Source organism: Arthrobacter sp. zg-Y1171, assembly GCF_025244845.1.
Lineage (GTDB): Bacteria > Actinomycetota > Actinomycetes > Actinomycetales > Micrococcaceae > Arthrobacter_B.
In genome coordinates this window covers 1,135,512-1,191,949 of sequence record NZ_CP104264.1, presented here as the reverse complement: position 1 = coordinate 1,191,949, position 56,438 = coordinate 1,135,512, and the positions used below count along the sequence as shown (strand labels likewise).

Below are 56,438 nucleotides of genomic sequence, written 5' to 3'. Positions count from 1 at the left end.
ACGGAGTCCCCCCTGGCATCCCGGACTTCACCGATGACTTCAGCCGCTACCCGAAAGCCGAGCGACGGGGAATAACCCTTCCGGGCCAGCATCCCCACCAGTCGGCGGGTCTGTTTATCGCGCACGCTGCGGTCGGAAAGATCGGCGGACGCCTGGAGCTTTTTCCTCGCCAGGGCGCGCGCCGCTTCGAGTTCGTCGTCGGCACTGACCTGTTCAAGCGCTTCAGCGGCGAGATCCGGTGCAATGCCCTTTTCCGTCAGCTCGCGCCGCAGGGCCCCGCGGGCAAGGGACTTGCTCTGGGACCTGCTGCGGACCCACAGCCGCGCAAACTCGGCATCATCCACGAGTTGCACTTCTTCGAAACGGTCAAGGACCGCAGCTGCGGCTTCCGGCGGGATTTCCTTTTCCGCAAGCTTGGTTTCAAGCTGTTTGCGGCTCTTGGGAGAGGCAGTCAGCTGGCGCAGGACGATGGCTTTTGCCTCGGCGTAAGCTTCCTCTGGCGTCAGCGGGACGGCTTCCTCCGGCTGGTCCGCGTCTGCACCCTGCTGCCCCCAGCCCTGCCGCCCGCGGCCGGACTTTTTCCCTCCCCGCTTCGACCCGGAGCCGCCTGTACCGGGTTCCGCCCAGGGCTCGTCGGCGGGAGCTTCCTCACCGAAACCGTCTTCCTTGAAGGTATCGGGCGTCTTCGCGGGCGTCTTGCGGCGGCGGGCAGGCCTGGAAGCGCCAGGTTTGGCGTCCACCGGCTCAGGTGCGGTGCGCGTTCCCTTCGCGCCGCCCGGAGCGTCCCCGTCACCGGCGGGCGCAGTTGCCGCCGCCGCAGCGCTGATTTCGGCAAGCCGTCGCTTCAGCTCTGCCAGCGTCTCTTCCTGCGAGGTATCCATAACCATCCGCTCCAGGGCCTTGTTCCCTTTTCCTCCCCGGACTTCCACTCCCCCGGACCGCCGCGGAGAGTAGCTGCGCCGTAGCGCCGTTCCGTGCCGACTGGACCGACCGGACCGACCGGACGGGAAGCCGCCCCCATGCGGGAGCGGCTTCCCTGATCCTGCTGTCCCGGGACCGGTGTCCCCGGGTCCGCGGGCCGCTGCTAGGAGTCCTTTCCGACTGCCTTCAGCTTGGGTGCTGCCGGCTCTTCAGCGGCAGGAACACCGATTCCGAGCTTTTCGCGGATACGGCGCTCCAGCTCGTCCGCCAGATCGGGATTGTCCTTCAGGAAGTTGCGCGAGTTTTCCTTGCCCTGGCCCAGCTGGTCACCGTCATAGGTGAACCAGGCACCGGACTTCTTGACCAGGCCGTGTTCCACGCCCATGTCAATCAGTCCACCCTCGCGGGAAATGCCGACGCCGTACATGATGTCGAACTCGGCCTGCTTGAAGGGCGGAGCCATCTTGTTCTTGACGATCTTGGCACGCGTACGGTTACCCACCGGGTTGGTGCCTTCCTTCAGCGTCTCGATGCGGCGGACGTCGATGCGGACCGAAGCATAGAACTTCAGCGCCTTGCCACCGGTGGTGGTTTCCGGGCTGCCGAAGAAGACACCGATCTTTTCACGCAGCTGGTTGATGAAGATTGCGGTGGTATTGGTGTGGCTCAGGCGGCCGGCGATCTTACGGAGCGCCTGGCTCATCAGGCGGGCCTGCAGGCCCACGTGGCTGTCGCCCATGTCGCCTTCGATTTCGGCACGCGGAACCAGTGCGGCAACGGAGTCAATGACCACGACGTCGACCGAGCCGGAGCCGATCAGCATGTCCATGATTTCCAGGGCCTGCTCGCCGGTGTCCGGCTGCGAAACGAGCAGCGAGTCCGTATCCACGCCCAGCTTGGCCGCATAGATGGGGTCCAGTGCGTGCTCGGCGTCAATGAACGCGGCAATGCCGCCGTTCTTCTGCGCGTTGGCGACAACGTGGAGCGCGAGGGTGGTCTTACCGGAAGATTCAGGTCCGTAAATCTCCACCACGCGGCCGCGCGGCAGGCCACCGATACCCAGCGCAACATCCAACGCCACGGAGCTGGTGGAAATGGTTTCGGCAGGGGCGCGCACTTCGTCGCCCAGGCGCATGATCGAGCCCTTGCCGTATTGCTTGTCAATCTGGGCCAGCGCTGCCTCTAGGGCTTTTGCGCGGTCGGCTGGAGCAGCCATTCTTCACCTCGTGTTGTGGTTGTGGGCGGCCCGTAGGCCGGTCGTCATTTCTTATCTACGACCCTATCCGGCGGCACTGACAAAACGGCTGACCGGAACGTATAACTCGTTGTCTTGTGGATATCCCGGGCCGCATCGGCTAGGACGGGCCCCTGTGTAGGAGCATATCTTTATCCGAACAAATATTCGAACAGCGGACCCCGGCGTGTCCGTTGGCCGGGAGCGGCGGCAGCCCTAGTTTGCCTTGGGCTTGACGTCGCGGCCCAGCCGGCGTTCGGGTGGAACGTCCTGGATGTCGCATACCGCCAGCCATACGGATTTGGGTTCCATGCCCTTGTCCAAGGCCTGTGCAGCCGTGACCCCTCCGAGTTGCCCGAGCACCAGGTCCGCGGCCAGGACCCTGGAGTAGGCCGCACCGAACTCGTCATCCATAAGCCGCCAGAAATCGCTGATACGCATCGATTAATCCTCTCACGCACGAAACACGGCAGCGAACCGGCCCGCGGCTCCAAAAGCCCGAGGTATTCCAGTGCCGTGGAAGGGCGGCGATCCTACAATGGGAGGATGACCGAAACATCCGGTCCCGCCGCTTTACCCGACGGCAACCCTCCCTCCGGCGCCGAACCGGACAAGGACACGGCCATAGAGGACCTTGAGCAGGAACTCAGCGTGCTGTGGCGCCGCGCCCGGGCCAGCTCCCACCGGATCGCCCGGGAGGTGCACCCGGATATGGAACCTTCGGCCTACGGCCTGATGGTCCTACTCCATCAGCAGGGGCCCATGCGCCTGACGGATCTGGCCGCAGCGGTCGGCGTGGGCAAGCCCTCCCTGAGCCGTCAGGTAGCAATGCTGCAGTCGCTGGCGCTGGTGGAAAAGCATGCGGACCCGGAGGACGGACGGGCACAGCCGATCAATCTCACCGAGGTTGGTGCTGCCCGTCTGGAAGGAACGGCCACTGCGCGCAAGGAGCACTTCCGGCGTACCTGGACGGGGTGGGAATCTGAGGAACTGCATACCCTGGTCCGGCTGCTGCACAAACTGAATGCTTCCGTCCGGCCCGTCGGGGATCAGTTGGAGGACGAGCCTCCAGTGGAGGAAGGCCACTAGGCCCCGGACAGTTCAGGCACCGGACAGAACAAACCCCCGAAGGCACCGCGCCTGCGGGGGTTTCCTCTGGAGATTTCTTCGCCCTGATGCAACAGCGTCAAGGGGTATGTCTATGGGGCAACACGGTCACTACGGCCGATTCCGTTCGGCCTGCGTGACGCGCTGCGGTGTGCGGTGTGCGGTTTTTAGGATGTGCGGGCCAGATCCCGTGCCAGGTCTTCGGGGAATTCGCGGGCGAACTCCCGCGAAAACTCAGATGGCACGGTGTCTGGAATGGCAACGCCTTCGGCGTTTGCCACCCGGTCGCTGACCTCTCGGAGCATCAGGGACAGGGGCACATCGAGGGCACTGCAGATTGAAGACAGAAGTTCGGATGATGCTTCCTTCTGTCCGCGCTCAACCTCGCTGAGGTAGCCGAGAGAAACGCGGGCGCTATGCGACACCTCGCGCAGGGTCCGGCCCTGGCGCTGGCGCACGTCGCGGAGTACATCACCAATCTCGTGACGAAGAACTACCATCTTGCGCTCCTTAGGCTCCCGGTGTGCGTCTTCCGCCAACCCTACATCCCGCCAGCGGATCACGCCGTTCACGGATACGGGTTGCTTAACCATGTGTATCGTCCTGCTCCCTGTGAGTACGGACTGCGGCGGTACCGCAGACTGTCCAAAGATCGTAATAAAGGAACCTTGGCGGTTCCTGATACTAACAACTGACGCCCTGCCGGTTTTGTTCCCGCCTGCGCAGCTTCCCGATTTCCGCCCCGCTAGCGGTCTTCCAGCACTGACGCCAGCATGGCGAGTGCTTCCCTACATGCCGCCGTTCGGATGGCCGTACGGTCCCCCGCGAACAGAAACTCCCGGAAGGAGGTCCCTTCGGAAGTAGCGATCCCAAGGAACACGGTACCAACCGGCTTGCCGTCGTGTGTATCAGGTCCGGCGACGCCGGTGGTGGATACCCCGACGTCGGCGCCAAGAACCCGCCGCGCCCCGGCCGCCATGTGCTCCGCCACCCTACCGTCGACGGATCCGGCTTGGGCCAGGAGCTCGGCCGGAACCCCGAGGACGGACAGCTTGATTCCATTTTGATACGCAACCACGCCGCCCTGCAAAACCGCCGAGGCACCGGGGACCGACCCCAGCTCGGCGCAGAGCATGCCCGCGGTGAGCGACTCTGCAGTGGCGACGGTCCGCCCCGTGTCCCGGGCGACGGCCACAACCTCGCCCGCCAGGACGGCGGCAGGCGCGTCGCTCATGCGCGCTTGCCGGCGCGGCGCAGCTTGACGGCCTGCAGGACGTAATCGACGCCGGTAACGACTGTGATGACGAGCGCGGCAGCCATGAAGACGGCTCCGATCCACCAGGCCCAGGCACCCAGCCACGCGTTCAGCGGAAGCAGGAACACGAAGATGGCGAAGGTCTGGACCACGGTCTTGAGCTTGCCGCCCCGGGAGGCGGCCATAACGCCGTACCGGATCACAACGAAGCGCATCAGCGTGATGCCCAGTTCGCGGACGAGGATAACGATGGTGACCCACCACCACAGCTCGCCCAGCAGGGAAAGCATCACCAGCGCCGAACCGATCAGCAGCTTGTCGGCAATCGGATCGGCGATCTTGCCGAAGTCGGTGATCAGCCCGCGGCTGCGGGCAATATCTCCGTCGAGCTTGTCGGTGTAGATGGCGACGGCGAAGGTTGCCACGGCGAGCCAACGGAACAGGCCGTCACGGCCGTCGTCGGACGCCAGGAACCAGATAAAGAGCGGAACCATCAGGATCCGCGCCACCGTCAGGGCATTGGCGATATTGAGGGTCGGAACCCTATCGGTAGGAGAATTGCTCACGCCTTCAGCCTAGCGAAGATTCACCGGCCGGTGAGGTTCCAGGCATCTTCGGAACCGTCCGGGTCCTCCGCGTCGTCGTGGTAGTCGCTCGCCTGCGGCCTGCCCTCCAGGTCCGCGGCAACCAGGTCCACCGGCCCGGCAGGGTCGAAGCCGTGGTTGGCATTGGCGTTCTCCGCCAGCGCCGCGGCTCCGGCTCCCCCGGACGGCGCCGTAGCTTCGCCGCCGCTGATGGCAGCGAGGGTGGCGGCCAGGTCATCGGGCTTCACCAGCACGTCGCGGGCCTTGGAACCCTCGGACGGTCCCACCACGCCGCGGGACTCCAGCAGGTCCATGAGCCGGCCGGCCTTCGCGAAGCCCACGCGCAGCTTGCGCTGGAGCATGGAGGTGGAACCGAACTGCGTGGTCACCACCAGTTCGGTCGCCTGCAGCAGGACGTCGAGGTCGTCTCCGATGTCGTCGTCGATCTGCTTCTTCGGTGCCGTGACGGCGACGTCTTCGCGGTAGACGGCCTGCAGCTGGCCCTTGACGTGCTCAACGACCCGGTGGATCTCGGACTCGGTAACCCAGGCTCCCTGCACACGGATGGGTTTGTTGGATCCCATCGGCAGGAACAGGGCATCGCCCTGGCCCAGGAGCTTTTCCGCGCCGGGCTGGTCCAGCACCACGCGGGAGTCGGTGACCGAGGAGGTGGCGAACGCCATGCGGGAGGGGACGTTCGCCTTGATCAGGCCGGTCACGACGTCGACGGACGGCCGCTGCGTGGCCAGCACCAGGTGGATGCCGGCGGCGCGGGCAAGCTGGGTGATGCGCACGATGGAGTCTTCGACGTCCCGCGGGGCGACCATCATGAGGTCGGCGAGCTCGTCCACGATCACCAGCAGGTACGGGTAGGCCCGGATGACCCGCTTGGATCCGGCCGGGGGCACCACCTTGCCGTTGCGGACGGCCTTGTTGAAATCGTCGATGTGCTTGAAGCCGAAGTTTGCGAGGTCGTCGTAGCGGGTGTCCATTTCGCGGACCACCCACTGCAGCGCTTCCGCGGCTTTCTTCGGGTTGGTAATGATCGGGGTGATCAGGTGCGGCACGCCTTCGTAGGCGGTCAGCTCCACACGCTTGGGGTCCACCATCACCATGCGGACTTCATCCGGCGTGGAGCGCATCAGGATGGACGTGATCATCGAGTTCACGAAGGAGGATTTACCGGCACCGGTGGCTCCGGCCACCAGCAGGTGGGGCATCTTGGCCAGGTTGGCCACCACGAAGCCGCCTTCGACGTCCTTGCCCACACCCATGACCATGGGGTGCTCGGTCTTCCGGGCGGAGTTGGACCGCAGGACATCGCCCAGGGCAACAACTTCCTTGTCCGCATTGGGGATTTCGATGCCGATGGCGGATTTACCCGGAATGGGCGACAGGATGCGTACGTCGGAGCTCGCCACGGCGTAGGCAATGTTCTTGGACAGCGCGGTGACGCGTTCCACCTTGGTGCCTTCGCCGAGTTCGATCTCGTAGCGGGTGACCGTCGGGCCGCGGGAGAATCCGGTGACCTTCGCGTCCACGTTGAACTGCTCGAGCGTGTGCGTCAGTGCGGCGACGACCGCGTCGTTGGCTTCGGAGCGCTCCTTCGCCGGCGGTCCCGGGGGCAGGAAGTCCGACGGCGGCAGCGTATAGGTGATGTCGCCGGAGAGCTGCAGCTGCTCGGTGCGCTGCGGGATGGGTGTGTTCGGCGGGACCGGCTGGACCGGCCGGGACGGCACGGGCGCTACGGGCGGAACGGCGGCCAGGTTCAGGACTTCGGTGGCGCCGGGGACGGTGCTGATGGCCTCGGTGGGCGGCTCTGCGGTGTCCATGCCGCCGTCGACGGGCAGGCCCTGGTTGCGGCGGATCTTCTGCGTGGCCAGTTCGGACTGCGTGGGACGCCGGACTCCCGGGGGTACTGCCGGCGCGGCCGCGGCAGCGGCTGCTGCTTCATCTTCCTCGTCCTGCAGCAGAGCGCGTTCAAATGCTTCGTCGCCGGCGAAACCGTCCTGCGCGGCAGCGGCCTCCGCTTCCTTTTCGCGGCGGCTCTTGCGCGGCTTGCGGACCTTTTCCGGCTTAGGCGTGCCGTAGAGGTAGCTCTGGTCGTGCGCTTCAGGATCATCGGGGTCCAGGTCCTGGCCCATGAGGTGTTCATACATTGCACGCAGGCGCAGCGGAATATGGCGGAACGGCGTGGCCGTGATGATCAGGACACTCACGAACACCAGCAGCGAAAGGAGGACCAGCACCGGCCACTGAGTCAGGGCGGCGGACAACGGTCCGGCGACGAGGAAGCCGACGATGCCGCCGGAGGCCCAGAGCCGGTCGAACCCGTCCGACAGTGCGGGCAGGCCGCCCGCAATGTGCGTGATGCCGGAGCCGGCGAGCAGCATGATCACGAGGCCGATGCTGATCCTGCTGTTGGCTCGGTGCCGCTCCGGGTAGCGGAACAGGCGGACTGCGCCGGCGGTGAGCATAAAGGGCAGCACCACGGCCATCCAGCCGAATGTTCCGGCCGCGGCGGCGTGGATCACGTCGGCAACGGGACCGCGCAGGGCCCACCACTCGACGGTGGCGACGGCGAGGGCAAGCAGGATCAGGAAGAATCCGGTCCCGTCGCGGCGGATTTCGCGCTCGGGAGATACATCGGCGCCGAGCTTGCGGACGCCGGCCCCTGCGATGCGGGAGATGCCCATCCAGGCGCTCTCCACCGCGCGCAGCGGCAGCGGCAGCTGGTCCGGGGGCGCCTGGCGCGACGCAGAGGTCCCCCGGCCTCCGGATCCGCCGCGCGCGCTGGACTTGCCTGATGTCTTGCTTGAGCTGCCGCCGGCGCTCCGGGCCGTGGTCCGGCCGGAGGCACCGCTGCGTGCGGCAGGGGAAGTACGAGTCGCCATACGAGCCACGCTACCCGATGGGGCCCCGGATACCCTGAATTTACGCGGCCGGGAACGGTTTTCGGGCTACTTGCCCACCCTGTACCACGGCCCGGACTAGGCCTCGACCACTACCGGCACGATCATGGGACGGCGCCGCAGCCGGCGGTTGACCCAGGTCCCCACGACCCGCCGGACCACCTGCTGCAGCTGGTAGGTGGTGTGGTCGGTGTTGGAGCGCACCGCTTCTTCCAGGGCCGCACTGATCTTGGGAATGATCTCGTCGAAGACCGCGTCACCCTCGGCAAAGCCGCGGGCGTGGATTTCCGGGCCGGAGACGATGGTGCCGGTACTGCGGTTCACCACGGAAATGATGGAGATGAAGCCTTCCTCGCTGAGGATCCGCCGGTCCTTCAGGTCGGTGTCGGTGATCGCTCCGACGCTGGACCCGTCCACATAGACGAAGCCGCACTCCACTTCGCCCACCACGCGGGCCTTGCCGTCGCGCAGGTCGACCACCGTGCCGTCGTCGGCCAGGATGATGTTCTGCTCCGGGACACCGGTGGCAGCGGCCAGGCGGCCGTTGGCGATGAGGTGCCGGGTCTCGCCGTGCACCGGCATGGCGTTCTTCGGCCGCAGGATGTTGTAGCAGTAGAGCAGTTCACCGGCGGCTGCGTGCCCGGAGACGTGGATTTTCGCGTTGCCCTTGTGTACGACGTCGGCACCCAGCCGCATAAGCCCGTTGATCACGCGGAACACGGCGTTTTCGTTGCCGGGAATCAGGGATGAGGCGAGGATGACGGTGTCGCCCTTGCCGATGCGGATCCGGTGGTCGCCGTTCGCCATCCGGGATAGGGCCGCCATGGGCTCGCCCTGGGATCCGGTGGACATCAGCACCACCTTGTTGTCCGGCAGCTCGTCGACGTTCTTCAGGTCGACCAGGATGCCTTCGGGCACGTGGAGGTAACCGAGTTTCTCGGCGATCGCCATATTGCGCACCATGGACCGTCCGACAAAGCAGACGAAGCGGTTGTCCGCGGCGGCAGCGTCGAGGACCTGCTGGACGCGGTGGATGTGGGAGGAGAAGGAAGCGACAATGATGCGCTTGTCCACCTTGCCGAACAGTTCCTGCAGCACCGGGCCGATTTCGCGTTCGGCGGTGGTGAACCCGGGGACGTCGGCGTTGGTGGAGTCTGCCATGAACAGGTCCACGCCCTCTTCACCCAGCCGGGCGAAGGCGCGCAGGTCCGTGATCCGGCCGTCCAGGGGCAGCTGGTCCATTTTGAAGTCGCCGGTGTGCAGCACCGTGCCGGCAGCGGTGCGGATGAACACAGCCAGCGCGTCGGGGATGGAGTGGTTGACCGCCACGAATTCGCATTCGAACGGGCCGAGCTGCTCGATCTGCCCCTCGGTGACCGTCAGGGAGAACGGCTTGATGCGGTGTTCCTGCAGCTTCGCTTCCACCAGCGCCAGCGTCAGCTGCGAACCGATCAGGGGAATATCGTTCTTCAGCCGCAGCAGGTACGGCACCGCGCCGATGTGGTCCTCGTGGCCGTGGGTGAGCACCACGCCGACCACGTCATCCAGGCGGTCCTCGATGTAGGAGAAGTCCGGCAGGATGAGGTCCACGCCGGGCTGGGTTTCCTCGGGGAAGAGGACACCGCAGTCCACGATGAGCAGCTTGCCGTCGATTTCGAAGACGGCCATGTTCCGGCCGATCTCCCCGAGGCCGCCCAGCGCGACGATCCTCAGGGTTTCCGCCTCCAGCGGCGGCGGGGTCAGCAGGCCGGGTTCGGCAGTTTCGGCAGTTTCGGCAGTTTCGCTCATGATTGCTTACGCCTCGGTCCGGGAGAAGTCCATGCCGGCTTCTGCCAGGTCGGTCAGGATGGCTTCCATCTCGACGGCGTCGGGGGCCACCAGCGGCAACCGGACCGCTGCAGTGGGAATGACCTTCTGCATCGCCAGGATCTGCTTCGTCGAAACGGTGCCCGGAATGTGGGTCATTACGGCACGGACCACCGGATCCAGTTCGAAGTGGATGCGGCGGGCAGTGGCGAAATCCCCGGCTGCGGCGGCGTCGACCAGGGCGCGGAACTGCGCGGTGGCCACGTGCGCGGACACGCTGACGACGCCGACGGCACCGGCGGCCATCCACGGCAGGGTCAGCCCGTCGTCGCCGGCGTAAACGTCCAGCGTGGTGTTGGCCAGCACGCGGGTGATGCCGGCGAAGTCCGCCTTCGCGTCCTTCAGCGCCAGGATCCGGGGGTTCTCGGCCAGCCGGAAGATGGTGGAGGTGCTCAGGGCAATGCCGGCGCGGCCGGGAATGTCGTACACCATGACCGGCAGGTCGGTGGCCGCGGTGACGGCGTCGAAGTGCGCCAGCACGCCGGCCTGCGTGGGCTTGTTGTAGTACGGGGTGACCACCAGCTGGCCGTCGACGCCGGCACGCTCGGCACGGCGGGCCATCTCCACCGAGTGGGACGTGTGGTTGGTGCCGGTGCCGGCAATGACCTTGGCACGGCCGCCCACGGTCTGGGCGACCACGCGGAACAGGTCTTCCTTCTCGCTGTCTTCCAGCGTGGAGGTTTCACCGGTGGTGCCGGATACCACCAGGCCGTCGCAGCCGTCTTCGACGAGCTTGTTCGCCAGGTAGGCAGTGGCGTCGAAGTCCACTTCCCCGTCCTCGGTGAACGGGGTCACCATGGCGGTGACGAGGGTGCCGAAAGGAAGCGTGCTGTTTTGGAAATCCATGGGTGAAACGTTACCCGTTACGCACCGCAATGGGGCAACAGTATGTGGAAGCGGCAGCCGGCCCGGCGGCCTGTGAGACGATTCTGTGCATGAACCAACGCCGCCTGACCGGCATCGATGCTGCCCGCGGGATCGCCCTGCTGGGCATGATCGCCACGCACGTGCTGCCGCTCTACAACCAGGAAACCGGCGATCCCAGCCTGACCGGGCTGGTGTTCTCCGGACGTTCCTCGGCCTTGTTCGCGGTGGTTGCCGGCGTCGGGCTGGCGCTGCTGACCGGCGGCAGCGAACCCCATGAGGCGAAGGCAGTGAACCGGGACCGGCGCGGAATTGCGGTGCGGGCACTCATCATCGCCCTGGTGGGCCTGACCCTGGGCGGACTGGAAACCACCATCGCCGTCATCCTCTTCCATTACGCCGTCCTGTTCCTGCTGGCGCTGCCGTTCCTGGGTATGCCGCTTCGCCGGCTGGCCGTCTGGGCCGGGGCCTGGCTGCTCCTGTCCCCGGTGCTTGCCTACGTGGCGCGGGACTGGCTGCTGCGGAACCTCTCGCCGTCGGATATCGGTGGAAACATCACCTGGGAGGCGTTCCTCTCCCCCGCCGCGCTGGCAGCGGATGTCTTCGTCACGGGGTTCTACCCGGTGCTGCAGTGGCTGAGCTATATCCTGCTGGGGCTGGTGATCGGGCGGCTGGCGTTGACCAGCCTGCCGGTTCAGGTGGGACTGCTCACGGGCGGGGTGTTTGCCGCCGTGACCGCAAAGTTGGCCTCCTATTACCTGCTTGGTGAGCTGGGCGGTTTTGATGCCCTCCGGGCCACCGAGTCCGGACAGCAGTGGCCGCTGGCACGGATGCTGGAGGTCAATCTCAGTTCGGTGGAGCAGACCGGTTCCTGGTGGTGGCTCGCGTTGGCAGGACCGCATTCCAACACCAGCCTGGACATGCTGCACACCGCCGGCACCGCAGCCGCCGTGCTGGGCGCCTGCCTGCTCCTGACGCGTGCCCGGCCGAACCTCCTGCTGCCCCTCTCCGCGGCCGGCGCCATGACCCTCACCCTGTACAGCCTGCACGTGTGGGTGATGACCATGGTGGACCAGCAGAGCCCGCCCCTGGAACCGATGCCGGTGTACTGGATCCAAGCGGCGATCCTGGTGGTGCTGGCCGTCCTGTTCCAACGCATCGACGCACGCGGCCCGCTGGAACTGGTCACCTCGGGCGCCTCCCGGCTGGCCCGCGGCAAGGGCGGCCGGACCGCGGCCCCGGCCCGGCAGAAGCGCTAGGCTCCGGGCTGGTTCCGGGTTCCCGCATAGAGCCTGCCGGCCTGCCGCATGGTGCGCCGGGCGCGCGTGCGGTCCCCGGCGGCGTCGTAGGCGCAGGACAGCCGGAACCAGCTGCGCCAATCCTCGGGGGCGGCCTCGGTCTCGGCCTTGTACAAGGGGAACTGGGCGTCCGCGGCTTCCCGCACAATCCGTCCGGCAGGCGTACGCGGCAGGTCATCCACCGGCAGCCGGCCTTCCTCGGCCAGGATCCGGGCCATCTGCTCCGTCCGGTTGCCGAACATCAGCTCACGGATGAGCGCCCACGCGCCGACCACCGGCAGCACCAGGTAGGCAAGGCCCATCAGTTTGGCCGAAATTTCGTCAGAAGTGAGCAGCAGCCAGCCGCGCTGCGCCGAGACCCACAGGTAGAAGAAGAGCAGCAGGGTCACCAGGGCCACGCCGAGCTTGGCGCGGTTGGAGAAAAGGCCCGTGAAGAAAGACAACGTGTTCCTTAGTCGTTCAGGTTGAGGTAGCCGTCAAGTCCGACGGTCAGTCCGGGATGGTCGGCGACCTGCCGCAGGCCCAGCAGGACACCGGGCATGAAGGAGGCGCGGTCGAAGGAATCATGCCGGATGGTCAGCTGCTCGCCCGGTCCGCCCAGGAGCACTTCCTGGTGGGCCACCAGCCCGCGCAGCCGCACGGAATGCACGTGCACTCCGTCCACCTCCGCGCCGCGCGCTCCCGGCAGTGCCTTGGTTGTGGCATCCGGAGAGGGAGCCGCAGCGGCCTCGGCGCGTGCGGCGGCGATCAGCTGCGCGGTGCGTACGGCCGTTCCCGAGGGGGCGTCCACCTTGTCCGGGTGGTGCAGCTCAATCAGTTCCACCGATTCGAAGTACCGGGCGGCCTTGGCGGCGAAGGCCGAGGCCAGCACGGAGCCGAGGGCGAAGTTCGGCGCGATGAGCACACCGGTAGCGGGGGACGTTTCCAGCAGCTCCGCCAGGCGGCCCAGCCGCTCGGCATCCCATCCGGTGGTGCCGACCACGGCGTGCATGCCGTGCTCGACGGCGAAGCGGACGTTGGCCTCGGTGCTGTCCGGCACGGTCAGGTCCACTACGTACCGGGCACCGGCCGAGACGAGGGTTTCCAGCGGGTCGGTACGGCCCAGCGCTGCAACGAGTTCCATGTCTTCGGCGGCCTCGACGGCGGCAACGGCCTCGGACCCCATGCGGCCTGCGGCCCCGAGGACCGCTACGGCAAGTTTTTCGCTCATAGGCTCCAGATTACCGGTCAGGGCCGGTCGCTGACGCCCACCCACTCGGTGCTGCCGTCCGTGAAGCCCTGCTCCTTCCAGATGGGCACGTTCGCCTTGACCGTGTCCACGAGCTCGGAGCAGGCCGCAAACGCGGTGCCTCGATGGGCCGAGGCGACGGCAGCCACCAGGGCGGCGTCACCGATGTCCAGGTCCCCGGTGCGGTGGGCCACCCAGATCCGGACGCCGTCGTACTTCGCCGCAATTCCGGCGGCCACCTCGCCCAGCACGGACTGTGCCGTGGGGTGCGCGCTGTAGGCAAGTGCCGTGACGGACTTGCCGTCGTCGTGGTTGCGGACGATGCCGCTGAAGAGGACCACGGCGCCGCAGTCCGGCGACCACGCGTTCTGTTCGGCCTCGGTGCTGCTCAGCGGCTCGGCGGAGACGGTGGCACGGACAACTTCGCTAGTGTTCACGCTTTCCTTCCAACTGGCCGCAGATATGGCCGATGATCGGTTCCAGTACGGCCAGCCCGTCCGCCACCGCGGCCGGGGAACCGGGCAGGTTGACCACAAAGGTGCGGCCGGCGGTGCCGGCGAACCCGCGGCTGATGGCGGCCATCGGCGTCGAGGCCAGCCCCTTGGCACGGATGGCTTCCATGACTCCGGGCACGTGCCGGTCCAGCAGGGGCTCGGTGGACTCGGGGGTGACGTCGTCCGGGCTGAGCCCGGTGCCTCCGCTGGTGAGCAGGACCGAAGGTTCGAGGGCGAGGATGCGCTGCAGCGACGCGGCGACCTCCACGCCGTCGGGCACCACTTCGGCCAGCACAATGTCATAGCCCAGGGCATACAGCCAGTCGGCAATCAGCGGGCCGCATTCATCCTGGTAGGTGCCGGCGGCGGCGCGGGTGGAGGCAATCAGCACCCCTGCGGTGCGGCGGGATGACGGAGTGCTCACAACGCCCAGTCTCCGCTTTTGCCGCCGGACTTGGCCCGCACCATGATGTCGGTGATGCGGGCATGTTTGTCGACGGCCTTGATCATGTCGTAGAGCGTCAGTGCGGCCACGGAGGCGGCGGTCAGCGCTTCCATTTCGACGCCGGTGAGTGCCTTGGTCTTCACGGTGGCTTCCACGACGACGTCGCCCTCCCGCGGGGTGAAGTCCACGGTGACCTTCGTCAGGGGCAGCGGATGGCACAGCGGAATGAGGTTGGACGTCTGCTTGGCGGCCATGATGCCGGCCACCCGGGCCACGGCCAGCGCGTCGCCCTTCGGCAGCCCGCCGTCGGCAATCAGGCGTACCACCTCGGCGGTGCTGCGCAGCACGGCCTGTGCCGTGGCCTGGCGCGTGGTTTCGGTCTTGGCGGAGACATCCACCATGTGCGCGGAGCCGTCCTCGCGGACGTGGGTCAGGCCGGCGGGGTGGAGGTCTTCGGGTTCGGCGCTCACGGCAGGGTCCTTTCGGGCACGGCGTCCGGGCGGGACACAGTTGCGGTTATTCCAGTAGCAATACTGTCACTTCTGCGCCGGCTTCGAGGTGCTCCGTCCCCACGGGGACGGAGATCAGGGCGTTGGAGGAGGCCAGGGCATGGACCAGGTGGGACCCGGGTCCGCCCACCGGTTCCACCGTTCCGGCCGTGTACCGGCCGCGGCGCACCTGGTGCTTGCCGGCGGGGCTGCCGAGCGGGGCGGTGAGGCGGGCGGGCACTTCCGCCCGAGGCCGCGGCGCGCCGGTGACGGCCGTCAGGGCCGGACGCAGGAACATCTCGAAGGAGACCAGCGAGCTGACCGGGTTGCCCGGGAACCCGAGGAACGGGACGCCGTCGACCGTGCCGATGCCCTGCGGACCGCCGGGCTGCATGGCCACGGACAGGAACGCCACGTCCTGCGAGGCGAGGCCCTGGCGCACCACCTCGTAGGCTCCCTTGCTGATGCCGCCCGAGGTGAGGACCAGGTCCGGGGCGTCTGCGGCGACGTCGGCACGGAGCCGGTCGGTGAACTCCTGCGGGGAGTCGGCCAGGATCCGGGACCGGAGTACCGCCGCGCCCGCCTCCTCGAGCGAGCTGCGGAGCAGGGTGGTGTTGGCGTCGTGGATCTGGCCCGGCCCGAGCGGCCGGCCCGGTTCGATGACTTCGTCTCCGGTGGTCAGCAGCAGCACCCGCGGCCGGGCCCGGACGGTGACGCGGTCCAGGCCGAGTGCCGCGAGCAGGCCCAGCTGCAGCGGACCCAGCACGGCACCGGCGGGCAGCGCCGGGGTTCCTGCGGCAATATCGCTGCCTGCCCTGCGGACAAACTGCCCGGCGGGCACCTCTGCGGGGACCGCCACGGTGCCAGTGGGCTCCGCAGCGGGCACGAAGGTGTCGGGCGTGCAGGCCTCGATCGGAACGACGGCATCGGCACCCTCGGGCAGCATGGCACCGGTCATCACGGGTGCGGCGGTGCCGGGGAGCAGCGGCGGCGGTGCCGAGCCGGCCGGGATGGGTGCGGCCGTGGCCAGGCGGACCCTGCCGGGGGCCGGCGGCAGGTCCCCCGCGGCAGCGAGGTCGGCAACCCGGACGGCGTAACCGTCCATCTGCGAGTTCGTAAAGGGCGGCAGGTTCCCCGGTGCACGCACTTCGGCGGCAAGGAGCCGCCCGGCCGCGGCGTTCAGTGCCACGGTCTCGTGGGCGGGCGGATGCGCCTGGAACCAGGTCCGCAGGAGGTCCTCCACGGCTTGCCGGTGGGCCGCTGCCTGCCGGGGTCCGGCGGCGTCGGACGGAGCAGCGGATGCCGGTGCCGGGACACCTTGTGGAGCCGGTTCTACCGACATGTTCCTCCTTGGGAGATGGGTGGGCAGGAAGTCGAGGGCTGGAAAGGCCTCAGCGCACCGTCACCCGAATTGTATGCAGGCCGGTGGCTCCGTCGGGAAGCACTGGCCGTTTTTCTTCCGCCTGCCGGACGCCGTTCGCGTCCACGGCCCGGACCGCGATGTCGTGCCCGCCCGGGGCAAGCTCCACTGCGATCCGGTACTGCCGCCACGTATCCGCGGAGATCCCGGGAGCCAGCTCCGCGTCCTGCCAGCCGCCGTCGTCCACGCGCACCTGTACGGCGCTGATGCCGGTGTGCTGCGCCCACGCCACGCCGGCCACGGTGACCGTGCCGGCGGAGACCGGCGTACGGCCGGGAACGTCGATGCGGGAGGAGAGCTTGACCGGGCCGCGCTCGCCCCAGCCCCGGTCCGTCCAGTAGGCGGTCTCATCCGCGAACCGGGTGACCCGCAGCTCGGTGACCCACTTGGTCGCCGACACGTATCCGTACAGTCCGGGCACAACCAGCCGGACGGGGAAACCGTGTTCCAGCGGCAGCGGTTCCCCGTTCATGCCTACGGCCAGCAGCGCGTCCCGGTCATCGGTCAGTGCCTCCAAAGGGGTGGAAGCGCTCCACCCGTCCCGGCTGGTGGAGAGCACCATGTCCGCGCCCGGCTGCACCCCGGCCCGGGCCAAAAGGTCCCGGACCGGCAGCCCCAGCCACCGGGCGTTGCCGATCAGGTTCCCGCCCACCTCGTTGGAAACACAGGCGAGGGTGACGTAGCTTTCCTGCAGCGGCGCCGCGAGGAGTTCCGCGTAGCCCAGTTCCACTTCGCGGTCCACCATGCCGGTGATCCGCAGCCGCCAGTCCGCCGGGTCGATCAGCGGCACGCTCAGGGCCGTGTCTATCCGGTAAAAATCGGCAGCGGGTGTCACCAGCGGCGCCAGGCCGTCGACGGCGAGCTCGGCTCCGGCGGGTATCGCTGCCGCACGCCGGGACGGCACCGGCAGCCGGACCGTTTCGCGCAGGGCCGTGACGCCCATCTGTCCCCCGCGGGCTATCCCGGCCAGCGCGGCACCGAGCAGGGCCACCGCCGCGCCCCCGCCCACCGAGGTGAGCACCGTACGGCGGCGCACCGCGGCGTCGTCGTTCGTCTGCGCCGCGGCGAGGTCCCGGATCCGCGCCGTAAGCGCCCGCAGGACCAGGACGGCCACGCCGGCAGCGGCTATCGGCGGCAGGAGGGCCAGCAGCGAGAACTGCTGCCGGGTAAGTACTGCCGCCAGCCCGGCTGCCCCGAAGAGCCCCAGCACCGCGGCGCCCGTCGGCGGACGGCGCAGCTCCAGAACCCCGGCAGCGACGGCGGCAAGCCCGATGATCAGCCCCATCCCCACCAGCAGCGCGGCCTTGTCAGCCGTCCCGAAGAGGTTGATCGCGACGTCCTTAACCGGGCCGGGGACGGCATCGATGACCACCGAACCGACGGCGGAAACCGGGGACAGCGACGGACTGGCAATGGCGGCGAGCAGCTCCCCGGCAGCCACGCCGAGTCCCGCGGCGACCAGTCCTGCAGCCGCCGCCCACCACCGGTTGGTCCGCTCCGGACCTCCGGCGGACCCCCGGGCGGGCCGTCCCCGGGTGCTCATCGCGGCAGCAGCCGTCCGGTGGCGATTCGGGCCAGCAGCAGGACCAGCAGGTACAGGGCAATAAGCATCAGGCAGATGCCCAGGGCCGCCTGCGGCTGGTTGGAGTTCAGGCTCAGTTCGATCTGCAGCGGCAGGGTCCGGGTGCTCCCTTCAATGCTCCCCGCGAAGGTGATGGTGGCTCCGTATTCGCCCAGCGACCGGGCGAAGGCCAGCAACGTGCCCGCCACGATGCCCGGCAGCGCCAGCGGCAAGGTGATGTGGCGCAGGATCGCGGTGGGACCCGCTCCGGACGTGGCGGCGGCCATTTCCAGGTCCCGGTCAACGCCGGACAGGCTGTTCAGCGACGCGACCACGAAGAAGGGCAGGGAAACAAATACCTGGACAATAACGACGGCGGCCGGCGAGTACCCCACGTCCAGTCCCACGGTGCCGAGCAGCTTCCCGGCTATCCCCTGCCGGCCCCAGAAATACAGCAGGGCGATGCCGGAGACAACGGGTGAGAGCACCAGCGGGATCAGCAGGATTCCGCGCATCAGCTGGATCCATGGCCCCTCCAGTTTGCTGAGCAGCACGGCCAGCGGCAGGCCCAGCAGGACGCAGAGCAGCGTGGAGCAGGCCGAGGTGGCCAGGGAGAGCCCCAGCGCGGTGCGGGCCGCGTCGGAGCCCAGCAGTTCCGGCAGCGATGTCCAGGGGACATTCAGCAGCAGCGCCGCGACCGGTCCGGCGCACAGGAGCAGCGCGACGCCGGCCGGCACCCAGAGCCAGGCGGGCGTCGTGGCGCGTGCCTCCCGGCTCATGGCGGATGCGGAGCCCGGCGCCGCTTGGAATTCCTGCGTCCTAAGGGGCATCGTTGCTCCCCGGGTCCGCCGGGCCGAACCCTGCCTCGGCGAGGATGGCTGCCGCTTCCGGGCCCGTAAGCCATTCGTAGAATGCTGCCGCATCGGCGTTGCCGGCCCCTTCAGCGGTCAGTCCGGCCGGATACCGGTTAGGGGCGGGATCCTCCAGCGGCAGGTAGGTCACGCCGGACCCGGCTGCGGCCAGGGCATCGGTCCGGTAGACAAACCCGGCGTCGGCCTGGCCGGTGGCGACCTTGGTCAGCACCGAGCGGACGCTGTCCTCCAGGCTCGGTGCGGGAACGGCTACGCCGGCTGCCTCCAGGACCCGTGAGGTTGCCCGCCCGCACGGAACCGAGGGTGCACACAGGGCGGCCCGGACGCCGTCGACCGCAACATCGCGTAACACTCGGATCCCGGCCGGGTTGTCCGCGGCCAGGGCCAGCACCAGGTTGTTGCTGGCCAGCACCGTCTCCCGGTCCAGCCCGGTCCGCAGGGGGTCGAGTGCCTCGAGGTCGGCCGTAATCACCACGTCCGCTTCGGCGCCGGACTGCAGCTGCGCCACAAGCTGGCTGCTGGAGCCGATGTTGACGCGCAGGCGCCCGCCGCCGTCGTACGCCGCATTCAGCTGCCCGACCACGTCGGTGAGCGAGGACGCCGCAAAAACCGTGATGCCGGCTCCGCTGCGCGCGGCGGCGCCGGTGGAGTCCGGGGACGTGCACGCGGCTGTGGAAGCTGCAAGAACCGTCACGGCGCACGCTGCCAGGGTCCGGCGGCCCCGGGGAACAAAGCGCATTTATAGAGCCTAACTGTCAAAGGGCGTAACCTCGAGGAATGGGAACACAGCTGGGAATGCCTGCAGTACGCCCTTCCCCCAGTACACCAGAAATCAGCCCGGCGGAAGCCGCGGCACCGGGCAGCGGTTCCTCCGCTGCCGCGTCGGCGCTGCCCTCCCCCGCGTCTGCCCTGGCGCTTTCCCCGGCAGACGGACTGCTGGACCGGCACGGCCGCCGGGCCACGGACATGCGGCTGTCGCTGACGGACAAATGCAACCTGCGCTGCACGTACTGCATGCCCGCCGAGGGGCTCGACTGGCTGGCCCGGGACAAGGTACTTGCCCGGGACGAAATCGTGCGCCTCGTCCGGCTCGGCGTCGACCGGCTGGGCGTTCGCGAGCTTCGCCTGACCGGCGGTGAACCGCTGGTGCGTGCGGATCTGGTGGACATTGTTGCCGGTATCCGGGCCAACCACCCGGAGCTGCCGATTTCCCTGACCACCAACGGGCTCGGCCTGGACAAGAAAGCCCAGGCACTCAAGGACGCCGGCCTGACCCGTATCAACGTGTCCCTGGATTCCCTCCACCCGGATACCTTTGCCCAGCTCACCCGCCGCCCGTTCCTGGACCGGGTGCTGCGCGGGGTGGAGGAAGCCGCCCGGGTGGGCCTGGGCCTGGTCAAGATCAATGCCGTGCTGATGCGGGGAATCAACGACGCCGAGGCACCGGACCTGCTGGAGTGGGCGGTCAGCCGCGGCTTCGAACTGCGGTTCATTGAGCAGATGCCCCTGGATGCGGACCACGGCTGGACGCGGGACGGAATGATCACCGCCGCCGAGATGCGGTCCCTGCTGGAACGTGACTTCGTCCTGACGCCCGACCCGCGGGAGCGCAACGGCGCACCGGCCCAGCGCTGGGAGGTCCGCCGGCACGCGGACCCGGCAACGGTTGTCGGGACCGTCGGCATCATTGCCTCCGTCACCGAACCCTTCTGCGCCGAGTGCGTCCGCACCCGGATTACCGCCGAGGGAAAGGTCCGCAGCTGCCTGTTTTCCCACGATGAGACGGACCTGCTGGCACTGCTGCGCAGCGGCGTGGACGACGACGCCGTCGTCCGCCGCTGGCAGGAAGCCATGTGGGGCAAGCCCAAGGCACACGGCATGGGCCATTCCGGTCTCGGGGACTCCGACTATGTCCAGCCCGAACGAACCATGAGCGCGATAGGCGGCTAAGTGCTGATCAGATACTTCGGCGCTGCGAAGGCAGCAGCCGGCACGGAAGAAGAACACCTGGAGGAAGGGCCGCTGACGCTGGCCGAGCTGGCGGAAAAGCTTGCCGCCCGGTACCCGTCACCGGGTGCAGGCATCCCCGCTCTCGGGACGGTGATTGCGCGCAGTACGTTCCTGGTCAATGAAACGGCTGCCCGGAACCCGCACCTGCTGCTGCAGCCGGGGGACGTCGTGGACATCCTGCCGCCCTTCGCGGGCGGGTAAAGGCAGCGCCGGCGGTTAACCGGCAAAGGCACACCCGATCCGCTTGGCGCGGTTCGGGTGTGCCTTTCGTATAACGGCTAGAAGCCCAGTTCGGCCGCTGATTCGAACGGACCCACCACGGTGATGGTGCGGGGCGCGGCGGCCAGTTCGACGGCCAGTTCCTGGACCTGTTCCGCGGTGACCGAATGGATCCGGCGCAGGGACTCATCAATGTCGATGAACTCGCCGCTGACCAGCTCGGCCCTGCCCAGGCGGGACATCCGCGAGCCGGAGTCCTCCAGGCCCAGCACCATGCCGCCGGAGATCTGGCCCAGTGCCTTGGCCAGCTCGGCCGGCTCAACGCCGTCGGCGGCCAGTCGCTCGAGCTCGCTGCCGAGCAAATCGATGACCTGGCGGGTTTTGGCAGGCGAGCAGCCCGCATACATGCCGAAGTAGCCGGCGTCCGCGTACGACGCCGAGAAGGAGTAGGTGGAGTACACCAGTCCGCGCTTCTCGCGGATCTCCTGGAACAGGCGGGAGGACATGCCCCCGCCGAGGATCGTGTTCAGCACGCTCATGGCAAAGCGGCGGTCATCCGTGGCGGTCAGTGAGGGGCAGCCCATCACGATGTTGGCCTGCTCCACCGGACGGTTGATGACGTGGACTCCGGCGGTGCCGGAGATCGACGCCGGCGCGGTGTCCCGGCGCGGCGCGGGCGTTGCCGCCGGGTCCAGTTCCCAGCCGGCGGTCTGCAGCGCCTCCAGCACGAGTGCGCAGACCTGCTCGTGGTCCAGTCCCCCGGCAGCGGTGACTACCAGTTCCTCCGGACGGTAGTACCGCCGGTAATGGTCAAGGACCGCTTCGCGGGACACGCTCCGGATGGCGTCCGGAGTGCCGCCGATGGGACGGCCGAGGGCATGGTCGCCGAGGACGGCTTCGGAAAACTTTTCGTGGCAGAGATCGGCCGGATCGTCATTGTCCATGGCGATCTCTTCGAGGATGACGTCGCGTTCCTGTTCCAGTTCCTCAGGATCCAGGACGGCGGACGTGACCATGTCGGTGATGACGTCAATGGCCATCGGAAGATCGGTATCCAGCACCCGTGCGTAGTAGCAGGTGCTTTCCTTGGCGGTGGCCGCATTGGACTCGCCGCCCACCTCGTCAAACGCCGAGGCGATATCCAGCGCCGAACGGCGGCTGGTGCCCTTGAACAGCAGGTGCTCAAGGAAGTGTGTGGAGCCGTGCCGGCCCGCGGCTTCATCCCGCGAGCCGACACCAACCCAGAATCCGATGGCCGTGCTGCGCTGGCCCGGCATTTCCTCCGTCAGGACCCGGACGCCGCCGGGCAATACCGAACGGCGCACGACGGCGCCTCCCGGAGTGCCGACAACAAGGGTCGGGTCGGAGGAAAGAGTGGTCAGCGGAAGCTGGACAACCGTCCCGTGCCCCTTCGGTGAGGAAGGGGACACGGGACGGTTTCCATCGGAGTAGTCCGGCATTTACTCTGCAGACTCGGTTTCTGCTGCTTCTTCGCCTTCGGCGTCTTCAGCAACCACCGGGGAGAGCGAAAGCTTTCCGCGGTCGTCGATCTTGGTGATTTCCACCTGGACCTTCTGGCCCACGGAGACGACGTCGTCGACGTTGTCCACGCGCTTGCCGCCGGCGAGCTTACGCAGCTCGGAGATGTGCAGCAGGCCATCCTTGCCCGGGGTCAGGGAGACAAAAGCACCGAAGGTGGTGGTCTTGACTACCGTGCCGAGGTAACGCTCGCCGATCTCGGGGACCTGCGGGTTGGCGATCGCGTTGATCGCCGAGCGGGCAGCCTCGGCGGAGCCGCCGTCGGTTGCGCCGATGAGGACGGTGCCGTCATCTTCGATGGAGATGTCAGCGCCGGTGTCCTCCTGGATCTGGTTGATCATCTTGCCCTTCGGGCCGATGACCTCGCCGATCTTGTCCACGGGGATCTTGACCGAGATGATGCGCGGGGCGAACTCGGAGAGCTCGTCCGGTGCGTCGATCGCGGCCTGCATCACGTCGAGGATGTGCAGGCGGGCTTCGCGGGCCTGCTTCAGTGCTGCTGCCAGCACGGAGGCGGGGATACCGTCGAGCTTGGTGTCCAGCTGGATGGCCGTGACGAACTCGGAGGTACCGGCAACCTTGAAGTCCATGTCGCCGAAGGCATCTTCGGCGCCGAGGATATCGGTCAGGGCTGCGTAGCGGGTTTCGCCGTCAACCTGGTCGGAGACCAGGCCCATGGCGATACCTGCCACCGGAGCGCGCAGCGGCACACCGGCGTTGAGCATGGACAGCGTCGAGGCGCAGACCGAACCCATGGAGGTGGAACCGTTGGAGCTCAGGGCTTCGGAGACCTGGCGGATGGCGTACGGGAATTCTTCACGCGTGGGCAGCACCGGCATCAGGGCGCGCTCTGCAAGTGCGCCGTGGCCGATTTCGCGGCGCTTGGGCGAACCCACGCGGCCGGTCTCACCGGTGGAGTACGGCGGGAAGTTGTAGTTGTGCATGTAGCGCTTGCGCGTTACCGGCGACAGCGAGTCGATCTGCTGTTCCATCTTCAGCATGTTCAGCGTGGTGACACCCATGATCTGGGTTTCGCCGCGCTCGAAGATGGCCGAACCGTGCACGCGGGGCAGAACCTCTACCTCGGCGGTGAGCTGACGGATGTCCGTCAGGCCGCGGCCGTCGATACGGACCTGCTCCTTGAGGATGCGCTGGCGCACAACCTGCTTGGTGACGGAACGGAATGCGGCGGAGACTTCGCCTTCGCGGCCTTCGAACTTCTCAGCCAGTGCGGCCTTGACTTCGTTCTTCAGCTCGTCGGCGGCGGCGTCGCGCTCCTGCTTGTCGGCGATCGAGAAGACCTTGGCCAGCTTCTCGCCGGCAGCGGCTTCAACGGCCTCGTACACGTCATCCTGGTAGTCCAGGAAGATCGGGAACTCGACGGTGGGCTTGGCGGCGCGGGCAGCCAGGTCCGACTGGGCGTCGCACAGGACCTTGATGAACGGCTTTGCCGCTTCCAGGCCTTCTGCAACAACCTCTTCGGTCGGGGCGGTGGCGCCCTCTTCCTTGATGAGGTTCCAGGCGTTGTCGGTGGCTTCGGCTTCCACCATCATGATGGCGACGTCGTCACCGGCAATGCGGCCGGCAACCACCATTGAGAACACGGCGCGCTCCAGCTCGGAGTGCTTCGGGAACGCAACCCACTGGCCGTCGACCAGGGCAACGCGGACGCCGCCGATCGGGCCGGAGAACGGCAGGCCGCTCAGCTGGGTGGACATGGAGGAAGCGTTGATCGCAACCACGTCGTAGAGAACGTCCGGGTTGATCGCCAGGACGGTGACGACAATCTGGACCTCGTTGCGCAGGCCCTTGACGAATGCGGGGCGCAGCGGGCGGTCCATCAGGCGGCAGGCCAGGATGGCTTCGGTGGACGGGCGGCCTTCGCGGCGGAAGAACGAGCCCGGGATGCGGCCGGCAGCGTACATACGCTCCTCGACGTCCACGGTCAGCGGGAAGAAGTCGAAACCTTCACGCGGGGACTTACCGGCGGACGTGGCCGAGAGCAGGGCGGTGTCTTCGTCAATGTAGACCATCGCCGAACCGGCTGCCTGCTGGGCAAGGCGGCCGGTTTCGAACCGGATGACGCGCTTGCCGTACTTGCCGTTGTCAATAACGGCTTCTGAGAACTGAATTTCGGGACCCTCCATATGAGAGTCACCTCCGTTTCTTCTGTGGGCGGAGGCACCCAGCACCGTATCGAACTTCTTTCCGCGCGGCACGGGCCGCACGTTCAACACCCGGTCTTCGATCGAGGTCCTCGGGCAGATTCTCCCGGAGACCACTACCGAGGACCGCGAATGCTGCGATGCTGGCTGACTCCTGTGATGTTTGCTGGTGCTTCTTTTACAGCTGAACTACCTTCGCCGGTCCCCTTCGAGGGGGACCGGAATCAGACAGGTGCGCTTCCGGCTTTCCCGGTGTCCATGCCTGCCTGCGCAAAAGGCGGCTCCCCGTGCAGTGCACAGGTGCCGCCTTTCACAAAGACTATCGACGCAGGCCGAGACGCTCAATGAGCGCACGGTAGCGGGCGATGTCGGTCTCGCGCAGGTAGCTAAGCATGCGACGACGACGACCAACCAGGGCCATCAGGCCGCGGCGGGTGTGGTGGTCATGCTTGTGGGTCTTCAGGTGCTCGGTCAGGTCGAGGATGCGCCGTGAAAGCACAGCAACCTGAACCTCGGGGGAACCGGTGTCCCCTTCAGCGCGAGCGAATTCCCGAATGATCTCCTGCTTGACGGCGGGATCGAGTGCCAATGTAACTCCTAGAGTTGTGCCGTGAGGCCCGAGTCAGCACTTCGCTGCCGGGAATCTTCCTGCCCTGGGGCGTCAGCCCCGGAACATAAAGAAATTCAGCCGCCACGGACCGCAGCCGAATTTGAAACCAGTTTACCTGCCCGGGCCGCTTTCTGTCGAAAGGACCTCGCGGGTGCGTTCGACGTCGAGTCGCATCTGGGCGACCAGCGCGTCGGGCCCGGTGTACGCCACCATGCCCCGCAGCCGGTCCACGAATTCCACCACCACGTGCTGGCCGTACAGGTTGAAGTCCTCCACCTCTTCGGCCGGACGGTCGATGACGTGGGCTTCCACCTGGCGGCTCACACCCTCGAAGGTGGGATTGGATCCCACCGACACGGCGGCGGGCCACCGGGCGCCGGCCTCGTCCACCAGCCAGCCGGCGTAGATGCCGTCGGCGGGGATAAGGCCTGAGGATTCCGGGGCGAGGTTGGCGGTGGGGAAACCCAGTTCGCGGCCGCGTGCCGCCCCGTGCACCACTTCGCCGCGCATCCGGTGGGTGCGTCCCAGCAGGCGGGCAGCGGTTCGGACATCACCTTCCCGCAGTGCCTCGCGGATCCAGGTGGAGGAACAGCGCCGGCCGGAGTCCGGTCCGTCCGGAAGGGCACCGAAATCCTCCACCGCTTCCACGTCGAACCCAAGCTCGCGGCCGAGTCCGCGCATGGTGTCCAGGTCTCCTGCATTGCCCCGTCCGAAGCGGACGTCGTGGCCGATGACGACTGTCTTGACGTGGAGCGCCTCGACCAGGACCGTGCGGACAAATTCCTCGGCGGTCAGGGACGCCAGATCCAGCGTGTAATGCATCATCAGCAGGCCGTCCAGCCCGGTATCCGCCAGCGCCTGCACCCGGTCCACGAGGCCCATGATCAGTTCGGGTGCGCTCTCGGGCCGGTGCACCTGCGCCGGATGGGGATCAAAGGAGATGGCGACGGCGGCGGCATCCTGGGCGCGGGCCACCTTGACCAGGCGGTTGAGCACATGCTGGTGGCCCAGGTGCACCCCGTCGAAGTTGCCGATGGTGATTACTGTCGGACCAATATCGGCGGGTATTTCCGCCAGGTCATTCCAGTAGTACACACAGGCTCCTTAACAGCATTTTCCAGCGCCGGTCGAACGGCTGGTCCAGGTTTCCGGGCGGCTTTCGCCGCGCCGGGACCTATCCATTATGTCCGATCTGCGCCGATTACCGGGAACCGCCCGCAATCCCGGCATCTCCTCCGGCCTGCTGGCTGTATTCGCGGCGCAGGTCGGAGGTCTTGGCGATGAACCGGTGCCAGACCAGCAGCGCCGGCGGGAAAGCCAGCTCAACGATCATCAACACAATGAAGGTGAAATGCGGGGTTCCGGAGAAGGCCCAGGAAAGCACCCGGCCGATGCCGCCCAGGAACACCATCAGGCAGACGAGCCAGAGCATGTTCGCCCACTGGAATTTCACGGCAATGGCCACGAACGCCGCACCTACGCCCACCATCATGGCGGCGAAGAACCGGTACTGGCTCTCGAGGGTCGGATCGACCTCTCCCCCGGAACTGTCCGGCAGGCCTGCCGTGCCGGTGATGAGGTTATAGAGGCCGAACCCGGCCACGAGAATGCCCACCCCGATGACGACGGCGCGGAAAACACCCCAGTCGTCACTGCTCTTGTAGGGCTTGGCAGCCTTGGGCTGCTTTGCTGCCCTGCCCGGCTTGCCGGACCGCTCCCGGCGGGTCGAGGCGTCAGACGCGGGCACGCCCGGTGTTGATGTCCCCGGCGTCGATGTCCCCGGCGCCTTCGGTGCCTGGTTTCCCGGGCCGTCCGTGCCCGTGGGGCTGTTCCGGTCGCCCGGTGTCGGCGCTGCGTTGCTCATGGCTCCCCTTTGACGGAGTTGGAACTGAAGTTGTTCCTGCCATCGTCTCACGCACCCGCGCGAATTAGGTAAGCATACTTATTTCATCGGCGCGCGTCTGCGCGGTGCCGGTAAAGCCACCACAACCCGATCATCGGCAGGATCAGCGGCACATACCCGTAACCGCTGCCAAAGCCGGACCAGACCGTGTCCTCGGGCAGTGCGGCCGGATCGATCAGGCCGAAGACGCCGACGGCCAGCACCCCGACCATTTCCACGCCCACTGCCGCCACGGAGATCCGATAGGCCGTGGCGCCGGAGCGGGCCAGGCCGACGGTCGCCACGATGTAGACCAGGGCGGCAAAAGCGGACAGCAGGTAGGCCAGCGGCGCATGCTCGAACTTGGTGAGGATCTGGAACGCAGCGCGGGCCGACGCCGCCAGGGCGAAAATCGCGTAAACGGCTACCAGCAGGCGGCCGGGTCCAGCGTTGCGGGCCGCCGGAGCGGACATGTCCGCCGACTCGGCGTCGTCGGGATTTATGCTGCGGTTCATAGAAGTGTTGCTCCGTCCCAGATCTGTTCCATCCGGAACAGCATGACAAATACGGTGATTCCCACGGCGGAAAGCACGATGTTGCTCCAGCGGCTGCGGTCCAGGAGCGACCACCAGACCGCACCGACCGGGATGACCAGCGCGGTCAGCAGATAGCCCCAGAACTCCCAGGCTTCGCCGGCGATCCCTTCCCCTCCGGCGAGGCGGATCAGGGAAGCGGCGCCGTAGACCAGCAGGAAGAGTTCGACGGCGGCCGCAGACAGGATGGTGAGGTCGTTCGGTCCCTGCTTCAGGACGGCGGCACCGATGCACAGCACCACGGACACCAGGCAGACGAGGGAACCAACGAGGAACAGCGGGTCCATTTACGCCTTCTCGTTTCCGGGTGTGAAGACCAGCAGTGCCTTCGCCTGCTCACCCTTGTCCTCGAGCAGTCCCACCGCCCGGCCGTCCGGATCGATGGCCGCGACCGGCCCCGGCTGTCCGGTGCCGGTGGCGCTGATCCGGCGGCCGTGCGAGAGGTCCTCGGCTTCGGCTGCGGACAGGCGGCGTACCGGGAAGAGGTCGGCGGCGGCGTCGTCGAGGTCCAGGACCCGCAGGTCCTCGGCCAGTTCCTCGAGGGTGGAGGCCTGGTCCAGGCTGAACGGTCCCACGCACGTGCGGCGCAGCGCGGTCAGGTGCCCGCCGACGCCGAGCGCGGCACCGAGGTCACGGGCGAGGGCGCGGATGTAGGTGCCGGAGGAGCAGTCGACGGTGACGTCGACGTCGCGCAGCCGCCCGCCGTTCTCGCGCCGGATGGCGTGGACCTCGAACCGGGAGACGGTAACCGGCCGCGCGGGCAGGTTCACTTCGCCGCCGGCGCGGACCTTTGCGTAGGAACGTTCCCCGTTGACCTTGATCGCGCTGACGCTGCTCGGGACCTGCTGGATGTCACCCGTCAGGTTCGCCACCGCAGCCCGGATTTCCTCGTCCGTCACGGCGGCGGCAATGGTTTCGGCCGTGACTTCGCCCTCGGCGTCGTCCGTGACGGTCGACTGGCCGAGCCGGATGGTCGCTTCGTAGGTCTTGGTGGTGCCGACAATGTAGGTCAGCAGGCGCGTGGCCTTGTTGATGCCGACCACCAGCACGCCGGTGGCCATCGGATCCAGGGTGCCCGCGTGTCCGACCTTCCGGGTGCCCGCCAGCCTCCGCAGGCGTCCGACCACGTCATGGCTCGTCCATCCCTGCGGCTTGTCCACAATAATCAGTCCTGAACGGACCTGCCCTGAATTCACGCCTTTCAGTATATGTTGCGGCGACCGGCGTCCGTTCCGCACCACGGCCGCCCGCAGGCGGGGATAGCATTCGGATATGGCACAGCTCTCACCCCACGTCCGGAAAGTCCCGGCCAACCAGATCCGCCAAATCACCCAGGCCGCCTGGGCGAAGCCGGATGCGATTGTCCTGAGCATCGGCGAGCCCGGCTTCCCCACCCCGGGGCATATCCTCGACGCCGCCCGGGCCACGCTGGACCGGGATGAAACCGGTTACACCCCCAATGCGGGGATCGCTCCCCTGCGCTCCGCCTTCGCCCGGCATGCGGGTGCCGCCTGCGGGAAAGAGATCAGCGCTGAGCGCGTCTTCGTTACGTCGGGGGCGCAGCAGGGCCTGCATTTGGCCATAAGCCTGCTCCTGGACGCCGGAGACGAGATCCTGGTGCCGAACCCGGGATACCCGACGTTCGCGATGACCGCCGAACTCCTGCACGCAGTGCCGGTGGCGTATCCCCTGTATCCGGAGCACGGGTTCCAGCCGAGGATCGAAGACATCGAAGCCCTGCTCACGCCGCGCACGCGGGTGCTGCTGCTGAATTCCCCGTCCAACCCGCTGGGGGCCGTGTTCAGCGGGGAACTGACCCGTGCGCTGGTGGAGCTGGCGCGGCGGCACGACCTGTGGATTCTTTCGGACGAGTGTTACGAGGCGTTCACCTTCGATGTGCCGCATGTGAGCCCCCTGGCGTTCGACGGCGACGCCGGGGAACGCGTGATCACTTCCCTCACCCTGTCCAAGACCTACGGCCTGACCGGCCTGCGCATCGGTGCGCTGGTGCTGCCCGAGGGACTGGAACCGGTCCTGAGCACGGTCATGGAGTCCATCGTGTCCTGTGTGGCCTCCCCCTCGCAGTATGCGGCCCTGGCCGCACTCACCGGGCCGCAGGACTACGTAGACATGGCCTCCGCGCATTACCGGGCCAACCGGGATGCCGCCTGCTCCGTCCTTGCCGGGAAGGGAATCCGGTATCTCGAGGCACGCGGCGCCTTCTACCTCTGGGCGGACGTCTCCCATGCGACCGGAGGAAACGTCCGGGACTGGGCCCTCCGCTTCCTGGACGAGCACGGCGTCGCCGTAGCCCCGGGTACTGCGTTCGGATCCATCGGCGAGGGCTGGATCAGGATTGCGCTGTGCGGGGACCGCGCGGAGCTGCTGGAAGGCGTGAGCCGGCTGCCGGAGCCCTGAGGCTGTGTGTAGTTGAGGCTGCGCGAGGTTGAGGCTGCGTAAGGCAGGTTGGGCAGCAAAAAGGGAGCGGCCCCGTAAAACGGAACCGCTCCCTTTTTGAGGGTCTAGGACCTACTTCGCGTCCGAGTCGACCGGAGCATCGGATTCGAGGCCTTCGTCGAAGTCCTCTTCGTCCTTGCGGTACGGATCGGCGTCGCCTGCGTAGCTGGCACCTTCCTTGAGCGCTGCCAGTTCGGCGTCGCGCTGCTTGGCTGCCCGGATCAGTTCCTCGAGGTGGCCGGCGTTAACCGGGATCTCGTCGGCAACGAATTCAAGCGTGGGGGTCAGGCGGACAGTGATGTTCTTGCCCACCTCGGCGCGCAGGATTCCGCGTGCGGATTCCAGGGCTGCCTTGGTATCTGCCTGCTGCTCTTCGTCGCCGAAGACCGTGTAGTACAAAGTGGCGTGCTGCAGATCATTGGTGACCCGTGCATCGGTGATGGTCACGAATCCCAGCCGGGGATCCTTGATCCGCCGCTCGAGCGCCTGGGCAACTACTACCTTGATACGGTCAGCGAGTTTCGCAGCGCGTGCTGGATCTGCCATTACCTCTCCTTACTAAGACTGGAAACATGTATCCGCAGGCCGCCGGGAGACCCGGCGGCCTGCGGCCACGGATTAGACGCGCGGCTTCTCGCGCATCTCGAAGGTCTCGATGATGTCGCCTTCGCGCACGTCGTTGAACGAGCCCAGGCCGATACCACATTCGAAGTCCGTCCGGACCTCAGTGGCGTCGTCCTTGAACCGCTTGAGCGAGTCCACGGTGAGGTTGTCACCGATGAGCTTGCCGTCGCGGGTGACCCGTGCCTTGGCGTTGCGGCGGATAACACCGGAGCGGACGATCGAGCCGGCGATGTTTCCGAACTTGGAAGAACGGAAGACTTCGCGGACCTCGGCGGTGCCGAGCTGGACTTCCTCGTACTCGGGCTTGAGCATGCCCTTGAGTGCGAGCTCAATGTCATCGATTGCTGCGTAGATGACGGAGTAGAAGCGCATGTCCACGCCTTCGCGCTCTGCCAGGTCGGCAACGCGCTCGGCCGGCTTGACGTTGAAGCCGATGATGACGGCGTTGTCCACCGTCGCCAGGTTGACGTCGTTCTGCGTGATGGCACCGACGCCGCGGTGGATGACGCGCAGCTGCACGCCTTCGCCGACGTCGATCTTGAGCAGCGAGTCTTCCAGGGCTTCGACTGCACCGGAAACGTCACCCTTGAGGATGAGGTTGAGGGTGTCGACCTTGCCGTCAGCAACGGCCTGGTCGAAGTCCTCGAGGCTGATGCGCTTGCGGCGCTTGGCCAGTGCGGCGTTGCGGTCCGCAGCCTCACGCTTTTCAGCGATCTGGCGGGCGGTGCGCTCGTCGTCGGTAACGAAGAACGTGTCGCCGGCGCGGGGAACGTTGGACAGGCCGAGCACCTGGACCGGACGCGAGGGTCCGGCTTCGGTGACGTTGTCGCCGTTCTCGTCGAACATGGCACGGACACGGCCGTGGGCCGTACCCGCCACGATGGTGTCGCCGACCTTCAGCGTTCCGGACTGGACCAGCACAGTTGCTACTGCACCGCGGCCCTTGTCCAGGTTGGCTTCGATCGCGATACCGCGGGCGTCCTTGTTCGGGTTGGCGCGCATGTCCAGGGCAGCATCTGCGGTAAGCAGAACGGCCTCGAGCAGGGCGTCGATGTTGAGGTTCTGGCGGGCAGAGACCTCCACGAACATGGTGTCGCCACCGTATTCTTCGGGAACCAGTCCGTATTCGGTCAGCTGGCCGCGGACCTTCTCCGGGTTGGCGCCTTCCTTGTCGATCTTGTTCACTGCGACCACGATCGGCACGTTGGCTGCCTGTGCGTGGTTGAGTGCTTCCACCGTCTGCGGCATAACGCCGTCGTCGGCTGCAACAACCAGGACCGCAATGTCGGTGACCTTGGCACCACGGGCACGCATGGCGGTAAACGCCTCGTGGCCCGGAGTATCAATGAAGGTGACGGCCCGCTCGATGCCCTCGTGATCGAAGGCGATCTGGTAGGCACCGATGTGCTGGGTGATACCGCCGTGTTCGCCTTCCACAACGTTCGAGTTGCGGATGGCGTCCAGCAGGCGGGTCTTACCGTGGTCAACGTGACCCATGACGGTGACTACCGGAGGACGTGCCTCAAGCTGGTCGTCGCCTTCGGCTTCCAGTTCTGCCTCGAAGTCGATGTCGAACGTGCTCAGCAGTTCGCGCTCTTCGTCTTCCGGCGAGACAACCTGGATCTTGTAGCCCAGCTCCGTACCCAGTACGCCGAACGTCTCTTCGTCCAGGGACTGCGTGGCCGTTGCCATTTCACCGAGGTGGAACAGTACGGTCACCAGTGCTGCGGGGTTGGCCTCAATCTTGTCGGCGAAGTCCGTGATGGACGCACCGCGGCGCAGACGGACAACGGTGTTGCCGTCGCCGCGGGGTACCGAAACGCCACCCAGCGACGGAGCAGACATCTGCTCCAGTTCCTGCCGCTTGGCCCGCTTCGACTTGCGCTGCTTGCCGCGTCCTGCGCCGCCCTTGCCGAAAGCACCGGCAGTGCCGCCGCGTCCGCGGCCGCCCTTGCCGAAGCCGCCGCCAACCGGGGCGCCGCCGCCGCCGGTACCCGGGGCTCCGCCCGGTCCGCGGCGGGGTCCGCCGCCTGCACCGGGACGGCCCGGAGCTGCGGGACGTTCAGTGCGGTTGGGCATCATGCCCGGTGTGGGGCGTGCGCCGCCGGCGCCTGCTCCTGCCGGACGGGGGGTGCCCGGACGCGGTGCGCCGGGACGGGGAGCGCCGGGGCGCGGAGCACCCGGACGCGGTGCGCCGGGACGGGGTCCACCTGCACCGGCTGCGGGACGGGGGCCTGCGGCACCCGGCGTACCGGGACGTTCGGCCTCATCGCGGCGTCCACCCGGACGCGGCATGCCCTGCGAGGTAGCGAAGGGGTTGTTGCCCGGACGCGGTGCGCCGGTACCCCGTTCGCCGTCGCCGCGGCCACGCGGACGCGGCATGCCCTGGGAAGGCGCAAACGGGTTGTTGCCGGGGCGGGGTCCGCCACCGCCCGGGCGGGGTGCGCCGGGGCGGGGTGCCGAAGAGGCGGATGCCTTGGCGGCGTCTTCCTTGCCGGCTTCGGGTGCAGCGGGTTCCGCGGCGGGAGCCGGTGCTGCCGGAGCCTCGGCTGCGGGTGCAGCCGGCGCTGCCGGTGCCGGAGCGGCCTCAGCGGGAGCTGCCGGTGCCGGAGCGGCGGGCTGCTCTGCTGCGGGAGCTGCCGGGGCAGGCTTCGCGGAGCCGGGCTTGGGGGACGGGGCCGAAGGCTTGGACGCGGAAGCGTCAGCCTTGGCGGGGGCTGCCGGGGAAGCAGCAGCCTTGTTTTCAGACGCCGGGAAGGCGCCTCGAAGTTTCTTGACTACCGGGGCCTCAATAGTTGATGAGGCGGAACGGACGAATTCGCCCAGTTCCTGCAGTTTTGCAACTGCATCCTTCGAGGTAATGCCGAGCTCTTTAGCAAGCTCGTGTACGCGGACCTTGGCCACATTTCTCCTGTCTCGGTCCGCACCGAGCCAGGTACGAACCGTCTATTTACTGTGGGCTTCCACTGCAGTTGCAGCGGGGCCCATCGCAGAGCACAACAAAGTACTCATCGCTGGGTACTCATCGGGTTTCCATCAGATTTCTGACCCGCTTTCAGGTTGGACGGTTTTGAGTCCGTTCCCGGTCGGAACGTCCTCAAGGGCCTTGAACCAACGTTCAACGTCCGATATTTCCACGGAACCCCTAAAGGCCCGCGGAAAGCCCGAACGTTTCACTGCCAATCTCAGGCATGCCGTGTCGGGGTGCAACCAGGCACCCCTTCCAGGCATTCGGTGGTCCTCGTCGACACGGACGGCGTTGCCGCCTTCCATGCTGACACGGACCAACCGCAGCAGAACAGCTTGGTCATCCTTTTTCCTGCACCCTATGCACGTTCGCAATGGAACGTGCCTGGATACCCGATTTCCCGCGGCAGCGCCGGAAGCGGCTGCCGATGAATGGGACGCGGAGGGTGACCCGGCCTTATACATTCTAGCGCCTTTCTTGTCCGGCGCTGCATCCGCTTCCGGCACCGGAGCCTAGGAGGCCTTCGCGTCGGAAACGATATCGATCCGCCAGCCGGTCAGCTTGGCCGCGAGGCGGGCATTCTGGCCTTCCTTGCCGATCGCCAGGGAGAGCTGGTAGTCGGGAACCACAACGCGTGCGGACCTCAGGTCCTCGTCCGTAATGGTCACGGAGTTCACGCGCGACGGCGAGAGGGAGTTGGCGATGAACGTCGCCGGATCCTCGCTGAAGTCGACAATATCGATCTTCTCGTCATGCAGTTCGTTCATGACCGCACGCACGCGGGAGCCCATCTCGCCGATGCAGGCGCCCTTGGCGTTGATGCCGGGGACGTTGGCCTTGACGGCAATCTTGGAACGGTGTCCTGCTTCGCGTGCCAGCGCCACGATTTCCACGCTGCCGTCGGCAATTTCCGGAACTTCGAGTTCGAAAAGCTTGCGGACCAGGCCGGGGTGGGAGCGGGACAGCGTGATGGACGGACCCTTGAAGCCGCGGCGCACGTCAACGACGAACGCGCGCAGGCGGGAACCGTGGAGGTACTTCTCCCCCGGAACCTGCTCGGGCGGGGGCAGCAGTGCCTCCACCGAACCGAGGTTCACCTGGATCATGTGCGGGTTGTTGCCCTGCTGGATCTGGCCGGAGACCAGTTCACCTTCGCGGCCCTTGAACTCGCCCAGGATGTTGTCATCCTCGACATCGCGCAGGCGCTGCAGGATGATCTGCCGGGCCGTGCTGGCGGCGATCCGGCCGAAGCCGGCCGGGGTGTCGTCGAACTCCCCCACCGTGGATCCGTCGTCGTCGAGCTCAGCAGCCCAGATGGTTACGTGACCGGTCTTCCGGTCCAGTTCCGCCCGCGCCTGCTCCTGGGCGCCGTTGGTCTTGTGGTAGGCAACCAGCAGAGCCTGCTCAATGGTCGGCACCAGCAGATCCAGGGGGATCTCCCGTTCGCGTTCCAGCAGCCTCAGCGCACTCATATCTATTTCCATCTAGGCCTCCTCAGCTGTGGTTTCATCATCCGGGGCGTCCTCGCCTACCGGGTCGTCTTCAAGGTGGGCGAATTCGACTTCAACGCGCCCCTTGCGGATGTCGGCGAATGCCAGGCGGACCGGGTCCCCCTGTTTGGCCTTCATCCCTTTCTTGACCGGGAGTTCCGGTATCAACGTAATGCCGTCGTCTTCGACGGAGATCAGCCGTCCCATCACGTCGTCCCCGCGCTCAACGGAAACGGACACCATCCGGCCTGCGTTGCGGCGCCAGTGGCGCGGCTCGGTGAGGGGACGGGAAACCCCGGGGGACGAAACCTCGAGGTTGTAGGGACGTCCGTCATCGCCCGGATCGTTGTCCATGGCTTCGGAAATCACTTGGGCTGCGGACGAAATCCTGTCCAGGCTGACGCCTCCGGGCTGGTCCTCGGGAAGGTCCACGATGACGTGGACAGTGCGGTGGGCACCTGCCAGCTTGATCTCGATGTCCTCGAGGAACAAATCCTGCATCTCTACCGTGGGGGCCAGATAATTCTTGAGCCGCTGCGTCTCCGCGGCTACTTCTGCACGTATCGCATTCCTGCGGTAATCCGACGACGTGTCTTTTTTGGGGTTGGGCCGAACCGCCATAGCTGCCTCCCACTAGATGTTGTTGTAGTCCTAGACTACCGACATTCCTGTGTCCTTGAGGCATCGATGCAGATGAGAGCGCGTTCGTGACATCATCGACTGTTGTGGATGAGCCCCTGGAAAACCCCGGACCCGAGCCCGCGCCTGCCCGCCGGTTCCGCCGTTTGGGTGCCGGGACGCTGCGTCTTGTGTTGTTCCTCGCACTCGGGGCGGTGATCCTCAGCTTCGGCCTGGTGGCCGGTACCGGGGACGGCCGGGAGCGCACCCGTTCCTTCTCGGAAATTGCCCTGGCCGAGGCGCGAACCAGCGCCCAGGCCCTTTCCGCCGAGGCGGGGGCACTGGCCGCTGCAGGGAAAAACCCCGAAGCAGTCGAACTCCTGGCCCAGGCCGAGGGGCTGCGCACTCAGGCTGCCCTTCTGACCAGCACCGGCCGGGAACCGGCCGCTGCCCGGAACACCTTCGAGGAACCGCTCGTTGTTTCCGGCTCGGCGGGAAAGGACCGGGCGGGCTCGCCCGCAGTTCCCGAGGCACCGGATGCCAAGGACCTCGAGCCCTATGTGCGGGCACTGGCGGCGTCTGCAAAGGCCAACCTGCAGGCTGCGTGGCGGGCGGACGCCGGCACGGCGCGCCTGCTCGCCGCGACCGGGGCCGCCCAGCAGGTCTGGGCCACTCGTACCGCGGGCCTATACGGCCTGGCCTTGCCGGAGACCAACGGCCCGCACACCGGAAATCCGGCTGCCGCAGGCGAAGCCACCGAGGCGCCGGCAGCGGAGAAGAAGTTGTCCAACTGCCCGGATGCCGGCACCGGAGAAAAGACCGCCGACACGGCAGCGGGAACTCCCTCCGGCAGCGCGGCAGCCGGTTCCGCGGCCCCCGATGCAGCCGCTGCCCTGAAGGCCGCCATTGACGCGGAATTCGGCGCCGCCTATGCCTATGAGGTCGCCCTCGCGCAGGATCCTTCCGCCGCAACCCGCGGTGGGCAGTGGCAGACGCGCATGGCCGCGCATCAATCCCGTGGCACGGACGCGGTGGCCTACCTGCCCGGCCTGTGCCTGCCGGCGGTGCCTCCGGTGGCCGCCTACCGCCTGGATGCAGGTTTCCTGCGCAATCCTGCCGACGCCCTGCCCGCACTGGAACAGCAGTTCCCGGCGGTCTACGCTGACCTGGTGGCGTTGAGCGAAGGAGAACTCCGCGGCTGGGCGATCGACCGGCTCGCCGCTGTCTCAGCGGAACTGTATCTGCAGGCCGAAATCGTCCCCGCATCTCCCGGCCTCGACGCCGTCCCGGAGGATCTGCCGTGGAACTGATCCTTCGCCGCCCGCTCCCCCGTTCCGGCGGCCGCCATCCCCGCCGCAGCCGTAGCCGCCACCTCCGAGGAGAACTGCATGGCACCCGCCGTCGTCGTACCTGAGGCCCTGCGCCGACGCTACCTTGGCACCCGGGACGGCCGTACCTGGCTGGCTGGCCTGCCGGGACTGGTGGAGACCAGCCTGGCCGCTTTCCGGCTCGTTCCGGATCCGCCCGGGGCCGCGCCCTGGCACGGGCATGGAGCACTGGTGCTGCCCGTGCGTTCCGCCGACGGGAACCCCGCAGTGTTGAAGTTCCCGTTTCCGCATCCGGAAGCAGCCACCGAGACGGCTGCCCTGGCCCTCTGGGACGGCAGAGGGGCCGTACGGCTGCTGGACAGGGACGCGGCCGGAACCTGCCTTGTCCTGGAACGCCTCGACCCCGACCGCACGCTGTTGTCCGTGGACATGGACGCTGCCGTGCGGATCTGGGGTTCGCTCGTACGCCGGCTGAGCCTGCCGGAATCCGATTCGCCCCACTGGGCCGCCGTCCCCTCCCTGGCCCAGCATGCCGAACAGCTCTCGGACGAGCTGCCCGCGGAGTGGGACGCCCTGGGGCGTCCGTTTGAACGCTGGCTGCTGGAGGCCGCGCTGGAGGTCTGCCAGACCCGCGGCGCGGTGGGACGGCGGTCCGGCCGGGACGTCCTGGTCCACGCGGACCTGCATTATGCCAATGTCCTGGCCCGTCCCGGACACCCCGGCGACTACGCCGCCATCGACCCGCAGGCGGTCTTCGGCGAGGCCGAGTACGCCGTGGCTCCGATGCTGTGGAACCGTCTGCATGATCTGGATGCCTCGGCGCCGGAGGAGGCTCTGCTGGCACGGCTGGACGGCCTGTGCGCCGCCGCGGGCCTGGACCGGAACGCGGCGCTGGACTGGAGCGTCCTGCGTGAGGTCACCAACGCGCTGGATTACGTGCGCGAAGGGCAGCACGGCGACGCGCAGCGGTCCGTCTGGGTGGCATCGGCACTGACCGGCCGGCGGCATCCGGGCATTCCGCCGGTGCAGGAGCTGCCGGCCGCCTAGGCGCGGATGTTCTCCACCCAGACGTCGTGGCCAAGCTTGACGATCAGGGCGGCAACGACCACCAGGAAAACTATCCGGATGAACTTGCTGCCCTGCTTGACCGCCATCCGGGCACCGAGATAGCCGCCGATCATATTCGCGAAGCCGAGCACGAGTCCCAGTCCCCAGAGCAGCGATCCGTTCGGAAGGAAAAACGCCAGGGCCCCGAGGTTGGTCGCCATGTTCACGATCTTGGCCTTGGCGCTGGCTGCGAGGAAGTTGTACCCGAGCAGGGTCACCATGGCGATGATCAGGAAGGAACCGGTCCCCGGGCCGATCAGTCCGTCATAGAAGCCGATCACCAGGCCGATACCGGCTGCGGTGCCGTAGTGCCGGCGCCCGGTGTGGCGCAGTTTCGTCAACTCGCCGACGGTGGGCTTGGTTGCAGTGAACACCGCCACCGCCACTAGCGCCACCACGATGATGGGTTTGAAGACCGACGACGGGAGCGAGGCGGCCAGGATGGCTCCGCCGAAGCTCCCGGCCAAGGCAATGCCCGCCATCGGCAGCGCCGTCCGGAGGTCCGGATGGGCCCGCCGGTAATAGGTCACGGCACTGGTGGTAGTGCCGAAAATGGAGCCCATCTTGTTGGTCGCCAGGGCCTGGACCGGGCTGATCCCCGGTACGAGGAGGAGCGCGGGAAGCTGGATCAGCCCGCCGCCGCCCACCACTGCATCCACCCAGCCGGCAGCCAGGCCTGCCACCACCACAAGCGCGATGGTGGCAAGCGTGACCTCCTCGAGACCGGAGACCACGAAGGGCTACTGCGCTGCGGCGCGGCGCACGTACTCCACCGCTTCGGCAACAGGAACGTTCTCGGCGTTCCCGGTGGCACGGTCCTTGATTTCCACGACGCCGTCCGCCAGCCCGCGGCCGACCACCAGGATGGTCGGGACGCCGATCAGTTCCGCGTCGCCGAACTTCACGCCCGGGGATACCTTGGGACGGTCGTCGTAGATGACTTCCAGTCCCGCAGCCTCGAGCTCTTCGGACAGCTGGGCGGCGGCGTCGAAAATCTCGGAGCCGCGGCCCGTGGCCACCACGTGCACATCGGCCGGTGCCACCGCGCGGGGCCAGATGATCCCCTTGTCGTCATGGTGGGATTCGGCAAGGGCAGCGACCGCGCGGGTCACGCCGACGCCGTAGGAACCCATGGTGACCGTGGCCAGCTTGCCGTTGCGGTCCAGGACCTTCAGGCCCAGGGCATCGGCGTACTTGCGGCCGAGCTGGAAGATGTGGCCCATTTCGATGCCGCGGGCTGCTTCGAGCGGTCCGGAGCCGTCCGGGGCCTCGTCGCCTTCGCGGACCTCAACGGCCTCGATGGTGCCGTCCCAGGTGAAATCGCGCCCTGCGACCAGGCCGATGACGTGCTTGCCGGACTCGTTGGCGCCGGTGATCCAGCTGGTGCCGGTGACCACGCGGGGATCCACGAGGTACAGCAGGCCGGTGGCGGATTCGGTGCCCAGCACGGGCTCGTCGGTGCTCAGGCCCGGGCCGATGTACCCCTTGACCAGACCGGGGTGCTTCTTGAGGTCTTCGTCCGTGGCGGCGTCGACGGCCAGCTCGCCGCCCATTCCTACGTGGGAGCTGATGTTGGCTTCAATGCGCTTGAGGTCGACGGCGCGGTCGCCGGGCACGCCCACAACCACAATGCGGCGTTCCCCGGTGGGCAGGGTGACGGCCAGGACCACGTTCTTCAGGGTGTCTGCGGCAGACCATTCGCCTGCTTCGCGCGGGAAGCGGGCGTTGACGTCGTTTACGAGGGATTCGATGGTGGGGGTGTCGGGAGTGTCCACCACACGGGCTGCCGGCGCGCCGGTGTAATCGATGTCCGCGGGCACCACGGTGGTGACGGCTTCGACGTTGGCAGCGTAGCCGCCGGCCGAGCGCACGTACGTGTCTTCACCCACGGCCATCGGGTGCAGGAACTCCTCGCTCTTGGACCCGCCCATGGCGCCGGAGACAGCCGAGACGACGACGATTTCCAGGCCCAGGCGCTCGAAGATCCGCAGGTAGGCCCCGCGGTGCGCCTGGTAGCTGGCGTCCAGGCCTTCGTCATCCATATCGAAGGAGTAGGAGTCCTTCATGATGAACTCGCGGCCGCGCAGCAGGCCGGCGCGCGGCCGTGCCTCGTCGCGGTACTTGGTCTGGATCTGGAACAGGGACACCGGGAGGTCCTTGTAGGAGTTGTAGAGGTCCTTGACCAGGAGGGTGAACATTTCCTCGTGGGTCGGTGCCAGCAGGTAGTCCGCACCCTTGCGGTCCTGCAGGCGGAACAGGTTCTCGCCGTACTCGGTCCAGCGGTTGGAGGTTTCGTACGGCTCACGCGGCAGCAGCGCCGGGAAGTGCACTTCCTGGGCGCCGATGGCGGCCATTTCCTCACGGATGATGTTCTCCACCTTGCCCAGCACCCGCAGGCCCAGCGGCAGCCAGGAGTAGATGCCCGGCGCCGCCCGGCGGATGTAGCCGGCACGGACAAGGAGCCGGTGGCTGGCGACGTCGGCGTCGGCCGGGTCTTCGCGCAGGGTGCGCAGGAAAAGGGTGGAAAGTCGAAGGACCACGCTGGGAATCCGTTTCTGCAGCCAGTCGGCTGCATCTCTCAAGAATGTATGCCCTACTAATCTAACGCGCCCGGCTGTCGATGCCGGACAGGCGTACGACGACGGCGGGGCCGGACCTGCAGCGCAGGTCCGGCCCCGCCGGAATCGGGTAACGCCGGGTGAGGTGCCGGTTACTTCTTTTCCAGCTCGGCGTACACCGCGTTGATGAGTTCCTCGGCCTCGGCTACGGAAGCCTCGGGATCGGAAGCGTTCACGAACCGGGCTGCGATGTTCGTGGTGCCGCTGGCGGCTGCAACCTGGGTGATGCCTTCCTCGATGGTTCCGTTGGACGTGATCGAGTGGAAGGCCTGGGTGGTATCCGCGTCTGTCGACGCGTCAATGCCTTCATTGACCACCGTCGCCTGCCCTCCCGGACCTTCCATGGTGTATTGGGCGCATTCGTCCAACAGCGTGTCGTTGTCCTCGACCTGCTTTTCCAGGACAGCCGGGTCTGAGTGGCTGACGACTGTCAGTGAATCGGTCTCATTGAGCAGCAGGACTGCAATATAGGCGTTGTCCAGCACCTTGTTGACGTTCGTCGAGGCCAGCACGTCGCAGGCCGCCGGCGCTATGGTGATGTTTTCCAGGGGATCGACGGCGTTCATCATGTCCGGGCGCACCGTCTCATCGTTGCCGAGCGGGCCGTCCAGATTCTTGTCCTTCATGACCGCAGCGAGTGCGTCTTCCAGCTCATCCGCCGTGTACTGCTTCTCCCCGACCGCCTGCGTGGCGGGCGTGGGCGAAGACTCTGCCGACGCGGATCCCGAATCGCCGTCGGAGCTGCCGCAGCCCGAAAGTACAAAGACGCCGGCTACGAGCAGGGCGCCGGCCTTAATGGTTTTCTTCACTTTTCCCCCAGTTTGAAATGCTCCGCGGGCCGATCCGGCCGCGGTTGATGTTGTGTGTGCGTTCACGCCGCTACTTCGATTCGAGCTCGGCGTACACCGCGTCGATGGCTTCCTCCGCGTCGGCGATGGCTGCGTCCTCGTCGGCCGGATCGAACAGGGAAACGCTGACTTGGACGGTGCCCGAGATCCCTATGACGTGGATGGCCGTTCCCTCGGAACCGATTCGGTCAATCGTCGTCCGGTATGCCTGGGTGGTGGGCGCCTCCGTTGAGGCCTCAATCTTCTCCAAAGATGCGGCGAGCTCCGCTTCCCCGTTGGCCATCTGGATTTGCGCACAGTCGGCGACTGCCGTTTCGCTGCCTTCAACCTGCTCTTCAAGGACCGATGCGTCGTCGTAGCTGACCAGTGTCAGCACATCCGAGTCGTTGACACCGCCGAAGGCAAGGTTGCCTTCCTGGATTTTCCTGTCGAAGGTGGACGAAAGCAGGGCAGCGCATTTTTCCGGCTCAATTGAAATATCCGTGTAGGACGCGTCCTCGAACTGGGGCCGCAGCATCGCATCGTTTTCAACGTCGCCTGTCAGGATCCCGTCCTCCGTGACGGCCACCAACGCGTCTTCCAGCTCATCTGCGGAATACTGGTCCTGGCCGACTGCCAGCGTGGGCGCGGGTGAGGACTCTGCCTCCGCGGATCCCGAATCGCCGTCGGAGCTGCCGCAGCCCGAAAGTACAAAGACGCCGGCTAAGAGCAAGGCGCCGGCCTTAATGGTTTTCTTCACTATTCCCCCATTTTGGATGTTTCTCCGGCCGCAATCCGGCAACATTTCTTTGTTTTGCCGCCGGCATTGGGCCATGGCTTCCGGATAGGAAGCCCGCTGAGAATCCTAACCACGTGATCCGGCTCACCCTAAATCGGTGCTAGCCCCCAATGCGGTCCAGTACCTCCTCGAGGAGCGGCGCGACGTAGCGGATGCTTTCCTGGGGATCTGCCTCGTGGAGCGTGATCTGTACCGAATTCGTCCCGGACCAAGCGGTCAGTACCACTGACGTCTGCGTGGTGCCGTTGGCGGTCTGGCGGGTGACGTATGCCTGCGATGCGTCGCCGACGGTAGGCATGTCAAGCGCTTCACCAGCCAGGGAAACTGTCCGCCCGTTGGCGGTCAAGCTGTACTCGGGGCAGGACGCGAGCTGCCGCTTACTCATCTTGGATTCTTCCGCAACGGCCTCTTCACTGGACCAGCTGATAACGGAGATGGTGTCCGGCATGCCCGGGGCGTTGCCCTCGATAGCCAAGGCACCCATACTGGCCTCGCGGAGAGCCTTCGTCGGATCGATGCCCTCGGTCGGGTTGCAGGGGCTGTACTCGACACCCTTCATGGCCTCCACGCTCCGGGCCGTGTTCTGCTTCAGCTGGGCCTCTTCCAGCACCGTGCCGCCGATGTCCAGATCGGTGTTAACCTCGCTCAGGACGGCGGCCAGCTCCGCACCGCTGAGTGCTCCTGCGCCGGTTGCGGTCGCGGCCGCTCCGCCGTCGCGGGCAGCAGGCTCATCGCCTCCTCCGCAGCCGGTGAGGACCAGGGCCAGCGCCAGACCCGCGCCTGCGGCTCCTGCCCGCCGGGGTCCGGCCCGCAATGCGGAACTTGTTGTTTTTGTGGTGAAAGCACTCATCTTCCTGATCCCCCAACGTCGTTGTCGGCGGACAGGGTGCCTGGCCGCGCCTGCACCTCGGAACGGGGCTGCGGGCGTGCCGCCGGCGCATTGCACCTGCTCCCCCGTGCCGAGTGCGTGCCCAGAGCCTACGGCATCCCGGACACCGCGCCGAACAGACCTGCCGGGGCAGGGGCTGGGGCGGGGGCGGGGGCAGGCTAGAAGAGGATGGTTGCGAAGGTACCCACCTGATTGAAGCCGACGGCCTCATACGTGGCACGGGCCGGCGCGTTATAGGAGTTCACATACAGGCTGACAACCGGGGCAACGTCCAGGGCGGCGCCAACGACGGCGGACATGTAGGACCGGCTCAGCCCCTGTCCGCGGTATTCCGGATTCATCCAGACACCCTGCACCTGCACGGCCTGCCGGGAGACCGTACCGAGCTCGGCCTTGAACACCACCCGGCCGGCGGCGTCGAAATCCACCAGCGACTGACGGCGTTCGATCAGGCCCTTGACCCGCTGCCGGTAGTGCCGGTCTCCGTTGGAGACCGGCGAGTAGCCCACTTCTTCCTCGAACATGGCCGTGCAGGCGGGCAGCAGCACATCGAGCTCTTCAAGGCGGGCAGGACGCAGCCCCGGCGCCGCAACGACGGCGGAGGGCTCGGCGATCTGCAGCAGGGGCTGCTCCGGACGGACATCGAACGGCTGCGGGGAAACATTCCGAAGCTCGGACCAGAGGGAGAGCACCGCCTCTGAGGGACCGAAGATGGACGAGAACCGGTTCCGCGACTTGGCCAGATACTGTCCGACCTCCGGGCCGGTATCGGCATCGAGACCGACTGGAACCACGTTCACACCGGACCAGCACGCACCGATCAGCGTGCCGCCGTCGAACACTCCCACAATCCGTCCACCCGCCGAGGTGGGTGCTGCCGTCCGGGCCGTCTCCAAGTGGGAAAGCATGAAAATGTTGGCGACCGGGTCGGCGGCGGCCAGATCCCACAGTGCAACGGTGTCGTCGTCGCGCAGGATCCGCAGCGCCGCACTCGAGGAGGCGCTGCGGATATCGGACTTAGCTGACGGTAACCATGGGGCCACCCGTCCCAGCATCCTCGCCATCGGGTTCTCCCATATCTTCCGCGATCCTCATCGCTTCTTCGATGAGGGTTTCCACAATCTGGTCTTCGGGGACGGTCTTGATAACTTCACCCTTGACAAAGATCTGGCCCTTGCCGTTACCGGAGGCTACACCCAGGTCCGCTTCGCGCGCTTCACCGGGTCCATTTACTACGCAGCCCATCACGGCAACGCGCAGCGGGATGGTCATGCCTTCGAGGCCCGCGGTGACCTGCTCCGCCAGCGTGTAGACGTCCACCTGGGCGCGCCCGCAGGACGGGCAGGAGACGATTTCGAGCTTGCGGGGCCGCAGGTTCAGCGACTGCAGGATCTGGTTTCCAACCTTGATCTCCTCCACCGGAGGAGCGGAGAGGGAAACGCGGATGGTGTCGCCGATGCCCTTGGACAGCAACGCCCCGAAAGCAGTGGCGGACTTGATGGTGCCCTGGAAAGCGGGACCGGCTTCGGTCACGCCCAGGTGCAGGGGCCAGTCGCCGCGTTCGGCCAGCAGTTCGTAGGCACGCACCATGACCACGGGGTCATTGTGCTTTACGGAAATCTTGAAGTCGTGGAAGTCGTGTTCCTCGAAGAGGGATGCTTCCCAGACGGCGGATTCAACCAGCGCCTCCGGCGTTGCCTTGCCGTACTTGGCCAGCAGCCGCGGGTCGAGGGACCCGGCGTTCACGCCGATGCGGATGGAGACGCCCGCGTCCTTCGCGGCATTGGCGATCTGCTTGACCTGGTCGTCGAACTTCCGGATGTTTCCGGGATTCACACGCACCGCCGCACAGCCGGCGTCGATCGCCGCGAAGACATACTTCGGCTGGAAGTGGATGTCAGCGATCACCGGGATCTGGGACTTCTTCGCAATGATCGGCAGCGCGGCCGCATCATCGGCGCTGGGGCAGGCAACGCGGACGATGTCGCAGCCGGACGCCGTCAGTTCGGCGATCTGCTGCAGAGTCGCGTTGATGTCCGTGGTGGGGGTGGTGGTCATGGACTGAACGCTGATCGGCGAGTCCGAGCCGACTCCAACGGAGCCCACTTTGATCTGGCGGGTCTTGCGGCGGGGCGCAAGCGTGGGCGGCGGTGCAGCTGGCATTCCAAGGTTGACCGAGGTCAAAACGTCCTCCATGTGCCGAAACGGCAGGTATTAGGCTGTGAAGCGCGCGCTAATGAAACGCGCCCTTCCTATTATCACCCCGCCCCGGACAGAGACTGCTGGGGGCGGGCGAATATCACTGTGGGCTTAGAACGTCAGGGCTACGCGAGGTCGGAGAATGCGCCGAGGGCAGGTTTCCAGGCAGTGGTCTTCATACCGGAAATAGCGCCGACAACGGCGAACGGATCCTGCTTCAGCAGGGCAAGCAGGCCGGTTTCATCCTCTGCAACAACCAACAGCAGCGCTCCGGCGCCGTCCACGAACGCGCCCGCAGACAGGACATGCCCCTCATCCACAAGCTGCTGCAGCCACTGGCGGTGTGCGGGACGGTGCTGGTCGCGGAGTTCGGCCGAATCGGCGTCGTAGACATACTCAACTGCAAAAATACTCATGCCCTAAAGCCTACGGGATGCCCGGACTGCAGCGGGTCAGGGGGCCCGGCAGCGCACGGTTACAGCAGGAACAGGCGGATGGGAACGGCTACTGCCACGGCCCACAGCATGGAGGCCAGCGTGCCGATGATGAAGCGCTCCGCCGCCGCCGGGGTCTCCTTGAGCTCGGCGTACCGTCCGAGCCCCTTCACTGCGACGACGTAGGCGATCGCCACCGGCTCGTCGGCCAGGACCGCTGCGGCCACCGCGAGGCGTTCCAGCACGCCGATCGCCAGCCCGCCGCGGAGGATGGCAGCCGGCGGCGGAGGCGGCGGGTTCTGGACTGCGCTGGCCAGGCGCAGCACGCCGGCCGTCACGGGCCAGCCGAGCAGCGCGGCGGCCAGGAGCCCGGTCACAACCCACACAATCGTCATTGATCCGTCCTTCGTTGAGCTGGTCCCGTTCCGCCGGCGAGGTCATCGGCACGCTCCAGCAACACTGCCGCTGCGGGCCGTGCAGCCCATTCCTCCTGCCAGCCGCCCCGCCTGGCCGCCTTGCTCACCGCCTGGGAACTGATGCCGAGCTTACGGGCAGCAGCAGTCTGCGAACCCCATTTACCGGGGTCCACGTGCTGCAGGATCCGCCATTCGGCGTCCGTGCGTTCGGCGATCAAGCGGCCGAGCAGGACCAGGACCGCCTCTGCCTCGGGGGCGCCCGGCGATCCCTCCACCGCAACGGGCGGCCGGTCGCCGCTTTTCTTGGCCCGGTCCACCGCCCGGCGGGCCGCGACAAAGGCCGGTCCTCCTGCTGCGCGGGGGCTGGCCGGCAGGGGTTCATGGACCCCTCCGACGCCGACACCCACGTACCAGTCCCCGTCCCGCAGGACGCGTAGAACGGCGTCGGTAGCGGTCCGGGCCGAGTCGCAGACGCCCTGGATCTCATCCCCCACCGACCGTTCGAAGGCCAGCAGCATCGGCAGGTCTGCGAGGGCAGCCAGGAGCTGCGGCACCTTGTCTTCGCTGCCCTGGCTGTTGCGCTGGTCGATCGTGAGGACGAACATGTTGCAACCGTAAGCGTATGCAAATCAGATTGCAACCGTTTATGGGTTCATTCTCTTTTGCAACTCGGCGGGAGGGGTAACTGCTGAGGCGGGGGCCTGGGTCGCGGGGTGCCGTGGCGCGGGCGGCGGGCACAGCATCCCACCCGGTGGTACTGCTGTGGCGGATGGGACCCCAGCAGCACCCACCTGTCCCAGACAGTGGGACCCTCTGCGGCAGCGTGGCCGGAATTGGAAGCTCGAAGGCCTACGCCGTAGGCACGTTCTGACGGGCCAGGCAGGACAGGAGCCGGGCCGGTTCACGGCAGGACACCAGCACGACGCTCGGCCCGCATTCGATCCGAACTGACGGTCCGCCAACTAGGTAGCCTTTGGCCCCCGGAAGGCTCCGGAGCCCCATACCCTCCGCCAGCCCGGTAACCGGTCCTGCTGAGGCCCGTGTGATGTCCCGATACGGAATCTCGGTGGCAAACACCACCGCCACCCGAATTTGCACACTTTCCGGGCCTACCTGGATCCGAGCTGTCATCATCACGACGGCTACGAACACCACGGCTATCAGCACGCCCAGCACGAGCGGCAACGGCCCGGCTTCGAGTGCGGCAAGGATGCTCCCGCCTGCAGCCGCCAAGCCCAGCAGACCCACGATCAGCCGGTACTGTGCCGGCAAACCCGTACGGAAGGTGGTTGTTTCTGCTTCTCCCCCGGAACTCATGCCTGCCATCCTGCCACCCCGTGCCTTGAAACACGTGGATCCGAGGCCCGACTCAGATTCCCTGCGTTTTGTCGCAATCCCTGCGCCGCGCAGCGCAGGGATCCGGACAAACCGCAGGGATCTGGACAAACCGCAGGCAGCGGGAACCACCGGCACAGCACCCGCGCAGGCGCCCGGATAAGGCGGGGTCACCGGACCAGCGGGAACCACCGGCACAGCATCCGCGCAGGCGCCCGGATAAGGCGGGGTCACCGGACCAGCGGGAACCACCGGCTCAGTGCCCGCGCAGCACCCGCGCAGGCGCCCGGATAAGGCGGCTTTAATATCCCGGCGAGCTCTGCGAGCAAGGGATTTCGTTGCCGCCGTTCCGGCCGCCGGAGCGGGACCGGACGCCGGAGCGGCACCGGACCCGGCACCGCGCACCCGGCACCGGGACCGGGCACCCGGCACCGGGACCGGGCACCCGGCACCGGGACCGGGGAAACCTAGTTGAACAGGCTGACCGGCTTCACGATGTCCGCGTAGATCAGCAGCGCGCCCATCCCCATCAGCAGCACCGCCACGGCGTACGTCAGCGGAAGCAGCTTCGCCATGTCGAAGGGCCCCGGGTCCGGACGGCGGAACAGTTTCGCCACGCGGCGCCGCAGTCCCTCCCACAGCGCCCCGGCAACGTGGCCTCCGTCCAGGGGCAGCAGCGGAATGAGGTTGAAGACGAACAGCGCCAGGTTCACGCTGGCAACGAGTCCAATGAGCGTTGCCACCCGGTCCGTTAGCGGAATGGCTTCCTCGGCGGAGATTTCCCCGGCAATGCGGCCGACGCCCACCACGCTCATGGGTCCGTTCGGGTCCCGGGGTTCGGAGGAGAACGCGGCCTGGGCAACGTCCACCAGGCGCTGGGGAAGGTTGACCACCACGCCGGCGATGTTGACCAGGTTGTCCCCCACCGCAGGCAGCACAGCCGTGGCCGGCTGGTTCACCAGTTCCTGCTCCGCGCCGACTCCGATGAAGCCCACTTCCTCCGTGAGGTAGTTGCCGGCGTCGTCGGTCTTGGCGGCGCCGTCGTCGCCCACCACCGGACGTTCCGTGAGCAGCGGCGTGATGCTGGTCTGGGCTTCGACGCCGTCCCGCTCATAGGTCAGCGGAACCGTGCGTCCGGCAGCCTCGCGGATCCAGCCCGTGAGCTCTTCCCAGGACGTAACGTCCCGGCCGTCGAACTTCGTGATGGTGTCCCCGGGAAGCAGGCCCGCCTCATGGGCAGGGGCGGCCGGGTCGGCTTCCGTGCAGTCGGTCTGTCCGGTGGCGGCCTGCTGCTCGGCGGAAATCACGCACTCGTTGACCGAGGCCAGCGTGGTGGTGGTCTGCGCGGTGCCGAAGCCCATCAGCAGCACCGCAAAAAGCACGACGCCGATCAGCAGGTTCATGAACGGCCCACCGAGCATGATGATGATCCGCTTGTAGACGGGAAGCTTATAGAAGACCCGGTCCTCGTCGCCCTCGACCAGGCGGTCGGTCTCAGCCTGCCGCGCTTCGGTGGCGAGCTGCTGGAACATGCCGGTGCTGGAACGCCGCACCTCGCCGTCGTGTTCCTTGTTGGGCGGGAACATACCCACCATGGAAACGTAACCGCCCAGGGGCAGTGCCTTGACACCGTATTCGGTTTCGCCGCGGGTCCGGGAGAAAACGGTGGGTCCGAACCCGATCATGTACTGGGTGACCCGCACCTTGAAGGCCTTGGCCGGCAGGAGGTGGCCTACCTCGTGCAGGGCGATGGAGGCAGCAATGCCGGTCGCCACGAACAGCACGCCAAGGATGAAAAGCAGAATGGTCAACGGGCTTCCTTCAGTTCAACTGCGGCTCTTGTCATCTTCCACAACGCTTCCGCGCGGCGGCACGTGCCCACTCCTCCGCCGCCAGCAGCGACTGGAGGGTGAGCGGCCCCGAGTCCGGGGCTTCCTCAAGTACGGCGGCGATCGTATCAACGATGTCTGTGAACCCGATCAATCCGTCGTGGAAGGCGTCCACGGCTTCCTCGTTGGCAGCGTTGTAGACGGCCATGCGCGTGCCCCCGGCAGCGGCCGCCTGCTTGGCCAGCGCGACGGCTGGGAAGGCTTCCTCATCCAGGGGCTCGAAAGTCCATTCGGTGGCCTGGGTCCAGTCGCAGGGCTGTGCGGCGCCGGGCACCCGGTGCGGCCAGCCCATGCCCAGCGCGATCGGCAGCCGCATATCCGGCGGCGAGACCTGGGCAATGGTGGAGCCGTCCACGAACTGCACCATGGAATGCACCATGGACTGCGGATGGACGACGACGTCGATCCGGTCCAGCGGGATGTCGAACAGCAGGTGGGCCTCAATGACTTCCAGCGCCTTGTTGACCATGCTGGCCGAGTTGGTGGTGATCACCCGGCCCATGTTCCAGGTCGGGTGGGCCAGTGCCTGTTCCGGCGTGACGTCCGCCAGTTCGGCGCGCTTGCGCCCGCGGAACGGACCGCCCGAGGCCGTCACCACCAGCCGGTCCACTTCGCCGTGGGTGCCTGAGCGCAGGGCCTGGGCGAGTGCCGAATGCTCGGAGTCCACCGGAACCAGCTGCCCGGGAGCAGCGGCACGCTTGACCAGCTCTCCGCCCACGATGAGGGATTCCTTGTTCGCCAGGGCCAGCAGGTGCCCGGCGGCCAGCGCCGCCAGCGTGGGTTCCAGCCCGATCGACCCGGTGATGCCGTTGAGCACGACGTCGGCTTCGGTCCAGGCGGCGATTGCGGTGGCCGCGGACTTTCCAACAAACAGTTCAGGTGTATATCCGGTGATGCCGGCGGCGGCGGCAGCGTCGGAGATGTGCCGGTGCAGGGTGGGCAGGTCGACGGCGGCGCAGCCTACCGCCTCTGCCCGGGTGTGCACGGCCTGCCGGGCCAGGAGCTCCGGGTTGGACCCGCCGGCGGCCAGCGCCACAATGCGGAACCGCTCCGGTGCGCCGTCGGCCACGTCGATGGCCTGCGTTCCAATCGACCCGGTGGAACCGAGCAGGACCACCCGCCGGGGCAGATGGTCCGAACCGGGCCGGCGGGAACGGACGTAGTCGTGTTCAGAGGAGATCGAGTCGGAAGGCTGCATGCCTCCAGTATCCCGCAGCCCGGCGGCCTTCCGCATTGCCGCGCGCCGGGGAAGCCGGGGGCAAGCCAGTGAAGCCGGGGAAGCCGGTACCCGGAACTAGCGGGCCGGCTGCAGTGCCTGCACGGCGTCGGGAACAGGCGTGGTCCCGGAGACCAGGCCCAGCGCCTGGTGGACGCCGTTGCCGGTCTTCAGCAGCTCGGCGAGGACGGCGGCGACGTCCTGCCGCGGGATGGACTCCCGGTCTACCTCCGGGGCGAGTTCCACCAGGCCGATGGGGGCGTCGTTGGTCAGGATGCCCGGCCGGACAATTGTCCAGTCCAGCTGGCTGCGTGCCATCAGGTCTTCTTCGGCGGCGAGCTTGGCCACCAGGTAGGCGTACATCACCTCGTCCATCGACTCCGGGCGGGCGCCGCCTCGGACGGCGTCGAGGCCGCCGGAGGAGACCTGGAGGAACCGGCCGGCTCCTGCCTGCTCGGCGGCGTCGGCCAGCAGTACGGCGGCGGCACGGTCCACGGTGTCCTTGCGGGCAGCACCGCTTCCGGGTCCGGCGCCGGCGGCAAAGACGGCCGCATCCGCACCGGTGAGGACCTGTACTACGTCCTCCAGGGTGCTGTTCTCCAGGTCCAGCACCACCGGTGCGACGCCGTCCGCTTCCAGGTCCGTTGCCTGGTCCGGGTTACGGATCAGGCCGGCAACATCGTGTCCGTCCGCCGCCATGAGTCGTCCCAGTTCGCGTGCGATTCTTCCGTGGGCTCCCGCTATGACTATGCGCATGATGAAAGAGTAGCGGCCGTCACGGCCGGAATCAGCCCTGCGCGCGCCGCAGCGTCTGCTCGGCCTGCTTCAGCAGCGGACCGTCGATCATTTGTCCGCGGAAGTTAAACACTCCCCCGTGGTTCCCGGCCTCGGCCAGCACCTGCTCGGCGTAGGTGACGTCTGCGGGGTCGGGTGCGTAGGCGGCGCGCACGGCAGCGACCTGGCCGGGATGGATGCAGGCCTTGGCCGCGAACCCCGAGGCGACGGCGTCGCGCGCTTCGACCTCCAGTCCCTCGGTATCCGGGATGTTGCCGTAGATCGAGTCGATGGCCCCCTTGCCGAAGGCGCCGGCGGCGAGCAGCACCGTGGAGCGGGCCTGCACGGCGACGCTGCGGTAGGTGCCGTCCTGGTGGCGGCTGGATTCCCCGCCGAGCGAAGCCAGCAGGTCCTCGGCGCCCCACATCAGGGCCGCCACGTTCTCCGCAGCGGCAATGTCCGCGGCCCGTACCACGCCGAGCGCCGTTTCCAGCAGGGCGACGACGGTGAAACCGGCGAGCGCCCGGGCGACGGCGCTTCCGTCCTCCGTCTTGGCCAGCATCACGGTGCGGTACGGGGTCTGGTACAGGGCGGCGAGGTCCCGCTCGAAGTCCTCCGTCCCGAGCGGATTGACGCGGACAATGGTGCGTTCGGGGTCCAGCTCCGCGGCGATGATGTTCTTCCGGGCCGCTTCCTTGTCCCGGGGAGCGACGGCGTCCTCGAGGTCCAGGATGACGGCATCCGCCCGCTCGGCAGCCTTGCCGAAGCGTTCGGGCCGGTCCCCCGGGCAGAAAAGCAGTGCTGGTCCCATGGGGAAGGTCGTCATCGCTGTACTCCTAGGTCTTTCCTGTTGTGCTTGCCGATCCAACCTATCGCGTACCGGCGCCGGCCTCCCGTGCGGCGTAGCCCTCCTCCGTCCACATCAGGGCGGTCCGGGTGCACCGCCCGACAATGTCACCGTTTTGGTTCCTGCCGGTATGGGTCAGCGTGACGATCCCCTGCCCGGGCCGGGAAGAGGAGAGCCGTTTGTCCGCGACTTCGGTTTCGGTATACAGGGTGTCGCCGTGGAAGAGCGGGTGCGGGAAGCTGATCTCCCCCAGCCCCAGCTGCGCCACCAGGGTGCCCTGCGTCAGTTGCGCCACCGACTGGCCCACCATCGTGGCCAGGGTGAACATGGAGTTCACCAGCCGCTGCCCGAACGGCTGGACCTCGCTGTAGGCGGCATCCAGATGCAGGCCCTGGGTGTTCATGGTCAGGGTGGTGAACAGGACGTTGTCCGCCTCGGTGACTGTGCGGCCGGGCCGGTGGCGGTAAACGGCTCCCGGCTCGAACTCCTCGTACCAGAGGCCGCGCTGCTCAATGACCCGGGGCGCCATCGCGACCTCCTCGGTGCCGGCGTCGGGCTCCTCATACGTCAAGGGAAACCTCCAACGGTGCATCCGTGCCCGCAACCACTTCCTCGATGCTGACGCCGGGCGCGGTCTCGCGCAGCACCAGCCCCTGGGGGCCAACCTCGATCACGGCCAGGTCGGTGACGATCAGGTCCACGCAGCCCTTTCCGGTCAGCGGCAAGGAGCATTCGCGCACGATCTTGGGCCGTCCCGCCCGGTCCAGGTGCTCCATCATGACGATCACCCGCTTGGCGCCGAACACCAGGTCCATTGCCCCGCCCATGCCCTTGACCATCTTTCCGGGCACCATCCAGTTGGCCAGGTCGCCGTTCGCTGCCACTTCCATGGCACCCAGTACCGCGACGTCCACATGCCCGCCGCGCACCATGCCGAAGGAAGCGCCGGAATCAAAGAAGGACGCACCGCTGTTCACGGTGACGGTTTCCTTCCCGGCATTGATCAGGTCCGGGTCCAGCTGGTCTTCGGTGGGGTACGGCCCGACGCCGAGGATTCCGTTCTCGGAGTGCAGCACCACTTCCACGCCTTCGGGGATGTAGTTCGGAATCAGCGTGGGCATGCCGATGCCGAGGTTCACGTATTCGCCGTCGTGCAGCTCGCGGGCTACCCGGGCGGCCAGTTCCTGCCGGCTCAGTGCCATCTCAGGACTCCTTGCTTCCGTTGGTGCTGCCTGCGCCGGCCGTGACCGTCCGCTTCTCTATGCGTTTCTCCGGTTCGGGTGCCAGGACCACCCGCTGGACAAAGATCCCCGGGACGTGGACGTGTTCGGGGTCCAGTTCCCCGGGCTCCACCAGCTCTTCCACCTCGGCGATGGTGATGCGCCCGGCCATGGCGCAGAGCGGGTTGAAGTTCATGGCCGTGGCATGGAAGACCAGGTTTCCGTGCCGGTCTCCCTTCGCTGCATGGACGAGGGCGAAGTCGGGGGTCAGTGATTCCTCCAGCACATAGTCCGCGCCGTGAAAGCTGCGGACCTCCTTGGGATCGGAGGCCAGCGCCACGCCGCCCTCGGCGTCGTACTTCTGCGGCAGGCCGCCCTCGGACACCTGCGTGCCTACCCCGGCCGGGGTGTAGAAGGCCGGAATGCCGGCACCGCCGGCGCGCAGTTTCTCGGCGAGGGTGCCCTGCGGGGTCAGTTCCACTTCCAGTTCGCCGGAGAGGAACTGGCGGGCAAATTCCTTGTTCTCCCCCACATAGGAGCTGACCGTACGCCGGATCCGGTGGTCGGCAAGCAGCCGGCCCAGCCCCCAGTCATCCACGCCGCAGTTGTTGCTGACGGTTTCCAGGTCCGTAGTGCCTGCCGCATGCAGGGCGTCGATCAACGCCACCGGAATACCGCAGAGGCCGAAGCCGCCCACGGCGAGGGAAGCACCGTCCGGAATGTCGGCGACGGCTTCGGCCGCACCGGGGTACACCTTATTGATCATGGCAGTGTCCGTTCGTTCTCAGTTGGCAAAGTCACCGTCGGTTGTCACAGGCCCATACTGCGGGCAATCAGCATCAACTGCACCTCAGTAGTTCCCTCACCGATTTCCAGGATCTTGGAATCGCGGTAATGCCGGGCCACCGGGAACTCGTTGATGAAACCGTAGCCGCCGAAGATCTGGGTGGCGTCGCGGGCGTTGTCCATGGCCGCTTCTCCGGCCACCATCTTGGCGATCGCCGCCTGCGTCTTGAACGGGCGTCCGGCGAGCATGCGGGCGGCGGCATCGTAGTAGGCCAGGCGGGCCGTGTGGGCCCGTGCCTGCATGCGTGCGATCTTGAAGGAAATGGACTGGTAGGTGCCGATGGCCGCGCCGAACGCCTCGCGTTCCTTGGCGTACCGCAGGGATTCATCCACGCACCCCTGCGCGGCACCGGTCGCCAGCGCCGCGATGGCGATGCGGCCCTCGTCCAGGATCTGCAGGAAGTTCGCGAAGCCCCGCCCCCGGGCACCCAGCAGGTTCGCCTCGGGCACCCGGACGTCGGTGAGGGTCAGCGGATGCGTGTCCGAGGCATTCCAGCCCACCTTGTTGTACGGCTTTTCAGCCGTGAAGCCGGGGGTTTCGGTCGGCACGAGGATGGTGGAGATGAGCTTCCGGACGGAACCGTCCGGCTCGGTGACGGTGTCAGTCACGGCCGTGACGGTCACCAGGCGGGTGATGTCGGTGCCGGAGTTGGTGATGAACTCCTTGCTGCCGTTGATGACCCACTGTCCGTCCTCGAGCCGGGCGGTGGTCTTGGTGCCCCCGGCGTCGGAGCCTGCCTCGCGTTCGGTGAGGCCGAATCCTGCGAGCGCTTCGCCGCTGGCGAGCAGGGGCAGCCACTGCTGCTTCTGCTCCTCATTGCCAAACCGGTACACGGGCATGGCACCGAGCGAGACGCCGGCTTCCAGGGTGATGGCCACGGACTGGTCCACCCGGGCGATCTGTTCCAGCGCCAGGGCCAGGGCGAAGTAGTCGCCGCCCATGCCGCCGTATTCCTCCGGGAAGGGCAGCCCGAACAGTCCCATCTCCCCCATCTGGGCGATGACCTTGTACGGGAAGCTGTGCTCCGCGTCGTGCTGGGCGGACACGGGGGCGATGACTTCGTCAGCGAAGTCGCGCACCGTGTCGGAGAGATCCTGGTATTCCTCGCTGAGTTCAAAGTCGGGCATGGTCTGCTCCTTGTTCGTTGTGCGGGTCTGTTGCGGCGTCGGTGACGGAATCCGTTTCCGTTTCCGGCGTGAGTGTGGCCAGGACCTGATCGGCCTTCACCAGGTCTCCGGGCTTCAGGCCGAGGGAGACGATGCCGGCCATGGGTGCCCGCAGCTGGTGTTCCATCTTCATGGCTTCGACGCTGAGCAGCGGCGCCCCGGCGGGTACCCGGTCCCCGTCCGCCACGGCTACCGCGACGACGGTGCCCGGCATCGGCGAGCGCACCACCGGGTCCGCCTCGCCGGCAACGCGTCCGGCTGCCGCCATGTGCCGGTCCAGCTGCTCGCGCCGGCTGCGCAGGCGCAGCCGGACCGTGAACAGCTCGCCGGCCGTTCCTCCGGCCAGCCAGAACGCCCCGGTTTCCGGTTCGGCGGCAACAGTGAAGCTGTGCAGGACCCCGTCCAGGGAAACGCTCACGCGTCCCCCGTCCCGGGTTCCGCTGCCTGCCGGCAGGGAGGCGGTGTGTGTGGTCCCGCCGATCCGCACCGTAGCGTCCCGTGCGGTGCCGGTAACGCCCACTTCGACGTCGTCACCGCCGGGAACGGGGGCGGCAAAGACCAGGTGCAGGGGCGTGCCTCCGGCGTTTCCGTTCCCGCCGCCCGCACCGCTGCCGGCGATCCGCCAGCCGTCCGCCCTCCGCCAGGGAGAACCCGACGCCGTGTCCGCCAGCTCCTGCGCGTACAGCAGGGCGGCAGCGGCGAGTTCGGGAACCTGCGGGGACCGGAACTTCAGTCCGGGCAGGCGCCGCTCGATCAGGGTGGTGTCCAGCCGTCCGGCGCGGACATCGGGATCGGCCAGCAGC

The 56,438-nt window shown here is 67.1% G+C and carries 58 protein-coding genes (2 of these 58 cut by a window edge); 7 read left to right on the top strand and 51 right to left on the bottom strand.

The annotated features are described in order from the left end of the window. From N2L00_RS16150 to N2L00_RS05550, 3 genes are all read right to left on the bottom strand, one after another. Window positions 1-881, bottom strand: partial view of a regulatory protein RecX gene (locus N2L00_RS16150; protein ID WP_308219739.1) — the 5' portion only. The gene continues 4 nt to the left of window position 1, outside the view; the window shows 881 of its 885 coding nt (coding positions 1-881); its start codon is at window positions 879-881; the stop codon falls past the left edge of the window. 203 nt (window positions 882-1,084) lie between these two features. Next, window positions 1,085-2,137, bottom strand: coding sequence for a recombinase RecA (recA, locus tag N2L00_RS05555; protein ID WP_227924507.1), 1,053 nt, complete (start codon window positions 2,135-2,137; stop codon window positions 1,085-1,087). 234 nt (window positions 2,138-2,371) lie between these two features. After that, entirely contained in the window at window positions 2,372-2,596 is a 225-nt protein-coding gene (locus N2L00_RS05550; RefSeq protein WP_227924506.1) for a DUF3046 domain-containing protein, read from the bottom strand. 105 nt (window positions 2,597-2,701) lie between these two features. On the opposite strand from N2L00_RS05550, the gene N2L00_RS05545 reads away from it, so the two are divergent. Beyond that, window positions 2,702-3,244 (top strand): MarR family winged helix-turn-helix transcriptional regulator, encoded by a 543-nt coding sequence (locus N2L00_RS05545; protein ID WP_255863346.1) that lies wholly within the window; start codon window positions 2,702-2,704, stop codon window positions 3,242-3,244. 185 nt (window positions 3,245-3,429) lie between these two features. On the opposite strand, the gene N2L00_RS05540 is transcribed toward N2L00_RS05545, so the two are convergent. The 6 genes from N2L00_RS05540 to dapA form a co-directional block, all read right to left on the bottom strand. Then, window positions 3,430-3,855: a helix-turn-helix domain-containing protein gene (locus tag N2L00_RS05540; protein ID WP_269436632.1), complete on the bottom strand. Its 426-nt coding sequence runs from the start codon at window positions 3,853-3,855 to the stop codon at window positions 3,430-3,432. Between the two features lie 152 nt (window positions 3,856-4,007). Next, entirely contained in the window at window positions 4,008-4,496 is a 489-nt protein-coding gene (locus N2L00_RS05535) for a CinA family protein (protein WP_255767197.1), read from the bottom strand. Further along, window positions 4,493-5,083, bottom strand: coding sequence for a CDP-diacylglycerol--glycerol-3-phosphate 3-phosphatidyltransferase (gene pgsA, locus N2L00_RS05530; RefSeq protein WP_255863347.1), 591 nt, complete (start codon window positions 5,081-5,083; stop codon window positions 4,493-4,495). Before pgsA ends, N2L00_RS05535 begins: the two co-directional genes overlap by 4 nt. A 20-nt stretch (window positions 5,084-5,103) precedes the next feature. Next, entirely contained in the window at window positions 5,104-7,995 is a 2,892-nt protein-coding gene (locus N2L00_RS05525; RefSeq protein ID WP_255863348.1) for a DNA translocase FtsK, read from the bottom strand. Between the two features lie 96 nt (window positions 7,996-8,091). Beyond that, a complete protein-coding gene (locus N2L00_RS05520) occupies window positions 8,092-9,801 on the bottom strand; it encodes a ribonuclease J (protein ID WP_255863349.1) in 1,710 nt (569 codons plus the stop codon). A 6-nt stretch (window positions 9,802-9,807) separates the two neighbouring features. Then, on the bottom strand, window positions 9,808-10,725 hold the full coding sequence (gene dapA / locus N2L00_RS05515) for a 4-hydroxy-tetrahydrodipicolinate synthase (RefSeq protein WP_255767193.1): 918 nt from the start codon (window positions 10,723-10,725) through the stop codon (window positions 9,808-9,810). An 89-nt stretch (window positions 10,726-10,814) separates the two neighbouring features. Here dapA and N2L00_RS05510 point away from each other — a divergent pair, with 89 nt between their 5' ends. After that, window positions 10,815-12,002, top strand: a complete 1,188-nt coding sequence (locus N2L00_RS05510; RefSeq protein WP_255863350.1) for a heparan-alpha-glucosaminide N-acetyltransferase domain-containing protein — start codon at window positions 10,815-10,817, stop codon at window positions 12,000-12,002. Here N2L00_RS05510 and N2L00_RS05505 read toward each other — a convergent pair. From N2L00_RS05505 to modA, 9 genes are read right to left on the bottom strand one after another with little or no spacing between them, the layout of a single operon-like run. Next, window positions 11,999-12,484 carry a hypothetical protein gene (locus N2L00_RS05505; protein ID WP_255863351.1) on the bottom strand — a complete coding sequence of 162 codons (486 nt, stop codon included), beginning with the start codon at window positions 12,482-12,484 and terminating at the stop codon, window positions 11,999-12,001. The genes N2L00_RS05510 and N2L00_RS05505 overlap by 4 nt on opposite strands. Before the next feature lie 8 nt (window positions 12,485-12,492). Further along, window positions 12,493-13,251, bottom strand: a complete 759-nt coding sequence (dapB, locus tag N2L00_RS05500; RefSeq protein WP_255863352.1) for a 4-hydroxy-tetrahydrodipicolinate reductase — start codon at window positions 13,249-13,251, stop codon at window positions 12,493-12,495. 17 nt (window positions 13,252-13,268) lie between these two features. Continuing rightward, on the bottom strand, window positions 13,269-13,706 hold the full coding sequence (locus tag N2L00_RS05495) for a molybdenum cofactor biosynthesis protein MoaE (RefSeq protein WP_255767189.1): 438 nt from the start codon (window positions 13,704-13,706) through the stop codon (window positions 13,269-13,271). After that, window positions 13,696-14,187 (bottom strand): molybdenum cofactor biosynthesis protein B, encoded by a 492-nt coding sequence (locus N2L00_RS05490; protein ID WP_227924494.1) that lies wholly within the window; start codon window positions 14,185-14,187, stop codon window positions 13,696-13,698. Before N2L00_RS05490 ends, N2L00_RS05495 begins: the two co-directional genes overlap by 11 nt. Beyond that, entirely contained in the window at window positions 14,184-14,678 is a 495-nt protein-coding gene (gene moaC / locus N2L00_RS05485) for a cyclic pyranopterin monophosphate synthase MoaC (RefSeq protein WP_227924493.1), read from the bottom strand. Before moaC ends, N2L00_RS05490 begins: the two co-directional genes overlap by 4 nt. 46 nt (window positions 14,679-14,724) lie before the next feature. Continuing rightward, window positions 14,725-16,038, bottom strand: coding sequence for a gephyrin-like molybdotransferase Glp (gene glp / locus N2L00_RS05480; protein ID WP_255863353.1), 1,314 nt, complete (start codon window positions 16,036-16,038; stop codon window positions 14,725-14,727). A 49-nt stretch (window positions 16,039-16,087) separates the two neighbouring features. After that, window positions 16,088-17,659 carry a molybdopterin-dependent oxidoreductase gene (locus N2L00_RS05475; RefSeq protein ID WP_255863354.1) on the bottom strand — a complete coding sequence of 524 codons (1,572 nt, stop codon included), beginning with the start codon at window positions 17,657-17,659 and terminating at the stop codon, window positions 16,088-16,090. After that, window positions 17,656-18,507, bottom strand: coding sequence for a molybdate ABC transporter permease subunit (gene modB / locus N2L00_RS05470; protein WP_255863355.1), 852 nt, complete (start codon window positions 18,505-18,507; stop codon window positions 17,656-17,658). The genes N2L00_RS05475 and modB overlap by 4 nt, the downstream gene beginning before the upstream one ends. Continuing rightward, a complete protein-coding gene (modA, locus tag N2L00_RS05465) occupies window positions 18,497-19,288 on the bottom strand; it encodes a molybdate ABC transporter substrate-binding protein (protein ID WP_255863356.1) in 792 nt (263 codons plus the stop codon). Before modA ends, modB begins: the two co-directional genes overlap by 11 nt. Window positions 19,289-19,326: 38 nt before the next feature. Between modA and moaA the strand changes: the two genes are divergently transcribed. Beyond that, window positions 19,327-20,499 (top strand): GTP 3',8-cyclase MoaA, encoded by a 1,173-nt coding sequence (gene moaA / locus N2L00_RS05460; RefSeq protein WP_374676615.1) that lies wholly within the window; start codon window positions 19,327-19,329, stop codon window positions 20,497-20,499. Next, complete coding sequence (locus N2L00_RS05455; protein WP_255863358.1) at window positions 20,500-20,760, top strand: MoaD/ThiS family protein; 261 nt, start codon at window positions 20,500-20,502, stop codon at window positions 20,758-20,760. A 77-nt stretch (window positions 20,761-20,837) separates the two neighbouring features. Here the strand turns inward: N2L00_RS05455 and N2L00_RS05450 are convergent, their stop codons facing one another. The 8 genes from N2L00_RS05450 to truB form a co-directional block, all read right to left on the bottom strand. Beyond that, window positions 20,838-22,238, bottom strand: a complete 1,401-nt coding sequence (locus tag N2L00_RS05450) for a M16 family metallopeptidase (protein ID WP_370647279.1) — start codon at window positions 22,236-22,238, stop codon at window positions 20,838-20,840. Beyond that, window positions 22,239-24,464, bottom strand: coding sequence for a polyribonucleotide nucleotidyltransferase (locus N2L00_RS05445; protein ID WP_227924486.1), 2,226 nt, complete (start codon window positions 24,462-24,464; stop codon window positions 22,239-22,241). Window positions 24,465-24,801: 337 nt separating this feature from the next. Then, window positions 24,802-25,071 carry a 30S ribosomal protein S15 gene (gene rpsO, locus N2L00_RS05440; RefSeq protein WP_146363312.1) on the bottom strand — a complete coding sequence of 90 codons (270 nt, stop codon included), beginning with the start codon at window positions 25,069-25,071 and terminating at the stop codon, window positions 24,802-24,804. Window positions 25,072-25,203: 132 nt separating this feature from the next. Further along, on the bottom strand, window positions 25,204-26,187 hold the full coding sequence (locus N2L00_RS05435) for a bifunctional riboflavin kinase/FAD synthetase (RefSeq protein ID WP_255863359.1): 984 nt from the start codon (window positions 26,185-26,187) through the stop codon (window positions 25,204-25,206). A gap of 106 nt (window positions 26,188-26,293) precedes the next feature. Further along, complete coding sequence (locus tag N2L00_RS05430; protein ID WP_255863360.1) at window positions 26,294-26,956, bottom strand: DUF4345 domain-containing protein; 663 nt, start codon at window positions 26,954-26,956, stop codon at window positions 26,294-26,296. Window positions 26,957-27,039: 83 nt separating this feature from the next. Continuing rightward, window positions 27,040-27,489 (bottom strand): hypothetical protein, encoded by a 450-nt coding sequence (locus N2L00_RS05425; protein ID WP_255767177.1) that lies wholly within the window; start codon window positions 27,487-27,489, stop codon window positions 27,040-27,042. Continuing rightward, entirely contained in the window at window positions 27,486-27,854 is a 369-nt protein-coding gene (locus N2L00_RS05420; RefSeq protein WP_227924482.1) for a hypothetical protein, read from the bottom strand. The genes N2L00_RS05425 and N2L00_RS05420 overlap by 4 nt, the downstream gene beginning before the upstream one ends. Next, the gene (gene truB, locus N2L00_RS05415) at window positions 27,855-28,763 is read right to left on the bottom strand and encodes a tRNA pseudouridine(55) synthase TruB (RefSeq protein WP_255863361.1); all 909 of its coding nucleotides are present in this window, start codon (window positions 28,761-28,763) and stop codon (window positions 27,855-27,857) included. A 76-nt stretch (window positions 28,764-28,839) separates the two neighbouring features. On the opposite strand from truB, the gene N2L00_RS05410 reads away from it, so the two are divergent. Further along, window positions 28,840-29,985, top strand: a complete 1,146-nt coding sequence (locus N2L00_RS05410) for a pyridoxal phosphate-dependent aminotransferase (RefSeq protein WP_255863362.1) — start codon at window positions 28,840-28,842, stop codon at window positions 29,983-29,985. A 111-nt stretch (window positions 29,986-30,096) separates the two neighbouring features. Here the strand turns inward: N2L00_RS05410 and rbfA are convergent, their stop codons facing one another. The 5 genes from rbfA to rimP all read right to left on the bottom strand — a co-directional run bounded on the left by rbfA (window position 30,097) and on the right by rimP (window position 35,727). Then, window positions 30,097-30,570 carry a 30S ribosome-binding factor RbfA gene (rbfA, locus tag N2L00_RS05405; RefSeq protein WP_255863363.1) on the bottom strand — a complete coding sequence of 158 codons (474 nt, stop codon included), beginning with the start codon at window positions 30,568-30,570 and terminating at the stop codon, window positions 30,097-30,099. Window positions 30,571-30,642: 72 nt separating this feature from the next. Beyond that, window positions 30,643-33,552, bottom strand: a complete 2,910-nt coding sequence (infB, locus tag N2L00_RS05400) for a translation initiation factor IF-2 (protein WP_255863364.1) — start codon at window positions 33,550-33,552, stop codon at window positions 30,643-30,645. A gap of 132 nt (window positions 33,553-33,684) precedes the next feature. Next, on the bottom strand, window positions 33,685-34,080 hold the full coding sequence (locus N2L00_RS05395; protein ID WP_227924581.1) for a YlxR family protein: 396 nt from the start codon (window positions 34,078-34,080) through the stop codon (window positions 33,685-33,687). Window positions 34,081-34,128: 48 nt separating this feature from the next. Next, complete coding sequence (gene nusA, locus N2L00_RS05390) at window positions 34,129-35,100, bottom strand: transcription termination factor NusA (RefSeq protein ID WP_227924477.1); 972 nt, start codon at window positions 35,098-35,100, stop codon at window positions 34,129-34,131. Then, the gene (gene rimP / locus N2L00_RS05385; RefSeq protein ID WP_255863365.1) at window positions 35,101-35,727 is read right to left on the bottom strand and encodes a ribosome maturation factor RimP; all 627 of its coding nucleotides are present in this window, start codon (window positions 35,725-35,727) and stop codon (window positions 35,101-35,103) included. It lies immediately after the preceding gene. Window positions 35,728-35,813: 86 nt separating this feature from the next. Between rimP and N2L00_RS05380 the strand changes: the two genes are divergently transcribed. Beyond that, window positions 35,814-37,034 carry a DUF4439 domain-containing protein gene (locus N2L00_RS05380; RefSeq protein ID WP_255863366.1) on the top strand — a complete coding sequence of 407 codons (1,221 nt, stop codon included), beginning with the start codon at window positions 35,814-35,816 and terminating at the stop codon, window positions 37,032-37,034. Window positions 37,035-37,112: 78 nt separating this feature from the next. Beyond that, on the top strand, window positions 37,113-38,099 hold the full coding sequence (locus N2L00_RS05375) for an aminoglycoside phosphotransferase family protein (protein ID WP_255863368.1): 987 nt from the start codon (window positions 37,113-37,115) through the stop codon (window positions 38,097-38,099). On the opposite strand, the gene N2L00_RS05370 is transcribed toward N2L00_RS05375, so the two are convergent. The 20 genes from N2L00_RS05370 to N2L00_RS05275 form a co-directional block, all read right to left on the bottom strand. Then, window positions 38,096-38,893 (bottom strand): TSUP family transporter, encoded by a 798-nt coding sequence (locus N2L00_RS05370; RefSeq protein ID WP_227924473.1) that lies wholly within the window; start codon window positions 38,891-38,893, stop codon window positions 38,096-38,098. The genes N2L00_RS05375 and N2L00_RS05370 overlap by 4 nt on opposite strands. Window positions 38,894-38,899: 6 nt before the next feature. After that, the gene (locus tag N2L00_RS05365; protein ID WP_255767282.1) at window positions 38,900-40,699 is read right to left on the bottom strand and encodes a proline--tRNA ligase; all 1,800 of its coding nucleotides are present in this window, start codon (window positions 40,697-40,699) and stop codon (window positions 38,900-38,902) included. A 170-nt stretch (window positions 40,700-40,869) separates the two neighbouring features. Next, window positions 40,870-41,586: a hypothetical protein gene (locus N2L00_RS05360; RefSeq protein WP_255863369.1), complete on the bottom strand. Its 717-nt coding sequence runs from the start codon at window positions 41,584-41,586 to the stop codon at window positions 40,870-40,872. Window positions 41,587-41,656: 70 nt separating this feature from the next. Then, window positions 41,657-42,364, bottom strand: coding sequence for a hypothetical protein (locus N2L00_RS05355; RefSeq protein ID WP_255767168.1), 708 nt, complete (start codon window positions 42,362-42,364; stop codon window positions 41,657-41,659). Window positions 42,365-42,503: 139 nt separating this feature from the next. After that, window positions 42,504-43,253 (bottom strand): hypothetical protein, encoded by a 750-nt coding sequence (locus tag N2L00_RS05350; protein WP_255863370.1) that lies wholly within the window; start codon window positions 43,251-43,253, stop codon window positions 42,504-42,506. 197 nt (window positions 43,254-43,450) lie between these two features. Beyond that, window positions 43,451-44,335 (bottom strand): GNAT family N-acetyltransferase, encoded by an 885-nt coding sequence (locus tag N2L00_RS05345; protein WP_308219741.1) that lies wholly within the window; start codon window positions 44,333-44,335, stop codon window positions 43,451-43,453. Beyond that, window positions 44,310-45,476: a flavodoxin-dependent (E)-4-hydroxy-3-methylbut-2-enyl-diphosphate synthase gene (gene ispG, locus N2L00_RS05340; RefSeq protein ID WP_230026182.1), complete on the bottom strand. Its 1,167-nt coding sequence runs from the start codon at window positions 45,474-45,476 to the stop codon at window positions 44,310-44,312. Before ispG ends, N2L00_RS05345 begins: the two co-directional genes overlap by 26 nt. A gap of 140 nt (window positions 45,477-45,616) precedes the next feature. Then, entirely contained in the window at window positions 45,617-45,907 is a 291-nt protein-coding gene (locus tag N2L00_RS05335) for a YciI family protein (RefSeq protein ID WP_227924459.1), read from the bottom strand. Window positions 45,908-45,966: 59 nt separating this feature from the next. Continuing rightward, the gene (locus tag N2L00_RS05330; protein ID WP_255767166.1) at window positions 45,967-46,320 is read right to left on the bottom strand and encodes a hypothetical protein; all 354 of its coding nucleotides are present in this window, start codon (window positions 46,318-46,320) and stop codon (window positions 45,967-45,969) included. Continuing rightward, the gene (locus tag N2L00_RS05325; protein WP_255767165.1) at window positions 46,317-46,946 is read right to left on the bottom strand and encodes a helix-turn-helix domain-containing protein; all 630 of its coding nucleotides are present in this window, start codon (window positions 46,944-46,946) and stop codon (window positions 46,317-46,319) included. Before N2L00_RS05325 ends, N2L00_RS05330 begins: the two co-directional genes overlap by 4 nt. A gap of 244 nt (window positions 46,947-47,190) precedes the next feature. Next, the gene (locus tag N2L00_RS05320) at window positions 47,191-47,658 is read right to left on the bottom strand and encodes a hypothetical protein (RefSeq protein WP_255863371.1); all 468 of its coding nucleotides are present in this window, start codon (window positions 47,656-47,658) and stop codon (window positions 47,191-47,193) included. Between the two features lie 485 nt (window positions 47,659-48,143). Continuing rightward, window positions 48,144-49,487 (bottom strand): RIP metalloprotease, encoded by a 1,344-nt coding sequence (locus tag N2L00_RS05315; protein WP_255863372.1) that lies wholly within the window; start codon window positions 49,485-49,487, stop codon window positions 48,144-48,146. Between the two features lie 31 nt (window positions 49,488-49,518). After that, window positions 49,519-50,763 carry a 1-deoxy-D-xylulose-5-phosphate reductoisomerase gene (gene dxr, locus N2L00_RS05310; RefSeq protein ID WP_255863373.1) on the bottom strand — a complete coding sequence of 415 codons (1,245 nt, stop codon included), beginning with the start codon at window positions 50,761-50,763 and terminating at the stop codon, window positions 49,519-49,521. A gap of 96 nt (window positions 50,764-50,859) precedes the next feature. Next, window positions 50,860-51,537 (bottom strand): NAD(P)-binding oxidoreductase, encoded by a 678-nt coding sequence (locus tag N2L00_RS05305; RefSeq protein WP_255767161.1) that lies wholly within the window; start codon window positions 51,535-51,537, stop codon window positions 50,860-50,862. A gap of 31 nt (window positions 51,538-51,568) precedes the next feature. After that, window positions 51,569-52,381, bottom strand: a complete 813-nt coding sequence (locus N2L00_RS05300; RefSeq protein ID WP_255863374.1) for a CoA ester lyase — start codon at window positions 52,379-52,381, stop codon at window positions 51,569-51,571. A gap of 43 nt (window positions 52,382-52,424) precedes the next feature. Continuing rightward, a complete protein-coding gene (locus N2L00_RS05295; RefSeq protein ID WP_229953275.1) occupies window positions 52,425-52,931 on the bottom strand; it encodes a MaoC family dehydratase in 507 nt (168 codons plus the stop codon). 31 nt (window positions 52,932-52,962) lie between these two features. Further along, window positions 52,963-53,604, bottom strand: coding sequence for a CoA transferase subunit B (locus N2L00_RS05290; RefSeq protein WP_255767159.1), 642 nt, complete (start codon window positions 53,602-53,604; stop codon window positions 52,963-52,965). Between the two features lies 1 nt (window position 53,605). Next, window positions 53,606-54,388, bottom strand: coding sequence for a CoA transferase subunit A (locus N2L00_RS05285; protein WP_255767158.1), 783 nt, complete (start codon window positions 54,386-54,388; stop codon window positions 53,606-53,608). A gap of 44 nt (window positions 54,389-54,432) precedes the next feature. Beyond that, a complete protein-coding gene (locus N2L00_RS05280; RefSeq protein ID WP_229953186.1) occupies window positions 54,433-55,596 on the bottom strand; it encodes an acyl-CoA dehydrogenase family protein in 1,164 nt (387 codons plus the stop codon). After that, window positions 55,583-56,438: the end of a biotin carboxylase N-terminal domain-containing protein gene (locus N2L00_RS05275; RefSeq protein WP_255863375.1), read on the bottom strand. The gene runs 1,307 nt beyond the window's last position; only the last 856 of its 2,163 coding nucleotides appear in the window; the start codon falls outside the window, past its right edge; the stop codon is at window positions 55,583-55,585. Before N2L00_RS05275 ends, N2L00_RS05280 begins: the two co-directional genes overlap by 14 nt.

Bases quoted from the DNA above. Each gene is read 5' to 3' on its own strand.
- N2L00_RS05280 (WP_229953186.1), bottom strand. From the start codon at position 55,596: ATGCCCGACTTTGAACTCAGCGAGGAATACCAGGATCTCTCCGACACG.
- nusA (WP_227924477.1), bottom strand. From the start codon at position 35,100: ATGGAAATAGATATGAGTGCGCTGAGGCTGCTGGAACGCGAACGGGAG.
- N2L00_RS05410 (WP_255863362.1), top strand. From the start codon at position 28,840: ATGGCACAGCTCTCACCCCACGTCCGGAAAGTCCCGGCCAACCAGATC.
- modB (WP_255863355.1), bottom strand. From the start codon at position 18,507: ATGCCCCTTAGGACGCAGGAATTCCAAGCGGCGCCGGGCTCCGCATCC.
- N2L00_RS05535 (WP_255767197.1), bottom strand. From the start codon at position 4,496: ATGAGCGACGCGCCTGCCGCCGTCCTGGCGGGCGAGGTTGTGGCCGTC.
- N2L00_RS05375 (WP_255863368.1), top strand. From the start codon at position 37,113: ATGGCACCCGCCGTCGTCGTACCTGAGGCCCTGCGCCGACGCTACCTT.
- N2L00_RS05425 (WP_255767177.1), bottom strand. From the start codon at position 27,489: ATGAACCGCAGCATAAATCCCGACGACGCCGAGTCGGCGGACATGTCC.
- N2L00_RS05395 (WP_227924581.1), bottom strand. From the start codon at position 34,080: ATGTATAAGGCCGGGTCACCCTCCGCGTCCCATTCATCGGCAGCCGCT.
- N2L00_RS05335 (WP_227924459.1), bottom strand. From the start codon at position 45,907: ATGAGTATTTTTGCAGTTGAGTATGTCTACGACGCCGATTCGGCCGAA.
- N2L00_RS05300 (WP_255863374.1), bottom strand. From the start codon at position 52,381: ATGACGACCTTCCCCATGGGACCAGCACTGCTTTTCTGCCCGGGGGAC.
- rbfA (WP_255863363.1), bottom strand. From the start codon at position 30,570: ATGGCAGATCCAGCACGCGCTGCGAAACTCGCTGACCGTATCAAGGTA.
- dapA (WP_255767193.1), bottom strand. From the start codon at position 10,725: ATGGATTTCCAAAACAGCACGCTTCCTTTCGGCACCCTCGTCACCGCC.
- N2L00_RS05290 (WP_255767159.1), bottom strand. From the start codon at position 53,604: ATGGCACTGAGCCGGCAGGAACTGGCCGCCCGGGTAGCCCGCGAGCTG.
- N2L00_RS05350 (WP_255863370.1), bottom strand. From the start codon at position 43,253: ATGAGTGCTTTCACCACAAAAACAACAAGTTCCGCATTGCGGGCCGGA.
- N2L00_RS05450 (WP_370647279.1), bottom strand. From the start codon at position 22,238: ATGCCGGACTACTCCGATGGAAACCGTCCCGTGTCCCCTTCCTCACCG.
- N2L00_RS05430 (WP_255863360.1), bottom strand. From the start codon at position 26,956: ATGAGCAACGCAGCGCCGACACCGGGCGACCGGAACAGCCCCACGGGC.
- moaA (WP_374676615.1), top strand. From the start codon at position 19,327: ATGGGAACACAGCTGGGAATGCCTGCAGTACGCCCTTCCCCCAGTACA.
- N2L00_RS05325 (WP_255767165.1), bottom strand. From the start codon at position 46,946: ATGTTCGTCCTCACGATCGACCAGCGCAACAGCCAGGGCAGCGAAGAC.
- N2L00_RS05520 (WP_255863349.1), bottom strand. From the start codon at position 9,801: ATGAGCGAAACTGCCGAAACTGCCGAAACTGCCGAACCCGGCCTGCTG.
- N2L00_RS05285 (WP_255767158.1), bottom strand. From the start codon at position 54,388: ATGATCAATAAGGTGTACCCCGGTGCGGCCGAAGCCGTCGCCGACATT.
- N2L00_RS05295 (WP_229953275.1), bottom strand. From the start codon at position 52,931: ATGGCGCCCCGGGTCATTGAGCAGCGCGGCCTCTGGTACGAGGAGTTC.
- N2L00_RS05320 (WP_255863371.1), bottom strand. From the start codon at position 47,658: ATGAGTTCCGGGGGAGAAGCAGAAACAACCACCTTCCGTACGGGTTTG.
- N2L00_RS05540 (WP_269436632.1), bottom strand. From the start codon at position 3,855: ATGGTTAAGCAACCCGTATCCGTGAACGGCGTGATCCGCTGGCGGGAT.
- modA (WP_255863356.1), bottom strand. From the start codon at position 19,288: ATGCGCTTTGTTCCCCGGGGCCGCCGGACCCTGGCAGCGTGCGCCGTG.
- N2L00_RS05330 (WP_255767166.1), bottom strand. From the start codon at position 46,320: ATGACGATTGTGTGGGTTGTGACCGGGCTCCTGGCCGCCGCGCTGCTC.
- N2L00_RS05525 (WP_255863348.1), bottom strand. From the start codon at position 7,995: ATGGCGACTCGTACTTCCCCTGCCGCACGCAGCGGTGCCTCCGGCCGG.
- N2L00_RS05550 (WP_227924506.1), bottom strand. From the start codon at position 2,596: ATGCGTATCAGCGATTTCTGGCGGCTTATGGATGACGAGTTCGGTGCG.
- N2L00_RS05445 (WP_227924486.1), bottom strand. From the start codon at position 24,464: ATGGAGGGTCCCGAAATTCAGTTCTCAGAAGCCGTTATTGACAACGGC.
- rimP (WP_255863365.1), bottom strand. From the start codon at position 35,727: ATGGCGGTTCGGCCCAACCCCAAAAAAGACACGTCGTCGGATTACCGC.
- N2L00_RS05545 (WP_255863346.1), top strand. From the start codon at position 2,702: ATGACCGAAACATCCGGTCCCGCCGCTTTACCCGACGGCAACCCTCCC.
- N2L00_RS05420 (WP_227924482.1), bottom strand. From the start codon at position 27,854: ATGGACCCGCTGTTCCTCGTTGGTTCCCTCGTCTGCCTGGTGTCCGTG.
- dapB (WP_255863352.1), bottom strand. From the start codon at position 13,251: ATGAGCGAAAAACTTGCCGTAGCGGTCCTCGGGGCCGCAGGCCGCATG.
- N2L00_RS05510 (WP_255863350.1), top strand. From the start codon at position 10,815: ATGAACCAACGCCGCCTGACCGGCATCGATGCTGCCCGCGGGATCGCC.
- glp (WP_255863353.1), bottom strand. From the start codon at position 16,038: ATGTCGGTAGAACCGGCTCCACAAGGTGTCCCGGCACCGGCATCCGCT.
- N2L00_RS05305 (WP_255767161.1), bottom strand. From the start codon at position 51,537: ATGCGCATAGTCATAGCGGGAGCCCACGGAAGAATCGCACGCGAACTG.
- N2L00_RS05475 (WP_255863354.1), bottom strand. From the start codon at position 17,659: ATGAGCACCCGGGGACGGCCCGCCCGGGGGTCCGCCGGAGGTCCGGAG.
- recA (WP_227924507.1), bottom strand. From the start codon at position 2,137: ATGGCTGCTCCAGCCGACCGCGCAAAAGCCCTAGAGGCAGCGCTGGCC.
- dxr (WP_255863373.1), bottom strand. From the start codon at position 50,763: ATGCAGCCTTCCGACTCGATCTCCTCTGAACACGACTACGTCCGTTCC.